The organism is Corynebacterium lipophilum (assembly GCF_024102595.1).
In the GTDB taxonomy this organism is placed as follows: domain Bacteria; phylum Actinomycetota; class Actinomycetes; order Mycobacteriales; family Mycobacteriaceae; genus Corynebacterium; species Corynebacterium pseudogenitalium.
The window spans coordinates 57672-105195 of record NZ_JAEUWV010000006.1 but is presented as its reverse complement, the minus strand read 5'-3'; the positions used below and the strand labels follow the sequence as shown (position 1 = coordinate 105195).

Annotated in this window: 45 protein-coding genes and 2 tRNA genes (1 of these 47 running past the window's edge); 13 read left to right on the top strand and 34 right to left on the bottom strand. The window is 63.1% G+C overall.

Annotated features, from left to right (window positions below; translation table 11 throughout):
- Nucleotides 1-259: 259 nt before the first annotated feature.
- Together JMN37_RS06210 and lepA are read right to left on the bottom strand one after the other, a co-directional pair.
- Complete coding sequence (locus tag JMN37_RS06210; RefSeq protein ID WP_252931361.1) at nucleotides 260-3235, bottom strand: Rib/alpha-like domain-containing protein; 2976 nt, start codon at nucleotides 3233-3235, stop codon at nucleotides 260-262.
- A 310-nt stretch (nucleotides 3236-3545) separates the two neighbouring features.
- Entirely contained in the window at nucleotides 3546-5402 is a 1857-nt protein-coding gene (gene lepA, locus JMN37_RS06205; RefSeq protein ID WP_070362058.1) for a translation elongation factor 4, read from the bottom strand.
- 81 nt (nucleotides 5403-5483) lie between these two features.
- Here lepA and JMN37_RS06200 point away from each other — a divergent pair, with 81 nt between their 5' ends.
- From JMN37_RS06200 to JMN37_RS06190, 3 genes are all read left to right on the top strand, one after another.
- Nucleotides 5484-5999, top strand: coding sequence for a type II toxin-antitoxin system PemK/MazF family toxin (locus tag JMN37_RS06200; protein ID WP_070362057.1), 516 nt, complete (start codon nucleotides 5484-5486; stop codon nucleotides 5997-5999).
- Nucleotides 6000-6189: 190 nt separating this feature from the next.
- A complete protein-coding gene (gene rpsT, locus JMN37_RS06195) occupies nucleotides 6190-6453 on the top strand; it encodes a 30S ribosomal protein S20 (RefSeq protein WP_070362056.1) in 264 nt (87 codons plus the stop codon).
- A 98-nt stretch (nucleotides 6454-6551) separates the two neighbouring features.
- A complete protein-coding gene (locus JMN37_RS06190) occupies nucleotides 6552-7568 on the top strand; it encodes a CE1 family esterase (RefSeq protein WP_143110601.1) in 1017 nt (338 codons plus the stop codon).
- Here the strand turns inward: JMN37_RS06190 and JMN37_RS06185 are convergent.
- From JMN37_RS06185 to ndk, 19 genes are all read right to left on the bottom strand, one after another.
- Nucleotides 7555-8199, bottom strand: a complete 645-nt coding sequence (locus JMN37_RS06185; protein WP_071573595.1) for a LysE family translocator — start codon at nucleotides 8197-8199, stop codon at nucleotides 7555-7557. The genes JMN37_RS06190 and JMN37_RS06185 overlap by 14 nt on opposite strands.
- Nucleotides 8199-8603, bottom strand: coding sequence for an ankyrin repeat domain-containing protein (locus JMN37_RS06180; RefSeq protein WP_071573544.1), 405 nt, complete (start codon nucleotides 8601-8603; stop codon nucleotides 8199-8201). Before JMN37_RS06180 ends, JMN37_RS06185 begins: the two co-directional genes overlap by 1 nt.
- 15 nt (nucleotides 8604-8618) lie before the next feature.
- Complete coding sequence (gene holA, locus JMN37_RS06175; RefSeq protein WP_070362053.1) at nucleotides 8619-9545, bottom strand: DNA polymerase III subunit delta; 927 nt, start codon at nucleotides 9543-9545, stop codon at nucleotides 8619-8621.
- 5 nt (nucleotides 9546-9550) lie between these two features.
- Nucleotides 9551-11185, bottom strand: coding sequence for a ComEC/Rec2 family competence protein (locus JMN37_RS06170; RefSeq protein WP_071573545.1), 1635 nt, complete (start codon nucleotides 11183-11185; stop codon nucleotides 9551-9553).
- Between the two features lie 3 nt (nucleotides 11186-11188).
- Nucleotides 11189-11848 (bottom strand): ComEA family DNA-binding protein, encoded by a 660-nt coding sequence (locus tag JMN37_RS06165; protein WP_071573546.1) that lies wholly within the window; start codon nucleotides 11846-11848, stop codon nucleotides 11189-11191.
- A 127-nt stretch (nucleotides 11849-11975) separates the two neighbouring features.
- Nucleotides 11976-12773, bottom strand: a complete 798-nt coding sequence (locus JMN37_RS06160; protein WP_071573547.1) for a DegV family protein — start codon at nucleotides 12771-12773, stop codon at nucleotides 11976-11978.
- Complete coding sequence (locus JMN37_RS06155; RefSeq protein WP_071573548.1) at nucleotides 12774-13412, bottom strand: histidine phosphatase family protein; 639 nt, start codon at nucleotides 13410-13412, stop codon at nucleotides 12774-12776.
- Between the two features lie 4 nt (nucleotides 13413-13416).
- Complete coding sequence (gene rsfS / locus JMN37_RS06150; RefSeq protein ID WP_071573549.1) at nucleotides 13417-13887, bottom strand: ribosome silencing factor; 471 nt, start codon at nucleotides 13885-13887, stop codon at nucleotides 13417-13419.
- A gap of 56 nt (nucleotides 13888-13943) precedes the next feature.
- Nucleotides 13944-14585 carry a nicotinate-nucleotide adenylyltransferase gene (gene nadD / locus JMN37_RS06145; protein ID WP_369822018.1) on the bottom strand — a complete coding sequence of 214 codons (642 nt, stop codon included), beginning with the start codon at nucleotides 14583-14585 and terminating at the stop codon, nucleotides 13944-13946.
- 4 nt (nucleotides 14586-14589) lie between these two features.
- Nucleotides 14590-15006 (bottom strand): hypothetical protein, encoded by a 417-nt coding sequence (locus JMN37_RS06140; protein ID WP_070975217.1) that lies wholly within the window; start codon nucleotides 15004-15006, stop codon nucleotides 14590-14592.
- Nucleotides 15007-15034: 28 nt separating this feature from the next.
- A complete protein-coding gene (locus JMN37_RS06135) occupies nucleotides 15035-15964 on the bottom strand; it encodes a cutinase family protein (RefSeq protein ID WP_070478481.1) in 930 nt (309 codons plus the stop codon).
- A gap of 98 nt (nucleotides 15965-16062) precedes the next feature.
- Nucleotides 16063-17328 carry a glutamate-5-semialdehyde dehydrogenase gene (locus JMN37_RS06130; RefSeq protein ID WP_071573550.1) on the bottom strand — a complete coding sequence of 422 codons (1266 nt, stop codon included), beginning with the start codon at nucleotides 17326-17328 and terminating at the stop codon, nucleotides 16063-16065.
- Complete coding sequence (locus JMN37_RS06125; protein ID WP_070478395.1) at nucleotides 17328-18236, bottom strand: D-isomer specific 2-hydroxyacid dehydrogenase family protein; 909 nt, start codon at nucleotides 18234-18236, stop codon at nucleotides 17328-17330. The genes JMN37_RS06130 and JMN37_RS06125 overlap by 1 nt, the downstream gene beginning before the upstream one ends.
- Before the next feature lie 21 nt (nucleotides 18237-18257).
- A complete protein-coding gene (gene proB, locus JMN37_RS06120; protein ID WP_071573551.1) occupies nucleotides 18258-19394 on the bottom strand; it encodes a glutamate 5-kinase in 1137 nt (378 codons plus the stop codon).
- A gap of 17 nt (nucleotides 19395-19411) precedes the next feature.
- Nucleotides 19412-20932 carry a GTPase ObgE gene (gene obgE / locus JMN37_RS06115; protein ID WP_070975222.1) on the bottom strand — a complete coding sequence of 507 codons (1521 nt, stop codon included), beginning with the start codon at nucleotides 20930-20932 and terminating at the stop codon, nucleotides 19412-19414.
- A 112-nt stretch (nucleotides 20933-21044) separates the two neighbouring features.
- Complete coding sequence (rpmA, locus tag JMN37_RS06110) at nucleotides 21045-21365, bottom strand: 50S ribosomal protein L27 (protein WP_070975223.1); 321 nt, start codon at nucleotides 21363-21365, stop codon at nucleotides 21045-21047.
- A gap of 25 nt (nucleotides 21366-21390) precedes the next feature.
- Nucleotides 21391-21696, bottom strand: a complete 306-nt coding sequence (rplU, locus tag JMN37_RS06105; protein WP_071573552.1) for a 50S ribosomal protein L21 — start codon at nucleotides 21694-21696, stop codon at nucleotides 21391-21393.
- 200 nt (nucleotides 21697-21896) lie between these two features.
- Nucleotides 21897-24560: a translation initiation factor IF-2 N-terminal domain-containing protein gene (locus tag JMN37_RS06100; protein WP_256472777.1), complete on the bottom strand. Its 2664-nt coding sequence runs from the start codon at nucleotides 24558-24560 to the stop codon at nucleotides 21897-21899.
- A 279-nt stretch (nucleotides 24561-24839) separates the two neighbouring features.
- Nucleotides 24840-25250 (bottom strand): nucleoside-diphosphate kinase, encoded by a 411-nt coding sequence (gene ndk, locus JMN37_RS06095; protein ID WP_070478404.1) that lies wholly within the window; start codon nucleotides 25248-25250, stop codon nucleotides 24840-24842.
- 72 nt (nucleotides 25251-25322) lie between these two features.
- Here ndk and JMN37_RS06090 point away from each other — a divergent pair, with 72 nt between their 5' ends.
- Nucleotides 25323-26789 (top strand): AMP-binding protein, encoded by a 1467-nt coding sequence (locus tag JMN37_RS06090; protein ID WP_071573554.1) that lies wholly within the window; start codon nucleotides 25323-25325, stop codon nucleotides 26787-26789.
- On the opposite strand, the gene JMN37_RS06085 is transcribed toward JMN37_RS06090, so the two are convergent.
- The 4 genes from JMN37_RS06085 to JMN37_RS06070 are packed head-to-tail and all read right to left on the bottom strand — an operon-like array spanning nucleotide 26786 to nucleotide 32451.
- Entirely contained in the window at nucleotides 26786-27220 is a 435-nt protein-coding gene (locus tag JMN37_RS06085) for a DUF4233 domain-containing protein (protein WP_070975226.1), read from the bottom strand. The genes JMN37_RS06090 and JMN37_RS06085 overlap by 4 nt on opposite strands.
- Nucleotides 27217-28713 carry a bifunctional tetrahydrofolate synthase/dihydrofolate synthase gene (gene folC / locus JMN37_RS06080; protein ID WP_071573555.1) on the bottom strand — a complete coding sequence of 499 codons (1497 nt, stop codon included), beginning with the start codon at nucleotides 28711-28713 and terminating at the stop codon, nucleotides 27217-27219. Before folC ends, JMN37_RS06085 begins: the two co-directional genes overlap by 4 nt.
- Entirely contained in the window at nucleotides 28714-31422 is a 2709-nt protein-coding gene (locus tag JMN37_RS06075) for a valine--tRNA ligase (protein WP_070975228.1), read from the bottom strand.
- A gap of 42 nt (nucleotides 31423-31464) precedes the next feature.
- Nucleotides 31465-32451, bottom strand: a complete 987-nt coding sequence (locus JMN37_RS06070) for a malate dehydrogenase (protein ID WP_070362033.1) — start codon at nucleotides 32449-32451, stop codon at nucleotides 31465-31467.
- Between the two features lie 193 nt (nucleotides 32452-32644).
- Between JMN37_RS06070 and JMN37_RS06065 the strand changes: the two genes are divergently transcribed.
- Nucleotides 32645-33442, top strand: coding sequence for a TetR/AcrR family transcriptional regulator (locus JMN37_RS06065; protein ID WP_252931360.1), 798 nt, complete (start codon nucleotides 32645-32647; stop codon nucleotides 33440-33442).
- Nucleotides 33443-33458: 16 nt separating this feature from the next.
- On the opposite strand, the gene clpX is transcribed toward JMN37_RS06065, so the two are convergent.
- Entirely contained in the window at nucleotides 33459-34736 is a 1278-nt protein-coding gene (gene clpX, locus JMN37_RS06060) for an ATP-dependent Clp protease ATP-binding subunit ClpX (protein WP_252931359.1), read from the bottom strand.
- 87 nt (nucleotides 34737-34823) lie between these two features.
- Between clpX and JMN37_RS06055 the strand changes: the two genes are divergently transcribed.
- Entirely contained in the window at nucleotides 34824-35633 is an 810-nt protein-coding gene (locus JMN37_RS06055; RefSeq protein ID WP_252931358.1) for an alpha/beta fold hydrolase, read from the top strand.
- Between the two features lie 49 nt (nucleotides 35634-35682).
- A complete protein-coding gene (locus tag JMN37_RS06050) occupies nucleotides 35683-36270 on the top strand; it encodes a hypothetical protein (protein ID WP_252931357.1) in 588 nt (195 codons plus the stop codon).
- On the opposite strand, the gene JMN37_RS06045 is transcribed toward JMN37_RS06050, so the two are convergent.
- The 6 genes from JMN37_RS06045 to JMN37_RS06020 form a co-directional block, all read right to left on the bottom strand.
- Nucleotides 36267-37595 (bottom strand): MFS transporter, encoded by a 1329-nt coding sequence (locus tag JMN37_RS06045; RefSeq protein ID WP_252931356.1) that lies wholly within the window; start codon nucleotides 37593-37595, stop codon nucleotides 36267-36269. The genes JMN37_RS06050 and JMN37_RS06045 overlap by 4 nt on opposite strands.
- 157 nt (nucleotides 37596-37752) lie before the next feature.
- Nucleotides 37753-38373 carry an ATP-dependent Clp protease proteolytic subunit gene (locus JMN37_RS06040; RefSeq protein ID WP_070362028.1) on the bottom strand — a complete coding sequence of 207 codons (621 nt, stop codon included), beginning with the start codon at nucleotides 38371-38373 and terminating at the stop codon, nucleotides 37753-37755.
- Between the two features lie 20 nt (nucleotides 38374-38393).
- On the bottom strand, nucleotides 38394-38975 hold the full coding sequence (locus JMN37_RS06035; RefSeq protein WP_070362027.1) for an ATP-dependent Clp protease proteolytic subunit: 582 nt from the start codon (nucleotides 38973-38975) through the stop codon (nucleotides 38394-38396).
- A 191-nt stretch (nucleotides 38976-39166) separates the two neighbouring features.
- A complete protein-coding gene (gene tig, locus JMN37_RS06030; RefSeq protein WP_071573559.1) occupies nucleotides 39167-40519 on the bottom strand; it encodes a trigger factor in 1353 nt (450 codons plus the stop codon).
- A gap of 77 nt (nucleotides 40520-40596) precedes the next feature.
- Nucleotides 40597-40670 (bottom strand) — tRNA-Pro (locus tag JMN37_RS06025).
- 149 nt (nucleotides 40671-40819) lie between these two features.
- Nucleotides 40820-40894, bottom strand: a tRNA-Gly gene (locus tag JMN37_RS06020).
- Nucleotides 40895-41046: 152 nt separating this feature from the next.
- Between JMN37_RS06020 and JMN37_RS06015 the strand changes: the two genes are divergently transcribed.
- The 5 genes from JMN37_RS06015 to JMN37_RS05995 are packed head-to-tail and all read left to right on the top strand — an operon-like array spanning nucleotide 41047 to nucleotide 45961.
- Nucleotides 41047-41856, top strand: coding sequence for a hypothetical protein (locus tag JMN37_RS06015; RefSeq protein WP_071573560.1), 810 nt, complete (start codon nucleotides 41047-41049; stop codon nucleotides 41854-41856).
- 59 nt (nucleotides 41857-41915) lie between these two features.
- Nucleotides 41916-42695, top strand: coding sequence for an electron transfer flavoprotein subunit beta/FixA family protein (locus tag JMN37_RS06010; protein ID WP_071573561.1), 780 nt, complete (start codon nucleotides 41916-41918; stop codon nucleotides 42693-42695).
- A gap of 23 nt (nucleotides 42696-42718) precedes the next feature.
- Nucleotides 42719-43699 (top strand): electron transfer flavoprotein subunit alpha/FixB family protein, encoded by a 981-nt coding sequence (locus JMN37_RS06005; protein ID WP_071573562.1) that lies wholly within the window; start codon nucleotides 42719-42721, stop codon nucleotides 43697-43699.
- Nucleotides 43699-45117, top strand: a complete 1419-nt coding sequence (locus tag JMN37_RS06000; protein ID WP_071573563.1) for a cytochrome b/b6 domain-containing protein — start codon at nucleotides 43699-43701, stop codon at nucleotides 45115-45117. The genes JMN37_RS06005 and JMN37_RS06000 overlap by 1 nt, the downstream gene beginning before the upstream one ends.
- A 10-nt stretch (nucleotides 45118-45127) precedes the next feature.
- Entirely contained in the window at nucleotides 45128-45961 is an 834-nt protein-coding gene (locus JMN37_RS05995; protein ID WP_070362022.1) for an aldo/keto reductase, read from the top strand.
- Here the strand turns inward: JMN37_RS05995 and JMN37_RS05990 are convergent.
- Together JMN37_RS05990 and JMN37_RS05985 are read right to left on the bottom strand one after the other, a co-directional pair.
- A complete protein-coding gene (locus tag JMN37_RS05990) occupies nucleotides 45958-46422 on the bottom strand; it encodes a ribose-5-phosphate isomerase (protein ID WP_071573564.1) in 465 nt (154 codons plus the stop codon). The genes JMN37_RS05995 and JMN37_RS05990 overlap by 4 nt on opposite strands.
- 21 nt (nucleotides 46423-46443) lie before the next feature.
- Entirely contained in the window at nucleotides 46444-47061 is a 618-nt protein-coding gene (locus JMN37_RS05985; protein WP_071573565.1) for a mycothiol-dependent nitroreductase Rv2466c family protein, read from the bottom strand.
- An 82-nt stretch (nucleotides 47062-47143) separates the two neighbouring features.
- Between JMN37_RS05985 and pepN the strand changes: the two genes are divergently transcribed.
- A protein-coding gene (gene pepN / locus JMN37_RS05980) for an aminopeptidase N (protein WP_071573596.1) crosses the window boundary here: on the top strand, nucleotides 47144-47524 show its start. The gene runs 2028 nt beyond the window's last position; 381 of the gene's 2409 nt are visible here — the first part of the coding sequence; its start codon is at nucleotides 47144-47146; its stop codon lies beyond the right edge, outside the window.

Here is a 47524-nt window from a genome sequence, read left to right as displayed (position 1 = left end):
ATACGTCGCAGATGACAGTTGCGCAGATGCGCGAGTATATTGAGTCCTACATTGACTTCTATATCCATACAAGGTTGAAGTCGACACTTGGTGATGGTTATACGACCATCGCTGAGCATAGACAGGCACTGAGTGCATAACTACGAGACAAAGTCCCTCGTGATGCACTCCAACAAAACATCCGCAGCCCCTGGGGAGCCGAAAAAGGGATTACTACCATCCTGTTACTACCTTTTAGGTTTTACGGCCGAGCCTCACCTCATCGATGCAGCACCCCGGGCAGCTTCAACATACCCGTGTGCAGCCCGAACGCGACAGCACCACCGATCAACACCGCCAAGATTCCGAGCACGATACCAACGATGTTGCCCGTCGAAGAGCCTGACATAGGTGCTGCCGTCGGTTTCGCTTGAACAGTCATTTTCGTTTCGTTGCCCGCAACATCACGAACCTTCACGACGTCCCCCGCACGCAACGGCCGCGACAACCGAAGACTCCACCTCTTTTTGTTGTTCGCTTGCACAGGCGACTCGCCCTGACCTGTTACCGACACTGTTAGCCTCTGCCCCGCATGGTCAGCGCCACCTCGGAGCTCTGTCAGCCCCTCAACGAGGGCGTCCAAAGTCGGTGCCTTCGTTGTCCGCGGGGCGGACTCCGGAGCCGACGTCGTAACCGATGGTTTCGTCGTTGCAGTTGTCCGCGGGGCGGATTGCTTCGTGGTCGCGGTTGTCCGCGGGGCGGACGGCTTGGTCGTTGCGGTTGTCCGCGGGGCGGACTCCGGAGCCGACGTCGTAGCCGATAGTTTCGTGGTCGTAGTTGTTCGCGGCGCGGACGGTTTCGTGGTCACAGTTGTCCGTGGGGCGGAACTTTCAGCACTCGACGGAGCCGGCCTCGTAGCCGACGGTTTCGTGGTCGTGGTCGTGGTCGTGGTTGTCCGCGGGGCGGACGGTTTCGTGGTCGTGGTTGTCCGCGGGGCAGACGGTTTGGTCGTTGCGGTTGTCCGAGGCGTGGACTTCGGAGCCGGCCTCGTAGCCGACGGTTTCGTGGTCGTGGATGTCCGCGGGGCAGACGGTTTCGTGGACGTAGTTGTCCGCGGCGCGGAACTTTCAGCACTCGGCCGAACAGACGTAGTTGTCCGCGGCGTGGACTCCGGTGCCGACGTCGTAGCCGATGGTTTCGTCGTTGCGGTTGTCGGCGGGGCGGACGGCTTGGTCGTCGTAGTTGTCCGCGAGGTGGACGGCTTGGTGGTCGTGGTTGTCCGCGGGGCGGAACTTTCAACGCTCGACGGAACAGGCCTAGTTGTCCGCGGCGTGGACTTCGGTGCCGACGTCGTAGCCGATGGTTTCGTCGTTGCGGTTGTCGGCGGGGCGGACGTCGTTGGCTTCGGAGGTACTACACTCGGCGCCACACTCGGCGCCGAACTCGACGGCGTGGCCTCAGCCTCAGCTGCGGACACTGTCACAGCGGCAGTAACCGTCTCGGTGGACTGGTCCGGGTAGGTAACCAAAACCCGGACGTCGTGGCGCCCGGCTTTTGTCCCGGCGGGCGGGGTTACGGTGAGGGATCCATCGGCGGACACGGTGACCCAATCTTGTGTGTGGGCGTCGCGGGCGAAGCTGACGTCGTCAGGCGCGGGACGACCTGTGGGAGCGAGTGTGGGTGCCGGCGCCGTGGTGCGCTTCCCTGCTTCGACGGTGATTGGCTGCCATTCCGGCTGGTAGTCCTCGGCGAGTGGTTTGGCGCTGACTGCGAATTGCGCGGAGTCCACAATTTGGGACTCGAGCATCAATCGACCCTGGAAGGTGGTGCCGTCGGGGGTGTCGTCGGGGACGGTGAAGGAGCAGCTGTTGAGGTTGTCGTCGTTGCAGGCACCGACGATTTCGCCTCGCGCGTTGGTCCACTCGATGTCGGCGGACTGGCCAAGTGCGGAAACCATTTCTACGAAGGGGTGCACGTCGGCTCCAGGCGCGGCGCGGTGCAGGCCGGTGGATGCGCTGAGGTGGAGGCGGGGGTCGGAGGCGTCGGGGACGAGGGCGAAGTGGACGCCGTCGGCGGCGAAGATGCCTTCCGCGCGGTACTGGGCTGCGGGGAGTACGGAGTGTTCGCCGGCGGGGCCAAACATCGGCACGGACCATCCCGAGTACGCCGGGAGCACCTGCTGCGTTGGCCCGGAGTGCTTCGAGCCTGCGACGACGAAGCCGTACAGCGAGTCTTCGGTTACGCGTCCGCTGAATCGCACGGTGTAGTGGCCGTGCTCGACCTTTGCCATCACGGTTTCAGCGATCGCTTCGGGGTATTCGCGCAGGTATGCGGCCTGTGCGCGGGAAAGCTCGGCAGGGTCTGCGATGTCGCCGGTGGCCTCCCTCAGCTTTTCGACGCCCTCTTCGCTCAACCGGCTCATCACCACGTAGTGGCCGTCGCCATCTTGGCCTTCAGTTTTGCGCGGGAATCCGTCTTCCTGGTTGATGCTGGACCAGTACACCACGCCGGAGACTGAGTACTGTGGCCGATCTCCGGCAGGGCCGTGCTCGTCGAGTTTCCACTCAGCGCGCGGGCGGGCGAACGCGAAGGGGGCGTCGGCGGTGGCGGGTTGTTCGGCGGCGTAGATGTGGGCGTGCGTCAGTGCGGAGCCTTCGATGACTTTGGCGCCGAGTAGTTCGTCGGTGTCGGGGCTCATGAATCCGACACCGGAGCCTGGTCCCTGACGCAGCGTGACTAGGGTGTTGCCGGCGGGCCCTTGTTGGTTGGGGCGCAGCCACAGCTTGTAGCGGGTACGTTTGCCTCCAGATTCCGGGGCGAAACGGTGCAGGGCGCCTTCGGAGTCAACCCAGTCGAGGTTGTCGAAGACGAAGTAGCCTTCTCCCGGAGGGGTGCCGTCGGCAAGTGTGTGGGTGCTCGCAGTGAACACTGGCGACGCCGGGGACGTGTTGTCCATCCACTGCAGGTAGACGGTGTAGCCGTTTCCGAGTCCCTGCTGTTGCGCATTCAGCGAGTAGGCGTCCGTGGCCAGCACTGCGCGGCCCTGCACGACTCCCTGCACCTGCTGCTGCTCGATCTGCTCCAGCGAGGTGACGCGGCCGGCGGCGATGGCGTCATTTTCAGTTTGTGCCTGCTCTACAGCGGGGTGCGGGTCCGCCGCGAGAGCGGGCGCGTCGTTAAGCGCGAGTGAGCAGATGATGGTTCCGGCGATCAGCGCACGTCGGCGGGCGGCGCGGGACGCTCCAAAGTTTCGCATGAGGGGTGTCCTTTCGGAGGCAATAAAATCGCCCTGATGCTACTTCAAAGTTTCTCGAAAACACGCATCCTAATTAGCCCGACAAAAACATATGAAACACGGTAGACAATTCTCCCGCCTGCACATTTACGAGCCGTCACGCCGTAGCCCATACAGTACATTTTCGACACCTGGCCACAAACAGGCGCCGCACACTAATGAAACTTCAAGGTCACAAAAACATCCACCGCACACTCGCGCGGTGGATGCATCACAAAGGATATAGACCGTAAAATGTGTGGTGATTTCCACCACACTCGGCGCTGAGGGGCTACGCCTCGTCGGTCGACAGCGCTGCCACGAATGCCTCCTGCGGCACGGTGACCGAGCCGATCGCCTTCATACGCTTCTTGCCGGCCTTCTGCTTCTCCAGCAGCTTGCGCTTACGCGAAATGTCGCCGCCGTAGCACTTGGACAACACGTCCTTACGCAGCGCACGGATGTTTTCGCGCGAGATGATCTTCGAGCCAATCGCCGCCTGCACGGGGACCTCGAACTGCTGGCGTGGGATGAGTTCCTTGAGCTTCTTGGTCATCTTGTTGCCGTACCACTGCGCGGAGTCCTTGTGCACGATCGCGGAGAACGCGTCCACGGGGTCGCCCTGCAGCAGGATGTCCACCTTGACCAGGTCCGCTTCCTGCTCGCCGGCGTCCTCGTAATTCAGGGAGGCGTAGCCCTTGGTGCGGGACTTGAGCATGTCGAAGAAGTCGAAGATGATCTCGCCGAGCGGCATGTAGTAGCGCAGCTCGACGCGGTCCTCCGAGAGGTACTCCATGTTCTTCATGGTGCCGCGCTTCGACTGGCACAGCTCCATCGTGGTGCCAACGAACTCCTGCGGGACGATGATCGTCATGTTGACGATCGGCTCATACACCGCCTGCAGCTTGCCACCTGGCCAGTCGGATGGGTTGTGCACCATCTGCTCTGAGCCGTCCTCGGCGATCACGCGGTAGGTGACCGACGGCGCGGTGGAAATCAGGTCCAGGTCGAATTCGCGCTCGAGGCGGTCGCGGGTGATCTCCATGTGGAGCAGTCCCAGGAAGCCGCAGCGGAAACCGAAGCCCAGCGCCACGGAGGTCTCTGGCTCCCAGGTCAGGGAGGCGTCGTTAAGCTGCAGCTTCTCCAGCGACTCGCGCAACGCCGGGAAGTCCTCCTGTGAGACCGGGAACAGGCCCGAGTACACCATCGGCTTGACCTCCTCGAAGCCGTCGAGTGGCTCCTCTGCCCCCTTGTTAGCCCAGGTCACGGTGTCGCCGACGCGGGTTTCGCGCACATCCTTCACGCCGGTAATCAGGTAGCCGACCTCGCCGGGGCCGAGCCCCTTTGTCTTCTTCATGGTTGGAGAGACCACGCCGATCTCGAGGATTTCGTGGCGCACGCCGGTATTCATCATCTGCACCTGCTGGTTCGGCAGCAGCTTGCCGTCCATCATGCGGATGTAGGTAACGACGCCGCGGTAGGTGTCGTAGACGGAGTCGAAGATCAAGGCGCGGGCCGGCGCATCGGCGTCAAACTCTGACGATGGTGCCGGGATTAGTTCGACGACCTTATCCAGAAGCTCCGGGACGCCTTCACCTGTCTTGCCGGACACGCGCAGCACGTCCTCCGGCTCGCAGCCGATAATGTTGGCGATCTCCAGCGCGTATTTCTCCGGGTCGGCTGCCGGCAGGTCGATCTTGTTGAGGACCGGGATGATTTCCAGGTCATTGTCCATGGCCATGTACAAATTCGCCAGGGTCTGGGCTTCGATGCCCTGGGCGGCGTCGACAAGCAAGATTGCGCCCTCACACGCCTCGAGAGCGCGCGAGACCTCGTAGGAGAAGTCGACGTGGCCCGGCGTGTCAATCATCTGCAGGACCATCTCCTGGCCCTCGTACTCGCCGGAGCGGGGCGTCCATGGCAGGCGCACGTTCTGGGCCTTAATAGTAATGCCGCGCTCGCGTTCAATATCCATATTGTCCAGGTACTGATCACGCATCTCACGGGCCTCGACGACATCAGACAGCTGCAAAATGCGGTCCGCGAGCGTGGATTTTCCGTGGTCAATGTGGGCAATAATGCAGAAGTTTCGGATCCGCTCCGGGTCCGTGAACGTGGTTTCCGCGAAATTTCGTTTTTGGGCAGCCATAATTGTGCCACTCTACCTCGCAGTGCCCCATTTCGAAACACAACCTTGCCCAGGCCAGGCAAAACACTTAAAGTTTGCACCATGGTTTTCTGGCGCAAGCTTCAACAGCAACGACGTGCCTCCCTCGAGGAGGGGCTCGCGCTGCTCAACGAGCGCCTCGGGCTCACCCCCGGCACCAAGACCCGCACCACCGCCACGCGTATCGACGTCCAACCTACGGAACAGCACGCCCGGAACCTGTATTACGGTCCGGACATGGACGGCAACGCCGAACCCGGCGAGGTCGTGTGGGCGCTCGTGCCGTCGACTCCCCCGGAGGAACGCGCGATGCTCGTCGTCGGACGCGACCACCACGATGTTCTTGCCCTGCTCATCCACTGCGGCGAGGAGCCGGTGTCGGACCCTGCGTCTGCCACTGAGGAGTGGCTCGGCATCGGCACCGGGGACTGGGACGCCTCCGGCCAACCCGGCTGGCTGCGCCTGGACCTGCTGCTTGTCGTGCCGGAGGCAAGTATCCACCGGCGAGGCGCCACCCTCCCCGCCCGGCGCTTCGATCGCGTGGCGAACCGGCTGCGCGACACGTACCACTGGACCTAGTAAGCCTGCCACTTGCCCCGTTTCTCGTGGTGGGGTATCTTAGTCGAGTTGTTTGTATCCGGTTTCGGGTGCGTGATCTACGCGGGCAGGACCTTGGGTTCGCGTCAAGTTCAAAGCATTACGCAGCAACAGCCCGTTGCCGAATCTTCGACATTGCAATCGATACCAACTTATTTAAGAGGTGCACATTATGGCTAACATCAAGCAGCAGAAGAAGCGCGTTCTCACCAACGAGAAGCGTCGCGTTCGCAACAAGTCCGTCCGTTCCGCTGTCCGCACGGAGATCCGTAAGTTCCGTGAGGCTGTTGAGTCCGGCGACAAGGCTGCCGCTGAGAAGCAGCTGCGTTTCGCTTCCCGCAAGCTGGACAAGGCTGTGTCCAAGGGCGTGTTCCACCGCAACAACGCGGCGAACAAGAAGTCGAACATGGCTCGCGCTCTGAACAAGATGGCCTAAGCTTTTCGCGCAGAGCAATCCTGTGCCCCGGCTCCGTCCGGTGCGCAGGATTTTTTGCATTCGTAACATTGCTGGATCTGCTCTACGATACTGAATTTGTGAAGAACTATCGTCGTGCGCTTTGCGCAGCAGTAACAGCTACAACTCTGACGTTGGGCGCCGTAGCGGTGGCCCCTGAGCAGTCCGCCGTCACCCCTACAGCGCAGGCACAGCAGATGCCTGACCTACGTCAGCTCCAGAAGATGTTGAACCCGCAAAACATTCGGTTGGACCGGCTGGCGCTGCTCGTCGGCCTTGTCGCGGCCATTGTGATTTTGGGCCCGGTCACCGGCACGATCGGCTCCTCGCACGAGCCGGGCCGCCGCGGTTCCCAGGAGCGCCGCACCGTCAACGCTGATGGCCTGTCGCGCTCCTACAATGTGGTGTTGCCTTCGGGCTATGAGGAAGGAAAGTCCTACCCCGTCATCATCGGCTACGGCGGGTGGCAGCACACCGCCGACCAGATGCAGGGCTACGCCCACCTCGAGTCCGCTGCTGCGGGCCGCGCCATCGTCGTCTACGCCGAGGGCGAGTCCCAGGCTTGGGCGGGTGCACCGTACGCACGTACGTCGACGCGCGAGGACATTGCATACACCCGCGCGATTATCGACGACCTCGTCGAGAACTTCGGCGCCGACCGCAACCGCGTGAGCGCCGTCGGACTTTCCAACGGCGGTGGCATGGTGGCCTCGCTTGCCTGCCACGCCCCTGAGCTTGTCAACGGTATCGCCTCTGTGGCGGGCGCCTATTACAACCCGACCGTCGAGGGCTGCAAGAGCGGTTCCGTGCCGACGCTCATCATGCACGGCACCAACGACAACGTCGTCGGCTACGACGGCGGCACCCGCCACGGCAAGCCGTTCCGTTCCGTCAACGACGTGTTCAACCTGTTCATGGACAAGAACGGCTGCATCGCGGGCTCCGCCACCGAGACCCGCCTGGGCAACGTCACCACGTTGAGCCCTGCCTGTGGCGCCCGAACTGAGCTGCAGCGCGTCGAAGGTGGCGGCCACACGTGGTTCACGGATCCATCTGCAAGTACCGCCACCGTGGACTTCCTGCTCAGCCTGCGCTAAGCAGACCACGCACCACGAGGAGCGCGCCAACAACGCAGAAGAAGCCGCCGGAGCCCATATCGATTGCGGGCCCGGCGGCTAGTAATTTGCGCCGCACCCGGTTCGTAGACACCACCTGCGTGAGCACGCCGAACAGGATGAACGAGCTGGCCCACAGCGACAGGATCACCACAATCTGCGTTGCCCACGACGGACTGGCTGGCAGCAGTGGCGCAATCATGGCGGACAACGCCAGCACGATTTTCGGGTTCGCCAGGTTCGTCGAAAGTCCCCGAACAAAGCTGGCTCGCAGGCTACCGAGCCTCTGCTCTGCTTCCTCGAGGGAAAGCGGTGGGTTGCGCCGGTCGCGCCAACCCTGGCGCACCGCGTTGATACCCATCCATACCAGATACGCTCCGCCGATCACCTGCACTACCTGCAGCGCGCGCGGCACGGCGGTCAGCAGCGCCGCCGCACCGAACACGGTCAGCGAGCACCACCACAGCACACCCAGCTGGATTCCGCACGTCGTTGCCCACGCGTGCGGCCGCGAGCGCGTCGCGGTACGGGTCACCAGGATGACGTCGGGCCCCGGGGCGGCCGCACCAACCAAGTTCAGACCGACAATGACCGCGAGATCTGCCGGCGCGATCAACGCTGCGTGCCCTTGAGCAGGTCGATGAGGTCCTCACGGCCGAACATGCTCGCCGTGTCGATGGCACTCGGAGTGCCGATGGTGGCGTCGGCACCCGCGTTGATAAGTGCACGGGCGATGTCGTCTTCCTTCTTGAAGATCGTCCCTGCCAGCGGGCTTTGCCCGCGCGCGTTCAGCGCGTTGACGTCTGCGCCGCGCGCGATGAGCCCTTCGGTCAGGGCGAGGTGCCCGGAGTAGCTGGCGAGCATCAACAACGAGTTTCCGTCCTGGTTCGCCAGATTGACGTCGACGCCCTGGTCAACGTAATCGAGCAGGGTTGCCTCGCCGTCACGCGCCATCTGGAAGAGGCGGGCGGCGAAGGCTTGGACGTCTTCGGGGATCTCGTTTGGTTGCTGCGTCATAGTTTTCTTACGCTATCACGCGAGTTGGGCAATCCTGCGGACTGCTTCTTCCACCGCGTACTCCGGCTCCCCGCCATTGCCCTTCACCGTAGACTCCAGCTCAGCGACGATGATGACGGCTTGCGACACCGCATCACCCGACCACTGGCGCGCAACGTTCATGGTCTTCTTCACCACAAAGGGGTGCATCCCGACCGTTCGCGCGAGCTGGTCCGGGTTACCCCGCACCCCGTACAGCTTGGCGATGTCCCCGACCTTGTGCGCGAGCGCCGCCGCGATCGCCACCGGACTCGTGCCGAGCTGCAGTGCCCGGCGTGTGGAGGCGAGCGCGCGGTCGGCGCGCCCGGCGATGGCCTGCTCCGCGATGTCGAAGCCCGCGACTTCCGCCACGCCCGTGTAGTAGTTGCGCACAGCGTTTACGTCGACTTCCCCGTCGGTGTCCGCCACGAGCTGGCTCACCGCACTGGCGAGTTCCCGCAGGTCAGAACCGACGGATTCGAGCAGCGCAGCGACAGTGTCCGGGGTTGGGCGCTGCCCGTAGCGCCTAAACTCCTGGGTGAGCCACGAGTGTCGGTCGCGGTCGCGCAGCGGGTTCGCGCGGTGGACCTCGGCGATCTTCTCGAACTTCTTCACATAGGCTTTTTGACGCCCACCTCCGGAGTGCTCGATGATCAGCGTCATACCGGGCGCCGGGTCCACGCAGGCGCGCAGCAGGATCTCGAGCGGTTCCTTGCCTGCCAGCTCGGTGTTCTTGATCAGCACGATGCGTTCCTCCGCGAACAGTGACGGGCTGGTCGCCATGGCCAGTTCGCCTTCGGTGACGTCGCCTGCGCGCAGGGTGGTGCGCTCCGCAGCTGGGCTGAGCTGGGCAATGATGGCTTTGGTGGCGCGTTCGGCGAGGAACTCGTCTTCCCCGAGGACCAGGTGCACTGGGTTGAGCATGCTTCTTAGCGTAGCTGTTGCCTCCCGTCTGCGTAGAGGACGGGCACCGCTCCCCGGTTGGGGAAGATGACGGGGATGCCGTCCGGGGTTGCTGCCGGGCGCTTGGGTGCGCTGCCTTCCTCGAGTACCACGACGAGCTCGGTGCCTGACGGGACGGGGAGGATGTCGTCTTTGGTGGCCACGACGTGGCTGCGGAGCGTCGCGGGATCCACAACGGTGCCTCGTGGCCACGCGAAACAAGCGCTTGCTACCACCGCGCAGGTCAGGCACAGCGCCAATGTCCGGCGGCGCCACGGCACAAGCAACAGCACGGCGACCACCCACCCATAGCCGATAAGCACCGTCACCGGATTCGCAGCGACGGTCGCGGCGGGCAGCGCCGCTCCACGTTCAGCCACAGTGTGGACCCACCAGGTCAGCGGGGAGATCAACCACAGCACGATCGCCTCAAGACCTCCCGGCAGCACCGCCAGCACCACCGCGCACAGCCCGAGCACCGTCACCAGGGGCGTGACGGGAGCCACCAGCACGTTCGCGCCAACAGAGACCAGCGAGACCTGGCCCGCCATCGCGGCCACGAGCGGCATCGTCGCAACGTCTGCGGCGATGGCGACCGCGACGGCGCGTACGAGGATGTCCGGCAACGCCGTCGGTGCGAGCGCCCTGTAGAACAGCGGGAAGAGCACCACGATGCCGACGGTCGCAGCCACCGACAGCGCGAACCCGTAGTGCATCGCCAGGTCGGTATCGAAGAAAATGAGCGCAATCACCGCCAGGCACAACGCGTGAATGACCTCCGTTTGACTCGACGCCACCACCGCAACGAGTCCCACCAGCCCCATCACCGATGCCCGCAGCACGCTCGGCTCCGGCCCAACGAGCAAGGCGAACACCGCCAACGCAGCACCCGCTGCAACGAGCCTGCCGTAGAGTCCGATGCGCAGCGCTGCAGCTACTACCACGGCGAACGTCGTCACGATGGCAACGTTCGAACCCGATACCGCCGAGAGGTGCGACAGCCCGGTAGCGATGTACGCCTGCTGCTCCGACGCCCCCTGCATCGAGGTATCGCCCAGCACCATGCCCGGGATGAGGCCCTGCGAGTGTTCCCCGACGTGCTCGCGCACCGCATCGGCGAACGTTGCCCGCACGTGCTGCGCCCACCCAGATGCCCCCGTCGGCCCGGTCAACGGCTCGACCGTGCCATTGACCGCCCACGGGTTCACGCCCGCCCGCGAGGACTCCGACACAGTGCCGTCCACCCGCACCGTCGCACCACTGACCACCCCATCGGGGACACCACCGCGGACAAACACCGGCAGCTCGGCGCCACCGCTCCCGGCGCGCACGCGTACCAGCATCCCGCCAGAGTCAAGCTCCTTTGGGGCAGCGGTCACGGTGGCCTCCACCGGCAGGCGCAGCGTTCCCGCCCGCGCCACCGTGATGCGGACCCAGGCCACCACGACGGTCGCCACACCACCGGAACCGACCAGCACCGCCTGGCCCACCGCACGCGCACACCCGCACAGCACTACCGCCGCGGCGACTACAGCGAACCCCGCCCACGGCGCGAGGGCAACAGTCACGATCGTCGCTATCCAGACGCACAGCGCCGTGGGCACCAGCCGAAGCTCCTGCACCGCTTACAGCCCCACCAGCGGCGCAATCGCCTCAAACTTCGCAGGGCCAATCCCCTTGACCTGCATCAGATCCTCGACCTTCTGGAACGGGCCGTTCGCCTCCCTGTGCGCGATAATCGCCGCCGCGGTCGCCTCCCCCACCCCGGGCAGCGTGACCAGCTCCGCGGCCGACGCCCTGTTGAGCGAAATCTGACCTGTCGCCTCCACAGCACCACCACCATCCCCACCCGGCACGGCAGGGCCTTCACCGATTGCGACGACGTGGAGCTGTTGGCCGTCGACAAGCACTTGAGCGAGATTCAACTGCAGCAAGTCCGCGTGGTCGAGCGGCTGCGCAATATCCAGCGCATCCGCCACACGGGAACCCTGGTTCAGCGTCACCAGCCCAGGATTTGCCACCTCCCCCACCACCGCAACCACCACGCGCTCCGGCACATCGGTCGCAGTAGCAACGTTCTCCCAAACAGGCGCGTCCTCCTCCGCAACGTCCGGTCCGCGGACCTGCACCACCGCCCACAGCACCAGTAGGCTCATCACAACCCCCATCACCGCAGCCGCCGGCTTCACCGGAACGTGCACGCGAGGAGTCGGGTACTTCACCTGCAGCAGCGCCTCCTCACCAGTCGGGCGCGTAAGCTCTTGAATCCGTTCACTGACCTGCATAACCACAGGCTAAAACCGGCGTCCTCGCCCCAACAGACCAAGCAAACCCGTTGTGGACAACCCCCAAACCGCACACCCCGTGCAGGCTACTTCTCCACAGCCGCAGCCAACCCCCTTGACAGCGCCGCTACGTGCGCGAACCAAACACGACCGACAGCCCGATCGCGCCGGGCCCGGTGTGCGCAGCAAGCACATCGACCATTGGCTCCACCAGCACCCGCGAGTGCCGCGGCAGCACCTCATCAAGCATGCCCGCCAGCTGCTGCGCGGACTCTTCCGCGTCCGCATGCTGCACCGCAGCAAACACCGGCTGGGAATCCGCACGCTCCAGAACAAGCTCCGTGAGCTTGGAAAACGCCTTCGTCTGGGTGCGAGTCTTGCCTGCTAACTCGAGCTTGCCGTTGTGCATCCGCAGAATCGGCTTCGTTGCCAGCAACGCCGCCGACAACACCGCAGTCCCCGTGGAAATCCTGCCAGACTTGCGCAACCAGTCCAGCTGGTGCAGGTAGCACCACGTCTCCGAGCGCTTCAGCGTGGAGGACGCCATCGCTTCTACCTCGTCGAGGCTCGCCCCCTCGCGCGCGACGGTCGCCGCCGCCATCGCTGCCGCCCCGACCGCCATGCCGACGGTACTAGTCTCGAGCACCCGCACGTTCCCCGGGAACACCCCCGAAGCAGAAACCGCCGCGGACCAGGTGGAAGAAAAGTGCTTCGACAGGTGTAGGGCTACCACGCCATCGTCCCCAGAGCGCTCGAGCTGACGCCCGTAAGCCGCTGCGAGTTCCAAGGCCGACAGCCCGCTCGTCGATACTTCATCGTCTTCGACATGCTCCATGACGTGCAGCGGGAGCACCGTAATGTCGAGCTCACTGGCAATATCAGCTGGCAAACCCGCCGAGGAATCAACAACAACCCGTACCGCCATTTAGACCGTCAACCCCTGGTTCCACGCCTCGAGGTACCACTGCACGCCAGTGTCCGGCTCGCCGTAGCGCGGCAACGCCTGCAGCTGCGCAAAGTTCGCGTTACGCAGGCTCTTCATCATCGGGTACTGCGAGATCTCCAGGTCTAGCAGGCTCGACGTCAGCGCCGCGATCGTACCTCCGTGGGCGACAAGCAGCACCGCCGCGTCATCCCACCCGTCGAAGTGCTCCATCAACTCGTCAACAACCGGGCGTGCCCGTTGCGCGACGTCAATCCGGCTCTCGCCTTCCGGCGGCGCCCACGTTGGGGTATTGCGCCAGTGGGCGCGAACGCTGCCGTCGGCGCCATCGACCTCGGCGTGTGTCTTGCCCTGCCACTGCCCGAGGTGCGTCTCGCGCAGGCGCGCATCATAGGTCACCGGCAGCTCGAGGTGCTCCGCGACGATCTGTGCCGTGACTGCAGCCCTGCTCAGGTCCGAAGCCACAATCTTGGCGACGCCCATTTCTGTCAACACCGGCGCAATGTTTCGCGCCTGCTGCCTCCCCTCTTCCGACAACTCCGTGTCGAGTTGCCCCTGCATCCTCGACGTGGCGTTATACGTGGTTTGGCCGTGTCGCAGCAAGATGAGTCGTCGCGCCATGGTGTTAGAACTCGTCCTCGTCCTCAGGGGCATCGCCTGCCAGCGGAAGGTCTTCAATCTGCTGCGCCGAACGCACACTCTCGCCGTCCGCGAACGCACCAGGGCGTTCGTAGGCTGGCAGGCCCTCCACGCTAATTGCCGGGCAGTCTGCGTACAGGCGGTCCAGGCCGTAGAAGTCGCGCTCCGGGCTGCGCTGCACGTGCACCACGATGTTGCCGTAGTCCAGCAGCACCCAGCGGTTTTCGCGAACGCCCTCGCGGCGCTTCGGCTCGAAGCCGGCGTCGGTCATGTCGTCCTCAATCTCCTGGACGATCGCGTTTACCTTGCGCTCGTTGTCCGCGGAGACCATCACAAAAATATCGGTAATGCCGATCACGTTCGACACATCGATGACGCCGATGTTCTCGCCGAGCTTCTCGTCGGCGGCCTTCGCGGCGATCGCGGCCTGATCAAGAGAGATCTGCAGAGCAGTCAAGTACTCAGTCCTTCGTCAGTAATGAAAAATAGCAGTAACGCGCCTATTGTCCCACGCTAAGGGCGCTGTTCGCCACTTGAACGATATAGGTCGTTTTTCGCAATGTACTGCACCACGCCATCTGGCACCAGGTACCACACCGGGCGGCCTTCTTTGGCGCGCTCGCGGCACCCCGTGGACGAGATCGCCATCGCAGGAATCTCAATCAAATGCACCTGCTCCTGCACGTCTTCGGGCAGGAAGGATTCGCTCAGCTCGTAGCCGGGGCGCGTCACGCCGACAAACTGCGCCAGGTCAAACATCAGGTCCCAGTCGCGCCACGACATTATCGACGCCAACGCATCCGCGCCCGTGATAAAGAACAGTTCCGCCTGCGGCAACAGGGCGCGCAAATCCCGCAGCGTGTCCAGGGTGTAGGTCGGCCCCTCTCTGTCAATGTCTACCCGAGAGACCGAGAACCTCGGATTCGAGGCAGTCGCGATGACCGTCATGAGGTAGCGATCTTCAGAGTCGGTGATCTGCCGATCCGCCTTCTGCCAGGGCTGACCCGTCGGCACAAACACGACCTCGTCGAGGTCAAAACGGTCGGCGACCTCGCTCGCGGCCACGAGGTGGCCGTTGTGGATCGGGTCGAAAGTACCGCCCATGACGCCCACTCGTCGGGCGTCGCGCAATGATGCTGCTACGGCCTCTGCCACGTGCTTACCCGATCCAGACGTTCGCCTGCTCGAAAGCGAGCCAGAACGCTGTAAGCCCCACGCCAACAATTGAGCCAAGCACAATGAGCAGGATGCCCCACCACGGCAACTTCTCCTTGCCTTCTGCGGATGAATCTGGGCGCTGCTTCATCGATGACATCGAGCTGGCGTTGAGGTCTTCACACACCGGCTTGCCATGCTCGTCAAGCACTGGGATGCGCTGCCCGTTGGCGTCGACAAGTACGTTGCCCTTGCCATCCGTCCGGAACTGGCACTTCTGCGACTGGATGTATACCCCGCGTGACGGCGTCGGCACCGCCACGCCTGCTTCAGTCTCCTGAGCCTGCGCAACCGACACCCCACTGGTCAACAGCGTCGCTGTTACAAGAGCGCTACACGCTGCCCGCTTCCACGAAACCATGACTGTGTCCTTGTCCTTCCTTCAACTCTTAGCGGTACCGAACCTGATCAACAAAGCGACCAAAAGAGTCTGCCACCTGGTCATCCCAACGGTTCCACCGCAGGAAGTACTGGCCGTGGGTACCGCCCGTCGGGGCAGCGGCCCGCAGGACCTGGACGGAAAGATCGCACACTGCATCCAGCGGCAAGCAGTAGTTGACCTTGTTGCGGGTCGCACCCGCGGTGCGGGTGTTAAACGGCAGGAAGCCGAGCATGCCGCCTGCACCGCCGTTTGCCACGCCCACCGTGCCAGCATCACGCGCGGCAGTCATCGGGTTGCCAAAGTAGACAACGCCCGCCAGCTTGCCGCGGCGTGCCAGCTCACGCTCGTGCTCCAGCAGGATCATCGCGCCCTGTGAGTAGCCGGACAGCACGTACTTCGGATGGCACCCGCTCGCGCGTTCGTAGTCGTTCACCAGCGCCATCACGCCAGTGCGCCCAATGTTGACGGAGTCCATAAAGTCCGTGCCAGCCTGTCGCGCCATCGTAAACAACGGCACCGCGTACTGGATAGCCAAACCCAGCGCCTGCAGCAGCGTCGCGGGTGCTGCGACGGAAGGGACATCATAATCCGGGTAAATCGCTGGGTAGTAGCGCGGCTCCATACCGAGGACTTCCACGTCCTTCATCAGGGAGTTCCCGCCGTGAGTGGCACGGTAGCGCGACTCCGAATAGCGAAGGAAAGCGCGAATGGTCTCCCCCTCCCAACCATTCGAGGTCCACGGGGCTTCCCCGGCATAGCGTGTTCGGTAAATCTGGTTATTCTGACCGGAGCCGCGTGCAGCGATTACCGCGACCGAAGGGCACCGCTGCTGGGCGGTCGCTTCTTCCGTCGGCAGCACGGGGGTAACCACTGCAGCTGCTGCTGCGGCGAACGCAACTGCAGTCACGGGTAGCCGACGACGGAAAAACGTACGCATTTTGCGGAACACTATGCACCTTCTCTATGGATGAGTCACACCTTGGACTCCGGGTGTGAAGAAACTGCGCATTAGTGTAGCCCGCCCACACCATTTTCCTAACTTCGAGTCTGCCCGCTGCCCTCCAGGATCCACTTCGTGCTTGTCAGTTCAGGCAGCGCCATCGGTCCACGTGCGTGCAGTTTCTGGGTAGAGATCCCGATCTCTGCACCCATGCCGTATTGCTCGCCATCCGTAAACGCGGTCGAGGCATTGAGCATGATGGCTGCCGAATCCACGTGGTCCGCGAAGTACTGCAGCACGCGCGCATCAGTGGCGACCACGGCTTCCGTGTGCCCCGAGGAGTAGCGTGCGATGTGCTTCGCGGCCTCCTCAACGCCGTCGACGACACCGACGGCAACGTCCATCGAAAGGTACTCCTCCGCCCAATCGTGCTCGTCGGCCTCGACTACGTCGCAAGCCCCGAACGCACCAAGTGCTGCCGGGTCCCCGTGGACGGTCACGTCGGCGTCCTGCAGTGCCTTTACGACGGCCAGCTTGTCCGCATCCGGCAACGCCGCGTCAAGCAGCACCGTTTCGGTCGCGTTGCACACCGACACCCGGCGCGTCTTGCCATTGACGACAATGTCGGTCGCCTGCTGAATGTCCGCTGAAGCATCCACGTATACGTGGCAGTTGCCAGTGCCGGTCTCGATGGTTGGCACGGTTGCTTGGGTAACGACGGCGTCGATAAGCCGGGCGCTGCCGCGCGGAATGACCACATCGACGAGGCCGCGTGCCGTGATGAGCGCGGTGACGGAGTCGTGCGAGTCGCTCGGCAGCAGCTGGACCGCCTCGGTTGGCAGCCCCTCCTTCGCCAGCACGTCCTGCAGCACCGCGACCAGCGCCGCGTTCGAATGCGCCGCCGACTTCGAACCACGCAGCAGTGCCACGTTGCCTGACTTCAGCGCCAGGCCAAACGCATCGACCGTGACGTTCGGGCGGGCCTCGTAGACCATGCCCATCACGCCGAGCGGCACGCGAACCTGGCGCATCCGGATCCCGTTGTACATCGTGCCGCCGCGCACCACATCCCCAACTGGGTCGTGGAGGCTCGCGACCTGACGCAGTCCGTCCGCGATGCCCGCGATGCGTTGCTCATCCAGCGCGAGCCTGTCTACCAACGCTTCGTCCATGCCAGCCGCGCGGCCTTCCTCGATGTCGCGGGCGTTGGCCTGCAGAATCTCCGCAGTACGTGCTTCCAGCGCCTGCGCCGCGTGCTGCAGCACAGCGTTTTTGCGGACGGTCGGTAGCGTCGCGATCACCGGCGCCACCTGCTTCGCAGCCTTCGCCAACTGCAGTACCTGAGCTTCGATAGTCGTCATTAGTATCCTTCCTCCACATCAATCTGCGTCGGCAACGGGCGGCCCTCTTGCAGTGCCTCCCAGTTTCGGCGTGTCAGTTCACCCACGCGCGCTTGCATGTAGCGCGGGATGTTCGCGGTGTGCGGGGTAATCAGGCAGCGGTCCATCTGCCACAGCGGGTGATCCTCCGGCAGCGGCTCAGGGTCCGTCACGTCCAGGCCAGCGCCAGCAATCGTGCCATCCTGCAGGGCCTTGGTCAGCGCCTCCGTATCAATCAGTGGGCCACGGCCAACGTTGACCACCACCGCGTTCGGCTTCATCGCGCGCAGCACCTCCGCGTTGACGAGGTGGTGCGTCTGCTTCGTCAGTGGCGCGATGAGCACGAAGTAGTCCGCCTCCGACCACACATCCTGCGCCTCGGACATCGCCACGGTGCGTTTGGCCCCCGGCACCGGGTTGCCGGAGCGGTTCACTGCGATAATCTCCGGCCCGAACGGCTCGAGGAAGCGGATCAGCATCTTACCGATGCCACCCGCCCCAATCACCGCGACCTTCTTGTTGTCGAACAGGTAGTCCGTCTCCTCGTTGAGCTGCCTGTCGTTCCACTGCGGCGTCACCGCCTTGTGCCGGTGCAGCACCCCCAACAGCAGCGCCAGTGCCGCCTCGGCCACAGTGTCGTCGTATATCCCGGCGGCATTAGCCACCGGCACATCGACATCGAGCACCCCTGCCTCTACCAGCTTTTCGACGCCCGCATACGCCACCTGCACAAGCTTCACGCTCGGCGGTAATTCCTCTGGGAAATCTTCCGGATTCCCGCGAAACACCAACACGTCTGGAGACTCGTCGAGGTCCACAAACGTGTGGCCGTGATCTGTCAGGTCATCGACGACTGCGTCCCAAGGTTTCGGTAAGAATGCAAATTTCATGCACCCCAACCTAGCGTGTATTTACAGACGGGTGGCGAAATTTGATAAATAGTCGGCGTGCACGACGGGTTTGCGCTGCCCTTCCGGCAGCTCATCCGTGTGCTTGCCCAGCATGCCGGCAAGCTCCGCGGCATCATACGCAACCTCGCCGCGCCCGACGGCTTCCGAGTCGGGCCCCAGGATCTCCACGATGTCACCGGCGTGGAAGTCCCCCTCGATGTCGGTGATACCCACCGCGAGTAAGCTCGTGCCCCCACTGGTGACGGCCTGCACGGCGCCTTTATCCAGGCGCAGCACGCCTTCAGCGTCCGCGGCGTAGAGCGCCCAGAATTTCCATGCCCTAAGCGTTGACTGCTCACGGGTGTGGAATACGGTTCCGCAGCTTGCGTCCTGCAGCGCCTGCGAGATTTTGGTCGCGCTGGTCAGCAGCACTGGCACTCCGCCGCGGGCTGCGAGCCGCGCCGCCGACACCTTCGCCGCCATCCCCCCGGTCCCGAGCGCACCACCGTCACCGGCCACGACGCCCTCGAGGTCAGCGCCGGTGCGGACCTCAGAGACAAAGCGCGCGCTCGGGTCGGCCGGGTTGCGGTCGTAGAGGCCGTCGACGTCTGAAAGCAACACGAGCGCATCGGCTCCGATGAGCGTCGCCACAATCGCCGAGAGCCTGTCGTTATCGCCGAAGCGCATCTCGGAGGTCGCCACCGTGTCGTTCTCGTTCACGATCGGCACAGTGCCCAGCTGCCGCAGCCTGTCGATCGTGCGCTGGGCGTTCCGCGCGCGCTCCCGCACGCCGGCATCAGCTTGCGTGAGCAGCACCTGCCCCACTGTGCGACCATGCCTGGCGAAGGAGGCGCCCCATTCCTGCGCGAGGTGCACCTGCCCCACCGCTGCAGCGGCCTGCTTCGTGGCAAGATCCCGCGGGCGAGTCCGCAGCCCCAACGGGCTCATTCCCGCCGCGATCGCGCCGGAGGACACCACCACGACGTCGGTGCCCGCATCCATGCGGTCCACCAGCGCATCAACGAGGCGGTCAATCTTGACCCTGCTCACCGAGGAATCCTCATTGACCAGTGAGGAGGTACCAAGCTTGACGACGACCCGCTTCGCACCAGCAATGTGCTCGCGAAGCTGCGCCTCCGTAGTTGTTGCTGCGTTCATAGCAGCTCAGTGTAGCGCTAACCCTGCCAACGTTCCCGGTCGGCTGTCTCCCCGTCGCCGAAATCGAACTCGTCGATAAGGCCGCGGCGCGCCTGGGACGCGCGCTTGCGCTCCGATGCGGACGCGCGCGTGGTGTCGTAGAGTCGGGCGTCCTGGCCACGTCCCGCCATGGTTGGGTCGCCCGCTCGCGATGGCTCCCAATCAAACGAGATCTCGCCGATGGTGACGGTGTCTCCCTCCTTCGCGCCGATCTTACGCAGTTGGTCTTCCACGCCGGCCTTGTTCAGGCGGTCCGAGAGGTAGCCGACCGCCTCGTCGTTTTCGAAGTCGGTCTGGCGAATCCAGCGCTCTGCTTTCTCGCCAGTGACCAGCCAGCCGCCCGGCCACATCGGGTCAGGAACAACTTCGATGCCGCCCTCCTGCGCGTGCCCACGGCGCCGTGGCGCAACCGCCTTCGGTCGCAGCACCTCCGTAGGAGTTGCCTTCTCGGCTTTCACGCGTCGCTTCCTGGCACGCTCCACGATCTTCCACAGCGCCCACTTCAGCGGGTCAAGGCCCTCGCGGGTCGCGGTGGAGATCATGTATACATCCCAGCCGAACTTTTCCTTGATGTCGTCTTCCAAGAACTCGGCGAGCTCCCGGGCCTCCGGCACGTCCATCTTGTTCAGCACGACGATGCGAGGGCGCTCACGCAGGTCACCGAGGCCAGAGTCCAGGTCAAGCTGGTCGGCGTAGGAGTCAAGCTCGTGCTCGAGCGCTTCAATGTCAGAGATCGGATCGCGCCCCGGCTCCATCGTGGCTACGTCCACAATGTGCGCGAGCACCGCGGTGCGCTCGATGTGGCGCAGGAAGTCCAGACCCAGGCCCTTACCCTGGCTCGCGCCAGGGATCAGGCCGGGCACGTCCGCGATAGTGTACGTATCATCGCCGACGTTGACCACGCCAAGGTTCGGAGCGAGCGTCGTAAAGGGGTAATCCGCGATCTTCGGCTTCGCGGCCGAGAGCACCGAAATCAGCGAGGACTTCCCCGCCGACGGGAACCCCACCAGCCCCACATCCGCCATGGACTTCAGCTCGAGGATCAAATCGTGCGCTTCGCCAGGCTCACCCTTGAGTGCGAAGCCCGGGGCCTTTCGCTTCGCAGTGGCAAGAGCCGCGTTGCCCAACCCACCGAAGCCGCCTTCAGCCGCAAGGAAACGGGTGCCCGGCACCGTCAAGTCGGCGAGGATTTCGCCATCCTCACTACGCACAACGGTTCCGACTGGGACCTCCAAGATAAGGTCCTCTCCGCGGGCGCCGTTTCGGTGATCGCCCTCCCCATTGCCGCCGCGCTTCGCCTTGACGTGCGGGCGGTACTGGAAGTCCAACAGCGTGTGCACCTGGTTGGACACCTCCAGCACAATGTCACCACCGTGGCCGCCGTTGCCGCCATCCGGGCCACCGAGGGGTTTGAATTTTTCGCGGTGGACAGAGACACAGCCATGTCCGCCGTCACCGGCCTGGAGGTGCAGCACCGCGCGGTCAACAAATTGGGCCATTAGTTCCGCCTTCCTTGCAAAAGAGTTCTAGTAGTGGAGGGTACCGGGTTGTGGGAAAGAAAAACACCGCGCACCCGGTCGGGGTGTGCGGTGTTTCAAGTATTGCTACGGGCTACGCAGTTTCCTGTGCGACGCCAGCTGCCTCTGCAGCCTCGAGCACCTCTGCCGAAACGCCCTCGCCGTCCGCTGGGACGATGTTGACGATGCGACGGTTGCGCTTAATGCCGAACTGGACTGCGCCCGCTGCAAGTGCGAACAGCGTGTCGTCGCCACCGCGGCCGACGTTGTCGCCTGGGTGGAACTTGGTGCCGCGCTGACGAACGATGATCTCGCCAGCCTTTACCTGCTGACCACCGAAACGCTTCACACCGAGGCGCTTCGACTCTGAGTCACGACCGTTCGTGGAGCTGGATGCACCCTTCTTGTGTGCCATGTCTGAATCTCCTTAGATGGAAGTCTTACTTGATACCAGTGATCCTGATGGTTGTCTGTGGCTGGCGGTGGCCCTGGCGGACCTTGTAGCCAGTCTTGTTCTTGTACTTCAGAATGTCGACCTTCTTGCCTTTGCCGTGCTCGACAATCTCAGCCTCAACAGAAACCTTGGACAAAGCATCAGGGCCTGCGGTGACATCCGCGCCATCGACGAGCAGAACCGGGGTGAGGGCAACCTTGTCGCCCGCTTCACCCTCGATCTTCTCGACCTTGACGAGGTCGCCTTCGGCAACCTTGTACTGCTTGCCGCCAGTCTTGACGATCGCGTACATAGAGGGTTACCCCTTATCTAAACTCGTTGTGTCTCCCCGCATGCTCAGAAGACAGTTGGTACAGTTCTCTAGCGCTTTGTGGCCTTTCGCGTTCCACCGTGCCTGCATGCATAAACGGCGCGGCTTCACAGCCCAAAACAGCGACTGTCAAATACTACACAGAAGCGGGTGCGATTATCAAACCGCACCCCTCTGTCCCTCTATTTGGAAGAGGTTCGGCGTGTCGCGCGTCGCCGCCTGCGCCGCGCACTCGCCTTCGACTCCTGTTTCTTCGTCGCAGGCTTGGTTGCCTTCTGCTTCGTTTCCTTCGCCTTCGGTTGCTCCTGCTGCTGCGGCTGGGACGTCTTGCGCACTGCGCGCCGACGCCCGCGCCGGCGAGGAGACTCCGTCACCTTCACCTTCGGCTGCTCTTGCGCTTCCTCGCGTGGAGCTTCCTTCGCAGGTTCCTTAACGTGCTCCTGGCGTTCAAAGTCTTCACGCTTTGGCTTGTGGTCCGAACGGGAGTTACCGCGGGTCGCTCGCTTCCGGCGCGGGGAGCGCTCGAAGGCGTCGACGGCATCCTCGTACGTCTGCTCAGGCTTGCCCTTCTCCTGAGCCTGCTCCTGCGGCTTGTCCTGTGGCTTGTCCTGTTCCTGCGCGCGCCCGCGCCCGCGACCCGTGCCTCGACGCCCACGGCGGCGCGAACCAGACTCGCGCTTGGAGGATTCACCTACTGTAGGCGGCTTCGGCTCGTCGTTGTCTTCGTGTGCTTCATTATCTTCGGAAACAACCGAGCCGACCAGCTCGTCGATAGCCTTTTCGTCCAGCTTGCTGCGGCGCTTCTCCTCCGCCTTCTTGTTGGAACGCTCGCCATTCGACTTCCCACGACGCTTGCCGCGGCCACCGCGGTGCTGCAGGTCGTCCTCCTCCGGGTTGTACGTCGCGTGCTCAACAGGCTCCTCGGTAATGATCACACCGCGGCCACCACAGCACTCGCACGGCTTGGAGTAGGTCTCAAGCAGGCCGTCGCCGAGCTTCTTGCGAGTCAGCTGCACCAGGCCGAGCGAGGTGACCTCGGAGACCTGGTGGCGGGAGCGGTCGCGGCCCAGCGTTTCCTTCAGGCGACGCAGCACCAGCTCCTTGTTTTCATCCAGGATCATGTCAATGAAGTCGATGACCACCATGCCGCCGATGTCGCGCAGGCGCAGCTGGCGGACGACTTCCTCCGCGGCCTCCAAATTGTTCGCGGTGACCGTCTCCTCGAGGTTGCCGCCGGAGCCAGTGAATTTGCCGGTGTTGACGTCAATCACCGTCATGGCCTCGGTGCGCTCAATAACGAGCGTGCCGCCCGACGGCAGCCACACCACGCGGGCAAGCGCCTTCTGCACCTGCTCGTCGATGCGGTGCTCCGCAAAGGCGTCGGCACCGTCGTGTTCGGAGCGGTCAAACTTGGTTACGCGGTCCAACAGGTCAGGCGCGACGGACTGCAGGTAAGCGTGCGCAATGTTGTAGGACTTCTTACCGTCAATGATCAGCTCAGAGAAGTCCTCGTTGAAGACGTCGCGGACGACGCGGACGATCAGGCGCGGCTCTTCGTAGAGCAGCACCGGGCGCGAGCCCTTCCCGTTCTTCGCGGCTTCTGCCTTTTCCTGCACCATTTCCCACTGTTTGTGCAGGCGCTGGACGTCCTCAGCAATCGCTTCCTTCGACATGCCCTCGGCAGCCGTACGAATAATCGCCCCACCCTTGCCAGGCACAACCTCGTTGAGGATGCCCTTGAGGCGCTTGCGTTCGGTGACGGGCAGCTTGCGGGAGATTCCGGCGTTACGGCCACCCGGCACGTACACGAGGAAACGTCCGGCCAGCGAAATATGCGTTGTCAGGCGAGCACCCTTGTGCCCGTTAATATCCTTCGAGACCTGCACCATCACCTGGTCGCCGGACTTCAGCGCGTGCTCAATCCTGCGCTTCTTCCCGCCAAGCTTCGCAGCCTTCCAGTCAACCTCGCTGGCGTAAAGCACCGCGTTGCGCCCGGTTCCGATGTCGATGAACGCCGCCTCCATGCCCGGCAGCACGTTCTGGACACGGCCCATGTAAATGTTGCCGATGATCGACGCATTATCGTCCGTGGACACAAAGTGCTCCGCGAGCAGCCCGTCTTCCAGGACCGCTACCTGCGTGATGCGGCCTGGGCCGTCGTTGCGGTCGCGCTCGCGCACCACCATCGTGCGGTGCACCGACTCGCGCCGCGCGAGGAATTCCGCCTCAGAAACAATGCGGGAGCGCTGGCGCTCCGCTTCTCGACGCTCACTCCGCCGACGACGCTGCGCCTCCAGACGGGCGGAACCGCTGATCCCCTTCGGCTCGTCAATAACCTCGACCTTAGGCTCTTCCTCCTTGGGCTCCTCAGCCTCACTCTTCGGTGCGGCATCCTCATCCGCTTCCTTCGGTTCGGAGGTGCGCACTGCTCGGCGGCGCTTTGGACGCGTCGGCGCCTTGAAGATCGGCGCGTATTCGACCGTTGCTTCCTCTTCAGGTTCGGGCTCCGGCTCTTGTGCAGACTCCGGTTCAGGCTCTGGTGTTGGTTCAGGCTCCGACTCCGGCTCGTCGGCGACTTCGAATGTGGCGTCGACTTTCTCCTCGATCTGGTGGATCTCGTTTTCTACGTCCTTGCGCACCCGCTCGCGGATCTTTTCGTCGCTACTGTCTTTCGACTTCTTCGCCTCAGCTTCATCCGCGGGCTGCTGCAGCGCATCGATGACCTTCTCGGCTTCCTCCCGAGTAACCGAGGACTGCGCAACCTTTGTAATTCCCAACTCAGTCAGCGCGACGACAACGTCCTTCGACGCCACCCCCAACGCCTTCGCGAGCTGGAACACCCGCATTTTGTCTTTCAGGGTTGATCGATCAAAGTCCTGAATTTCGGTATGAGATTTTTTCGCCACGTACGTGCTCCTATATTTTTGCATCTGCAAGCTGCGTCAACCGGGCGCGAAGCCGTTGCCGCTGCCACACGGCTGACACACGTTCCTACAGAAAGTTGTAAAAAGCTTGCCCCCATTGTGGCACACGACGCCGACTGCGCCTATTTCAGCGTCGCCGCCAACACAACAAAAGCGCCCACCCTGCCATGTACAGCAGGATGGGCGGTTGAAGCGTGGTTCTTACTTATTCGGGAACCAGATTGCGATCTCGCGCTCGGCGGACTCTGGGGAGTCGGAACCGTGGACGACGTTCTCGCCAACGGTCAGGGCGAAGTCGCCGCGGATGGTACCAGGGGTTGCCTTGGCAACCGGGTCGGTGCCGCCGGCGAGCTGACGCCAAGCCTCGATAGCGCGCTCGCCCTCGACGATACCTGCTACCAGCGGAGCAGAGGTGATGAAGTCAACGAGTTCACCGAAGAACGGCTTGTCCTTGTGCTCTGCGTAGTGCTTCTCTGCGGTCTCACGGTCTGCGGTGCGCAGGTCCATCTCGACCAGCTTGAGGCCCTTACGCTCAATGCGGGAGATGATCTCTCCGACGTGGCCGTTTGCAACGCCGTCTGGCTTAATCAAAATCAGTGTACGTTCAGTCATGTCTCCCTACCCTACTAAACAACAACCACCGGGTGCGAACATCTTGATGTGGGGGTGATTAAAGTTTGCTCCATGACATATGAGAGTCCCCTGCCGCCAATTCCGGACGTCGGCACGCGAGCGCGCTCCATCACCGATCTGCTCTTCGGCAACCTCGGCGAGCATGCGTCGGCGCCGGCGCTCACGGAAGTCGAGACGGGGCGCAGCGTGACCTATGCGCAGCTTCACCAGGAGGTGCTGGCGCTCGCCGCCACGTTGCGCCACCGCGGCATCGGTCCCGGGGATTGCGTCGCGGTGCAGCTGCCCAACGGCATCGATTTCGCAGTCACTTTCCTCGCGTTGGTGCAGGTGGGGGCGTCGGCAAGCTTGTTGGGGACGAGTCTCACTGCTGCCGAACGTGACCACCTCTGCGCGCTCGCCGAGGCCAAAGTTCTTCTCGACGCCCCCATCGCCCCCACCGAACCTGCCGAGCACAGGGCCTCCCCAGCCGGGCCGGAAGATATCGCCGCGGTTGCCTTTTCCTCCGGTACCACCGGTTTGCCGAAGGCCGTCGAGCTGACGCACCGCAACCTGTGCGCGAACATGCTGCAGTTTTCGGCCGCGCTGCGCGCAAGCGGCATCGGCGCGGGCACCTCGACACTGGCGCCGCTGCCGTTCGCCCACATCTACGGGCTGAACACGCTGCTGCTGTCGTCGCTCTACGCGCGCCACCATATTCACACGATGGCAGGCTTCGACCTGGGAGCGTTTATTGAGGCGCAGCGAAGCCACCATATTGAGCTGGGCTTTATTGCCCCGCCGATCGCGCTCGCACTCTCACGACACTCTGAGGCGACCGCGGAGGCGTTCGCGGACTCCCGGTTCATGGTGTGCGGCGCCGCCCCGCTGGACGATGCGTTGGCGGACAGCGTTGAGCAGCGGCTCGGCACGGTGATCCTGCAGGGCTACGGCACCACGGAGACGTCCCCGGTGACCCACGTAGGCATTGCCGGGAGGTCGAAGCCGGGCTCGATTGGGTTCGCGGTGCCGAATACGCAGTTCCGCATCGTCGACCTTCGCGACGGCCACGACGTCGCCCCCGGCGAGCCCGGTGAGATGCTCATCCGGGGCCCGCAAGTGATGCGGGGCTATCGCAACGACCCGGAGGCAACTCGGGCGACGATCAGTGGTGGGTGGCTGCACACGGGGGATATCGTCACGCTGGCTGAGGACGGCACCGTCTACATCGTCGACCGGGCGAAAGAAGTAATTAAGTACAAGGGCTTCCACGTCGCCCCCGCCGAGCTTGAGGCACTGCTACGCACCCACCCCGCGGTTGCCGACGCCGCCGTCGTCCGCCATATCGTGCGCACTCACGGGGTCGACTGCGAAGTCCCGCGCGCCTGCATCGTCGTCGCCGACGGCACTACGCTGAGCCGCGAGGAAATCATGGAGTGGGTCGCCGAGCGGGTGGCCGGATACAAAAAGATCCGTGAAGTCACCTTCACGGATCACATCCCCCGCAACGCGGCGGGGAAGATTCTGCGGCGCGAACTCTAGTCGGCGTCCAGGTGCTGCGTGGTCAGGTAGCCGCCACGCATGCGCTGCACAATGTCGGAGCGCAGCTTCACGATGAAGAACCACACCAGGCCGAACATCAGGCCAACCACCGTGACCGACCAGTGCACGAAGAACCCAAAGATGAGCGGCACCTGCAGGGCCAAGTTAATCCACATCGCGCCCGGCACCTTCTGCGCGAACGCCATCACCGCGTGGGCGACGCCGATGACCACGATGTACACCCAGTTGAACGTGGTCCAGTAGGCGCCACCGTCGACTTTAAGAATCACGAGCAGGATGAGCAGCACGGTGATCGATTCCATGATCAGCGTGCCGGAGAGCACCCCGCGCAGTCCTGCGATTGGGTCCTTGACCGGCTCGTGCCCGAGCCCGAGCGGGCTGATCGGCGGTTGGCGTTTTTCTCTGCTCACTCTGGGTCCTTTCCAAACATGGTGCGGGCCTCCCCCGCGGTCACGACGGAGCCGGTGATGATCACACCGGAGCCGGACTGCACGCCGACTTCTGCAAGGGCGTCCTCGGCAAGCTCAACGGCCAGCTCGTAGGCGGACGGCAGGTGCGGCTGCACGTGCACGCGCTCATCGCCGAAGATGGAGCGGGCGATCTCGGCAAGGTCTTCGGCCTCCATCGCGCGTGGCGAGGAGTTCTGCGTAATCACGACTTCCGTGAGCGCCGGTTCTAGCGCCTGGAAAATGCCAGCGGCGTCCTTGTCACCGAGGATGCCCAGCACGCCGATGAGTCGGGTGAAGTCGAAGTCGTGCTGCAGTGCCTCCGCGAGGGCGGTTGCGCCGTGTGGGTTGTGGGTGGCGTCGATAAACGTGGTGGGTGTGGCGCGCACTCGCTCGAGCCTGCCCGGAGAGCGGACCGCCGTAAAGCCTTCCCGCACCGCCTCAATGTTGAGCGGGTGCTCGGCGTGTGCACCGTGGAATGCCTCGACCGCCGCGAGCGCGACGGCCGCGTTGCGGGCCTGGTGTGGGCCGGACAGCGGCAGGAAGATGTCGTCGTAGCTGCCGGCGAGCCCGCGCAGCCGTAGCTGCTGGCCTCCGACGGCCACCCCGGCTTCCTCAACGCCGAACTCGGAGCCGAGGCGCGCGACGGCGCTACCGACCTGGACGGTCTGCTCCAGCACCACACGCATGGCCTCCGGCTGCTGGTCGGCGATGACCGTGACGGAGTCCGGATTTGTGATGATGCCGGCCTTCTCTCCCGCGATCTGCTCGATCGTATCGCCGAGGTACTGCGTGTGGTCGATGCCGATCGGCATGATCACGTTGACGTCCGCGTCGATCACGTTGGTTGCGTCCCAGCGGCCACCCATGCCGACTTCCACCACGGCGATGTCCACCGGGGCGTCGGCAAACGCGGCGTAGGCGATGCACACCATGGCTTCAAAGAAGCTCAGCGGCTGGCCGAAGTGGTCGTCAGCCATCGCGAGGTACGGCTTGATCTCCTCGTAGATGCGCACAAAGTCCGCGGGGTGGATTGGTTGGCCGTCGATCCCGATGCGCTCGGTGATCAACTGCAGATGCGGGCTCGTCGTGCGCCCCACCCGGTGCCCGAGGCTGCGCAGCAGCGACTCGATCATTCGGGTTGTCGACGTCTTCCCGTTCGTCCCCGCGACGTGAATCGCTTTGAATGAACGCTGCGGGGAGCCCAGCAGATCCATGACGTACTCGACGCGCTCCAGCGTCGGGTCAATTTGCGTTTCGCCCCAGCGTTCCTCGAGCTGCTGCTGGACCTCACGCAATGCCGCGAGGTCCTCAGGCGTGACCTCGCGCGCGACGACGTCTTCCGTCTCCTCCGCCTGCGGCGCGCCCAGGTTCAGGCGCAGCCCGGACTCCTCGACAGAGATATCGAACTGCTCGGGTAGCTCCGGAAGCTCCGGCAGGTCAGCATTGTCGGCCATCTACGCCTCCGGCAGCTGCGCCAGGCGCGCCGTCACACGTGCGAACTCTTCCTTCGCAACCTGCTGGCGCACCTTGATCTTCTCAACGACCTGCTCCGGCGCGTTCGCCAGGAACTGCTCGTTGCCGAGCTGACGGCCAGTGGTATCGAGCTCCTTCTCCGCCGCCGCGAGTTCCTTCTCCAGGCGCTTGCGCTCGGCCGCAACGTCGACGGTGCCGGAGGTGTCCAGCGCCACGTCGAGCGTCGCCTGGCTCAGGCGCATCTCAATGCTTGCCGACGCCGCAAAGCCCTCAGCAGGCGTCTCCACCCGCGCGATATCGCGGATAACGTTTTCCAGCCCAGCCAGGTCCGCCTTGGCAAAGTCAAGCTTCGCCGGCACCTTCTGGTTCGGCTTCACACCCTGGTCAGCGCGGAAACGACGCAGCTCGGTAATCAGCTTGATCGCATCCTGGATCCTGCGGCGCGCCACATCATCCGTTTCGACGCCACCATTGGTGTCCTCCGCAGTCGGCCAAGGCGCCTGCGTCACCGAAGGCTGCTGCGTCAACGCGGTCCACAGGACCTCGGTGATGAACGGCATCGTCGGGTGCAGCAGGCGCAGCACCACGTCGAGCACGCGGCCGAGCACGATCTGCGTGTTACGGCCCTGCGCAGTCTCGCCCTCGCGCGGGATCTGGGTCTTTGCGATCTCCAGGTACCAGTCACACAGCTCATCCCACGCGAAGTGGTAGAGATCCTCGTTCGCCTTCGCGAACTGGTAGTCGTCCAAGTAGGCGTCGACCTTCGCGCGGACTTCTTCCGCGCGGTCCAGGATCCAGCGGTCGGCGTCCGTCAGCTCCTCGCGGGCCGGCAGCGGACCAACCGCTGCGCCGTTCATCAGAGCGAAGCGGGTCGCGTTGTACAGCTTGGTGGCGAAGTTACGCGCGGACGTGGCGTTGTCCTCACCGATCGGCAAGTCCACGCCCGGGTTCGCGCCGCGCGCAAGGGCGAAGCGCAGCGCGTCAGCGCCGTAGCGCTCGACCCAATCCATCGGGTCGATGCCGTTGCCCAGGGACTTCGACATCTTGCGCCCCTTCTCGTCGCGCACCAGGCCGTGCAGGTACAGGTCCGTGAACGGGATGATCGGGCGGCCGTCAACCCCCTCGCCGAGGATCTCAGGGGTGTTCTTTCCAGCAAAGGTGCCGAACATCATCATGCGGGCAACCCAGAAGAACAAAATGTCATACGCGGTGACCAACACGGACGTCGGGTAGAACTTCTCCAGATCCGGCGTCTTCTCAGGCCAGCCGAGCGTCGAGAACGGCCACAGCGCAGAGGAGAACCAGGTATCCAACACGTCCGGGTCCTGGGTGTAGCCAGCCGGCGGCTCCTCGTCAGGGCCGACGCAGACCACTTCGTCATTCGGTCCGTACCAGATCGGGATGCGGTGGCCCCACCACAGCTGGCGCGAAATCGTCCAGTCATGCATGTTGTCCACCCAGTCGAAGTAGCGCTTCTCCATCGATGCCGGGTGAATCTTCGTATCGCCGTTGCGGATCGCATCGCCGGACATCTTCGCCAGCTCTTCAACCTTGACGAACCACTGCAGGCTCAGGCGTGGCTCAATCGGTTCACCGGAGCGCTCCGAGTGGCCCACCGAGTGCACGTACGGGCGCACCTCCTTGACGATGCGCCCTTGCTCCGCCAGCGCCTCACGCACCGCGACGCGAGCCTCTTCGCGGCTCATGCCGTCGAACTTGGTGCCGGTGTCGGCGATGTGGCCGGTCTCGTCCATGATGATCGGCATGTCCAGGTTGTGGCGCAGGCCCATCTCGTAGTCGTTCGGGTCGTGTGCAGGCGTGATCTTCACCGCGCCGGTGCCCAGTTCCATATCGACGTAATCGTCGGCGATCACCTGAATCTTCAGGTCATCGCGGAACGGGTGGTCGAACTCCTGGCCAACCAGGTCCGTGTAGCGCTCGTCGTCTGGGTGGACGGCAATGGCGACGTCGCCCAGCATGGTCTCAACACGGGTCGTGGCAACGACCAGGTGTGGCTCGTCGTCGTTGAGCGAGCCGTAACGGATGGAGACGAACTCGCCCTCAACGTCCTTATAAACGACCTCAATGTCGGACACCGCGGTCTCCAGCACCGGCGACCAGTTCACCAGTCGGTAGTCGCGGTAGATCATTCCGGCGTCGTACAGCTGCTTAAAGATCGTCTGCACTGCGCGCGAGAGGCCGTCGTCAAGCGTGAAGCGCTCGCGCGACCAATCCACGGAGTCACCGATAGCCCGCATCTGCGTGGTGATGGTGCCGCCGTACTGGTGCTTCCACTCCCATACCTTGTCCACGAACTCTTCGCGGCCATAGTCGTAGCGGTCCTTGCCCTCCTCGGCCTTCAGCTTCGCCTCGACCTTCGTCTGCGTAGCGATGCCCGCGTGGTCCATGCCCGGCAACCACAACACCTCGTAGCCCTGCATGCGTTTGCGGCGCACCATAACATCAATGAGCGTGTGGTCCAGGGCGTGGCCCATGTGCAGCTGGCCCGTCACATTCGGCGGGGGCAGCACCACAGAATAAGCAGGCTTGTCCGAGGAAGCGTCGGCGGTGAAGTATCCCTTCTCCACCCAGCCCTCGTACAAAGCCTGCTCGTGTTCGCCGGGCTCCCAAGACTTCGGGAGCGCATCGGCTCGGTTCTTGCCTACCAAATGTTCAGTCGCGTCAGTCACGGTTGACTATCTTAGCCATCAACCTCCGGTAGGCGCGACCGGTTAGAAAAGCTTGGACGCAATCTCCCACTCGCCGCGCATCGCTTCGACGTTCTTGTCGATGCGCTCGCGCTGGAAGTCGCTGATCTCCAGCCCCTCGACGACCTCCCACTTGCCATCGCGGCCAATCACCGGGAAGCCGAAAAGCAACCCCTCCTCGACACCGTACTGGCCGGTGGAAGGCAGCGCTGCCGTCGTCCACTTGCCGTCGGTGCCGTTGACCCAGTCACGCATGTGGTCAACTGCCGCCGAAGCAGCCGAGGCCGCCGAGGACTTACCGCGAACCTCGATGATTTCGCCACCGCGCTTGGCAACGCGCGGGATGAACTCGTCGACGTACCAATCGCGGTCCAGCTTGTCGGCAATCTTCTCGCCGCCGACCTCAGCGAAGGTCACATCCGGGAACTGAGTATCCGAGTGGTTGCCCCACACCACCATCTTTTCAATTGTCGACGACGGCACCTCCAGCTTCTGGCCCAGCATGGACAGTGCGCGATTCTGGTCCAGTCGCATCAAGGCATTGAAGCGCTCGGCAGGGACATCCGCCGCGGCCTTCGCAGCGATGCGCGCGTTGGTGTTCGCCGGGTTGCCCACGACAAGCACCCGGATATCGTCCGCAGCGCCAGCGTTGATGGCCTTACCCTGCTCGACGAAGATCTTGCCGTTCGCGGTAAGCATGTCCGCGCGGGACTCACCCTTACCGCGTGGCTTCGCGCCAACCAGGAACGCGGCGTTCGCACCCTCGAAGGCCTTGAACTGGTCATCGGATACGTTGATGCCAGTCACGAGCGGGAAGGCAGAGTCGTGCAGCTCCATCGCGGTACCTTCCGCCGCGCGGACCGCTGCTGGGATCTCAAGCAGCGTCAGCTCAACTGGCTGATCCGCACCGAAGACGTCGCCGGAGGCAATACGCCACAGCAGGGAGTACGCAATGTTGCCTGCTGCGCCGGTGACAACGACTTTAACGGGAGTGGAAGAATGGTGTGACATAGAAAAACCTCGGGTCAATAGAGTGCGGTACCTGACATTCAAAGTATAGGTAGTACAACCGACACACTACCCCCGAAATCGTGCATACCCTCCCCCCTTTAGGCCTAAAAGGCATAGTAAGGCAAACAAATTCCCGTTTTACACGGTGCAAATTCTCAAATGGGGGCATCATAGAGAAAAGTAGATGTCACCAATGAGCCAACATTCACGCATGCGTAGTAATTCAGGAGCGGATACAACGATGGATTTCCCCACCGACCCCACCTCGGCGAGTATCAAAGCACCTGAACCAGATATCAACGCAGAAATCGACAGTGTTGTTGACATCGCCCTCGACATGTTCGCCCGCGGTGGCTTCTCCCAAACAAAGCTGGGTGCCATCGCGAAGGAAACCGGCATGTCGAAGAGGATGATCCATTACCACTTCAGCGACAAAAAGGGCCTCTACGCAAAAACGATCAGGCGCGCGCTCGACCGCCTGGCTCCACCCGAAGAGATCCTGCAGCGCTCCTACGCAGTCCCAGTTGACGGCATGCGCCGCTTCGTAGACAGCATGTTCCACTCCTTCCAGGACAACCCTGAGGCAGTTCAGCTGCTCATTCGTGAGCGGCTCGAGCCGGTCCTCGAGGACGCCTCGGCGGACATTGTGCACGGCCGCAGCGAGATCACGCTGCACGTCGAGCGCCTCCTGCTCGTGGGCCAGGACGCCGGCGCCTTCCGGCCGGGGATCTCCGCCGATGACGTACTCGCGCTGCTCACGGCGCTGAGCACGCTGCGGGTATCGGGCAACGCGGCGTCGATAATTACGAGCCACCTCGACCTCGACGAGCCGCGAAACGTCGAAGGGATGCGTCGCATGGTTATTGATACCGTGCTGGCGTTTTTGACATCCAACATCGCGCCCTCGGGCTACGAAAGCTACCTCGAGGCCACTCCCCTGCCGGACAGCGAAGGCACCGGCGCCAGCGACGACCTCTACGACATCTACTAGCTGCGACTCGGCAGCCTTACGCCGAGCGCTGCCCTTCCGCTTCCACGAACCGCGGCTCTGCAGCGCCCCGCACCACGTCGCCGTTGATGACAACTTCGCTGACGTTCTCGCGGTCGGGCAGGTCGTACATGATGGGCACGAGCACTTCCTCCATGATGGCGCGCAGGCCACGGGCGCCGGTGTTGCGCTCGGCAGCGCGGTCCGCGATCTCCTCGAGGGCATCATCGGTGAGCGTGAGCTGGGCGCCGTCCATCGAAAAGAGACGGCTGTACTGCTTCACCAGTGAGTTCTTCGGCTCGGTGAGTACGCGTACCATGGCGTCGCGGTCGAGGTTCTCCACGTTCGCGATGATCGGCAGGCGCCCAATGAACTCAGGGATGAGGCCGAACTTCACCAGGTCACCCGGCTGCACCTGCGCCAGCATGTTGGCTTCGTCGCGCTCCTGCTTCGAGTCGATCTCCGCCCCGAAGCCGATGCCCTTCTTGCCCACGCGCTCCGCAATCACCTTGTCCAAGCCCGCGAACGCACCGGCGACGATGAACAGGATGTTCGTCGTATCAATCTGGATGAACTCCTGGTTCGGGTGTTTGCGCCCGCCCTGCGGCGGCACGGACGCGACGGTGCCCTCCAGGATTTTCAGCAGTGCCTGCTGCACGCCTTCGCCGGACACGTCGCGGGTAATCGAGGGGTTCTCGGACTTGCGGGAGATCTTGTCTACCTCGTCGACGTAGATGATGCCGTGCTGCGCCCGGTTAACGTCGAAGTCCGCGGCCTGCAGCAACTTCAGCAAGATGTTTTCGACGTCCTCTCCGACGTACCCCGCCTCGGTGAGACTGGTGGCGTCGGCAATTGCGAATGGCACGTTGAGCATCCTGGCAAGCGACTGCGCGAGGTACGTCTTGCCGGAGCCCGTCGGCCCCAGCAGCAAAATATTCGACTTCGCGATTTCCACTTCCTCATCACGCTTGCGGTTCGTTACATTCTCCGACTCCGCTCGGATGCGTTTGTAGTGGTTGTACACCGCCACCGCGAGCGTGCGCTTCGCCGAGTCCTGCCCGATGACGTACTGGTCCAAAAACTTGGTGATCTCACTTGGCTTCGGCAGCCGATCCGCAGCCTCATCCTGCTCAGCCTGCGCCCCGCCGAGTTCTTCCTCGATGATTTCGTTGCACAGTTCGATGCACTCATCACAGATGTAGACTCCGCCACCGGCAATAAGCTTGCGAACCTGCTTCTGCGTCTTGCCGCAAAAGGAGCACTTCAACAGGTTTGAGGTGTTTTGGGATGTTGCCATAGATGCGTTGGACTCCAGCTTCTTCGTCTCGCCTAAGGGTTGACCTTAGAGCTTAGCGGGTACGTCAAACTCACACACTCTCGCACGTTGTCGCGCATCGTGGCGATCAAGGGCACAATGGAGCGCATGACGCATATACATACTGTGGAATACGGCAATAAAGACAACACCAGCACCGTGGTGCTCCTCTCCTCCATCGCGACGACGCACGAATCCTGGTCGAAGCAGATTCCTGAACTGGCGAAGCACCACCGTGTCATCGCGGTCGATCATCGCGGGCACGGCGGCTCCGACGTCGCCCAGGTGGCTCCCGGCTCCGCAACCGTGAAGCTGCTTGCGCAGGATATCTTGAGCGCGCTCAACCGTGAGGGGGTCGACCGCTTCAGCGTTGTCGGCCTCTCCCTCGGCGGCGCCATTGCGCAGTATCTTGCGGCGTACAGCGGGCGCGTGGAGAAGGCTGTCTTCGCTTGCACCGCGACTTACCTCGGTGGCAATGAGCAGTGGGACGAGCGCACGCGCATCGCACGGGAGGAAGGCATGGGCCCCATCGCCGACATGCTCATTCCTAACTGGTTCACCCCAGCATTTATCGACGCCCACCCAGGGGAAGTCGAGCGCATCCACGACATGGTCAGCGCCATCGACCCCGAGGGTTACGCCCAAAACGGCGATGCCTTGGCAAAGTGGGACTTCGCTTCCCACCTGGATCAGATCACCTGCCCAGTGCTGACCATCGCGGCCACCGGCGACGCCGGTACCGGCCCGGACAAACTGGCCGAAATCGCCGACGGCGTCGCAGGCCCCGTGGAGTCTGTGGTCATTGAGCCGGGCTCGCACCAGGTGCCCATCGAGAACCCTGCTCCGTTCAATGAAGCGCTGCTGAAGTTTTTGGGCTAAGATTTGTCGGCTACGCTAGACGCAGAAGTCTGTCAGAAAGGATCCCCTAGTGATGAACACCCGGCCCAAACTTGTGCTTGCCGCACTCTTGACGTGCACGACGCTGTTGGCCGGGTGTAACTCGTCGCCGGAGGATCGTTTGGCGGAGCCTGAGATCTCGTTCCCGGCGAAGGAGACGTCGACAAGCCCGGCGCCCGACGATGATGACGAGGACGCGACCGAGACCGAGACGTCCACCTCGACAAAGACATCCACGAGTACCTCGAAGAAGAGCTCAAGCTCTTCTAGCTCCTCGAGTTCTTCGAAAAAGTCGAGCGCTTCTGCCTCCTCTAGCGATGATGGCAGCGACGAGCCCGCGCCAGTACAGCCTGCCGAGCCCGCCCCACAGAACGGCGCGACGTGCGCGTGGCCGAAGCAGGGCCAGCAGTCAGCGAGCGACGAATACAGCACCTTCTGCGACGGCGACTGGGCCCGCACCGTGATGCCGAACGGCCAGGAGTACTTCTGGGCTTCCAACGGCAACTCTTGGGCATCCGTTGACCCCGTCGGCGAGCACGAAGGCAACGCCTGCTGGGACCGTAAGGACTTCGCCTCCGCGCCGGCCGCGGTGCGCGACGCGGTCCCGTACTGCCCTTAAGCCTGCAGCACCTCCGCTGGCGTCTTGACGACGACCGGCTTCGCGGACGGCGCACGCAGTCCTACCAGGGCGACCGCGCTCAACACGAACACGCCTGCTGCAACGATGTAGAGCCCACGTGGCCCCAGCCCGGCCTCGGCGAGGTAGCCGATGAGCAGTGGTCCGCAGACCGAACCAACTCGCCCTACAGCCAACGCCACTCCAACGCCGGTCGCCCGCAAGTGCGTCGGGTAGGACGCCGGAGTCACGGTGTACATGCCAGTAACGCACGCGTTCAGCAACATACCAACCAGTACGCCCAGTGGGAACGCCACGAACGACGCGCCCGCGGAGAAGATGAAGGCCACCAACGCGCCCGCGCCACCGATGGCGAAGGCGATGAGCAGCACGCGGGCGTCAACACGCGTGGTAATCACTCCGAAGATCAGCGAGCCGATCGTGCCGCCGAACGCGATCATGATGCCGCCGAAAATACCCTGCTGCGCGGACAGTCCCAGTTCGTTGAGCAACTTGGGCGTCCAGGAATTAGCAAAGGCAAAACCAAAGCTGATCAGCGAGAATGCAATCCAGATCCGTACAGTCGTCGACAGCCATACTGGGGAGACGATTGCGCGCAGGGCGCCCGAGGCGGAAGCCGGGGCGCTCGTCTGGGCCGGAACCACTGCTCCCCCGTGTCCAATACGGCGTGCGATACGCTCAACGCGCGCAGCGTCACCACGGCTTGCGAGCACGTCCACCGACTCCGGCAGCAACGCCGTTGCAAGCACCAGCGCCACGGCAGACAGAGCCGCGCCCACGAAGAAGATCCAGTGCCAGCCGTGGCTCTCCACAACCTTGGACGCCAGCACGCCGCACAGCGTCGCTCCAACGCCGTACCCCGACGCGTAGACCGCCATCGCCAGCCCACGGAACCGGTCGTTAGAATACTCACTGACCAGCACCGTCACGCACGCGAGCACGCCGCCCACGCCCACACCAGTGACGAAGCGCCACGCGATAAACGCCGCGGTACTCCCCGCGAAGCCCGACAGGAGCAAGCCCACGGTGTCAATCAGCAGCGCCACAAGAATCACGTTTCGACGCCCCCATCGATCCCCCGCAGGCCCAAAGACCGCCGCGCCGACACCAACGCCGAGCAGCGCCGCCGACAGCACCCAACCCAGCAGAGACGAGCCGATCGCGAACTCCTCCGCCAGGTGCGGCGCCGCAAATGCGGTTGCGACGAGGTCATAGCCGTCAAGGGCGTTCAAATAGGTAATGACGGCAATGATCAGCCACTGGTACGGGCTCATCGGCCGAGTGTTAATGGAGGTTCTAATATCCACCGCGGTCTTTCCTTTATCTTCACGTGTCGTGTTTTCGCAGATGTGTGAAGAATGTACCGCACGGTCTGTCTATTCGCGCCCTTTTATTCACGCTTTGTCAAGCACACAAAAAGACGCCACCCGGTTACCCGTGGTGGCGTCGAAAAGCGATCAGAAGTTAGCCGTTCAGCTTGCGGTAATCAAAGACCTGGTCGATGATGCCGTACTCGACAGCTTCCTGCGCGGTAAGGATCTTGTCGCGATCCGTATCAATGCGGACCTGCTCCGCAGTGCGACCGGTGTGGTGCGCGAGTGTGTCCTCCATCAGGCGACGCATGCGCTCGATCTCATTGGCCTGGATCTCGAGGTCAGAAACCTGGCCCTGGGTACCCTGCGTCGCGGGCTGGTGGATCAGCACCCGCGAGTTCGGCAGCGCAGCGCGCTTCCCCGGCGCACCTGCGGCAAGGATGACCGCCGCAGCGGACGCAGCCTGGCCGAGGCACACCGTTTGCACGTCCGGGCGGACGTACTGCATCGTGTCGTAAATCGCCATCAGCGCGGTAAACGAGCCACCCGGCGAGTTAATGTACATCGTGATGTCGCGGTCCGGGTCCTGAGACTCCAGCACCAGCAGCTGCGCCATGATGTCATTCGCGGAAGTGTCATCGACCTGGGTGCCCAGAAAGACGATGCGCTCCTCGAAAAGCTTGCCGTATGGGTCGATCTGCTTCGTGCCGAAGGAGGTCTCCTCCAAGAACTGTGGCAGCACGTAGCGGGAGGAAGGCATTTGGAAAGACATACGTAAATTCTCCTGTCTACTTAGTTGCTGATCGAGCCCTGAGCGCTCTCGATAACGTGGTCCACGATGCCGTACTCCATCGCCTCTTGGGCCGTGAACCAACGGTCACGGTCGGAATCCTTCGTAATCTGCTCGAAAGTCTGGCCGGTATGCTCAGCGATGAGCTGGGCCATCTCGCGCTTCGTCGCTGCGAACTGCTCAGCCTGAATAGCAATGTCGGCAGCAGTACCGCCAACGCCTGCGGACGGCTGGTGCATCATAATCCGAGCGTGCGGAAGCGCGTAACGCTTGCCCTTCGTGCCGCCGGAGAGCAGGAACTGCCCCATCGACGCCGCCAAGCCCATGCCGTACGTAGCAATGTCGCACGGCGAGTACTTCATCGTGTCATAAATCGCCATGCCGGCAGTCACGGAACCACCCGGGGAGTTAATGTACAGCGAAATGTCGCGAGTTGGATCCTCCGCGGACAGCAGCAAGATCTGCGCGCACAGCTTGTTCGCAATTTCGTCGTCAACCTGCTGGCCCAAGAAAATAATGCGCTCGCGCAGCAGGCGCTCATAGACAGAATCACCCAAGTTCATGCCCTGCGATGGGGATGTCATAAAAATGGCTCCTTCGTGGTTCAAACTCTTTTATGTAGCGTCAACAATGCCACCACCCTACTCCGATAGTCCACTTTGCACGGGGTTGTTCGCTGATGGCGTACACGTACGTTGTGAACCCGTAGTGAATGGCGAAACGCCCCGGCGTAGGCGCAACGCGTGCGCATCGCCGGGGCGTTTCAACTCACGATTTAGTCTTCGGAAGCCTCTGCTTCTTCCTCTTCAACCTCACCGAAGTATTCGTTCGGGTCGACGGTCTCGCCCTTGTCGTCCTTCACGGACACGCGGCAGATCGCGGTAGCGAGTGCCTTGCCGCGGCGGACGTCTGCGAAGAGGTTACCGATCTGGCCTGCCTGCTGCAGCTGCGCCACGAACTGGTTCGGGTCCATGCCGTAGGACTGCGCGGTGAACAGGATGTGGTCGGTCATCTCCTGCTGGGAAACCTCAGGCTCCTCCTGGTCAGCAACAGCGTCCAGGAACAGCTGGGTACGGACAGCGGACTCAGCCTGCTCGTGGTTCTTCTTGTCGAACTCCTCGCGGGTCATGCCCTGTGCCTCGAGGAACTGTGCGACAGCAGCCTCGTCGTGTGCCAGCTGGCCGAGCATCTGGTGGAGCATGTTGTGCTCCTGCTCCTCCACGATGGACTTCGGAAGCTCGAACTTCGTCTCCTCGAGCGCTGCCTTCAGTACCTCGTCGCGGATGTCAGCTGCCTGCTGGGTCTTCTTGTCCTCAGCGAGCTGCTCCTTGGTGGATTCACGCAGCTCCTCAGCGGTGTCGAACTCGGAGGCCATCTGAGCGAACTCGTCGTCAAAGTCAGGAAGCTTGCGCTCCTTCGACTGCTGGACGTGTACCTTGATGGTGGCTTCCTTGCCCTTGTGCTCGCCGAACTCGATCGTCGCTGTGAACTCGTTGTCCTCGCCGGTCTTCATGCCGCGCAGCGCGGTGTCGAGGCCCTTGATCAGGTCGTCCGAGCCGATCTGGTAGGTCAGGCCCTCAGTGGAAGCCTCCTCAACCTTCTCGCCGTCAACCTCAGCGTGCAGGTCGATGACTGCGAAGTCGTCGGTCTTCATCTTGCGCTTGGTGTCCTTGAGCTCGCCGAAGCGCTCGCGGAGCTGGTCGATCTCCTTGTCGACGTCCTCGTCGCTGACCTCGAGGGCCGGAACAGTGACGTCAATCTTGGAGAAGTCAGGGACAGTAATCTCTGGGCGAACGTCGACCTCAGCGGTGAACTCGACGACGTCGTTGTCCTCGATCTTGGTGATGTTGATCTCTGGCTGACCGATCGGGTTCAGGCCATTTTCCAGGACAGCCTTCTCGTAGCGGGTTGGCAGCATGTCGTTGACAACCTGCTCCAGGATCGGGCCACGGCCGAAGCGGGCGTCGATCAGCTGGCGAGGAGCCTTACCGCGACGGAAGCCAGGAATGTTGACCTGCTGCGCAATTGACTTGTACGCCTGGTCGATTTCCTTGCCGAGCTCATCGAAAGGAACGCTGACGTCCAACTTGACACGAGTCTCACTGAGCTTGTCGACGGAAGTCTTCACGGATTACTCCTGTAATTAATCGGGTAAATTGTACGGATATGTAAACAAGCCCGCTATTTCTAGCGGGCTTGTTGATGTCGGGGCGACAGGATTTGAACCTGCGACCCCCTGCTCCCAAAGCAGGTGCGCTACCAAACTGCGCCACGCCCCGCGAATGATTGCTCATTGCGACGTTGGCAACTATAACCATGCCCCAGAGCAATACGCAAATCCACAGGACAACACTACTTTTGGGCTATATTCACAGAAACAAAAACGCGGCTACACATCTCGTGCAACCGCGTCTTCCGCTTAAACATTTGGAGGGAATGACGGGAATCGAACCCGCGTCTTCAGCTTGGAAGGCTGAGGTATTAGCCACTATACGACATTCCCACTTCACCAAAAGGTGATGGGCGCAAGTGTAACCCACCGCCCACTTTGAGACAAAACCACCCGCTTAGCGTGGAACTTTCTCCCAACCACGTGCGTTGCACGTTGTAAGTACTGATAATTTGTGGCCGATCCCGAAGGAGCTTTGCCTCACTATGAACCTCATTTTGATCCTCGCTATCGTTGGCGCCGCGGTGTACCTGATAAAGAGCCGCCAGAATGGCGCGACCAACCAGCGCGAACAGCTCCAGTTCGAGGACGCGATTGCGGACGCACGCCGCTGGACAGAGCGACTTGGCTCCCAAGTCCTTACTATTTCCGGCACCGACGCCGCTTCGACCCAGGCGATGGCCGACGCCTCTGAACGCTACAACGCAGCAAGTGGCGCGCTGGGCCAGGCGACCACACCGAAGCAGGCCATGCTCGCTCGCGAATCTGCCCTGGAGGGGCTGCACTATGTCAACGCAGCGCGCGAAATCATGGGCATGCCCGCGGGCCCAGAGCTTCCGGAACTGGAAGGCCAGCGTCGCGCGGGCCGGGTGACCGAGGAGCGAACGATCCGCCAGGAAGACGGCACCACCGTCACCGCATCCCCGTACGCTTCTGAGCGCACCCCAAACTACTACCCTGGCGGCGTTGTCGCCGGCCGTCCAGTACCGGCCGGCTGGTACTCCACCGCCTGGTGGGCTCCAGCGATGATGACTGGCATGTGGGCTGCGAGCTCGATGATGTTCTACTCCGCGATGTTCGCAGGCATGGCCGGCACGCCATCGCCTGAGGCCTTCGCAGCGGGTGACTTCGGGGACGCCGGCGCAGGCGACTTCGGCGATATGGGAGATGCTGGAGACATCGGCGATGCCGGGGAGATGGGCGATATGGGCGACGTCGGCGGCGAGGGCCTGTTCGGTGACGGCGGCCTCTTTGGGGATGGCGGTGGCTTCGACTTCGGGGGATTTGACTTTTAGTCCAGGCCAGTGCGCTAGAATGCCTACCGTTTAGCACCCCACCGTATAAGGAGCGTTTCGTGAACATTGCAGTGTTGCTCAAGGAAGTCCCGGATACGTACGGCGACCGCGACCTGAATCTGGAAACCGGCCTGACCGATCGCTCTGGTGATGTCGTCGCTGACGAGGTCTGCGAACGCGCCGTCGAAGCCGCGATGCGACTCAAGGAGGCCCGCGGCGACGAGGAAACCATCGTCGACCTCATTACGGTAGGGCCAGAAACAGCGCATGCCAGCGTGCGCAAGGGCATTGCGATGGGCGCGGATGATGCCTACATCATTGCCGACGACGCGCTCCTCGGCGCGGACGTGACGCTGACGGCAGAAGTGCTCGCGGCGGCACTGCGCAACAAGGACTACGACCTGGTTGTGCTCGGTACCGCGTCCTCTGACGGCGGTGGCGGCGTCATGGGTGGGCTGCTCGCAGAGATGCTCGGCTGGCCCGCCATCGCCAACGCGACCGAGGTCACGCTCAGCAACGACACGTTGACCGCGACGCAGGTCAGCGATCACGCCACGCTCACCCTGGAGGCGCAGCTCCCGGCGCTGGTCGCGGTCTCGGACGAGTACCCTGATGCCCGCTTCCCAAACTTCAAGGGTCTGATGGCGGCAAAGAAGAAGGAACTGCACACGCTGACGCTGGCGGAGCTCGGTGTCGACGCGGAGGATTTCGCACGGCCGCGGGCGATCATGGTGGACGTCGAAAAGCGTCCTGCGCGTGAGCGCGGCGAGATCATTGACTACGGCCCGAACGCTGTGGGCCAGCTGGTCGACTTCCTTGCAGAGAAGCACTACATCTAACCCGCCGAACGAAGGATACTGACATGGCAACCTCCCCCCGCACAGTTTTGGTCGTGCTCGATGCGACGCACGACGACCAGCTCGACTCCACCGCCGTCGAACTCATCGGCGCAGCCGCGCCTCTGGGTACCCCGGTGGTGCTGACCACCAACCCTGCACACACCGAAGCGCTCGGCGAGCTCGGCGCAGCCGTGGTGCTGACCACTAACGTTGACGCGCAGCAGCAGGCAGTCCCACTTGTCGACGCCGCCGAGGCCGCGTTCAACGCCATCGACCCGGCAGCCGTGATCCTCGCCCACTCCGTCCGCGGCCGCGACGTCGCGTCGCGCCTGGCCGTGCGCAAGGGCAAGGCCCTGCTCACCGACGCGATTGATGTCCGCCGAGACGACCAGGGCATTGTGACGGACCACGAGAACTACGGCGGCGCCTACACCGCAACCGCTGCAGCGACCCACTCGGCGCCAATTATTACGGTGCGCATCGGCGCGATCGATCGCCGTGCGGACGCCACCGCGCCCGAGGTTCACGAGTTGGACGTCACTGCCTCCGGGACGCGCGCCGCGACGGTGACTTCGGTGACACCGGTGGTGCGCACCTCGACGCGCCCGGAGCTGCTCACCGCAGATCGCGTGGTTGCAGGAGGCGTTGCTTTGGGTGACGCGGACATGTTCGAGCAGCTCGTGGGCGGGCTTGCCGACGAGCTCGGCGCCGCAGTCGGCGCGACCCGCTCCGCTGCGGACGAGGACCAAATCAGCCACGACGCCCAGATTGGGCAGACCGGCATCGTGGTCAGCCCGAAGCTCTACATCGGCATCGGCATTTCCGGCGCTGTGCAGCACCTCGTGGGCATGCAGACAGCCGACACCATCATCGCGATCAACAACGATGAGGACGCTCCGCTGTTCGATATCGCGGACTTCGGCATCATTGGCGATCTCTTCGACGTGGTGCCGGAACTCATCGAGCAGATCGCAGCTCGCCGCGGCACGGAGGCGTCCGAGTAATGCAGGTGCACCTTCGTCGTGGCCTGCCCCGCGTAGCGAGCGGCCAGCCGTGGCCACCAGTTGATGAGGTCGCGCTCGAACCCGACCCGGCCGTAACCGGTGATCTGGTCGGCGCTCAAGCGGCTCCGGCCCCAGCACAACCCGAAGGCCTATCGACGCCCCTCCGTCGCGGCCTGCCTCGTATCCCGAGCGGCCAGCCATGGCCTCCTACCGACTCGGTCGCAGTCGCTGCGGACCCTGCCGTGCAGCAGGTGTTCCCAGCGGCTGCAGAGCAACCAGCTGGCCCGCTCACCACGGTCGCCGTGCGCCAGGGCCTTCCACGTACTGCCGGGGCTGGCCCGTTCCCGCCTGTCGCCAGTGTCGACGTCCCAGAGGACCCCGCTGTGGCGGTTCCTCCGCTCTACGGCGCAGCGGCGCAGACTGCAGAACAGGCACCGGAACAGGTAGCGGCAGTCGAGTCCTCGCCGCAGCTAGCACAGCCCGAGCGGCCGAAGTTGGCGGCACAGCCCGTGCCTGCGCCGACTCAAACTCCATCGCGTCGCTGGTGGGCGTACGGTGGCGTCGCGCTGCTCGCTGCGTTCGTAGTCGCGGTCTTGGTGGCGCGCTGGTTCGTCAGCACCCCGACGGGCAGCAGCTTCATCGAGCGCTACACCGGCCAGCAGCCCCTGCCGGAAGGCGCACCTGTTGGGCTGCCCGCATGGTTGGGGTGGTCGCACTTCTTCAACATGCTGTTCATGGCGCTCATCATCAAGACTGGTATGACCGTGCGCCACGAGCGCAAACCCGAAGCGTATTGGGCGCCGCGCACAAACCCCAAGAAGAAGATTTCTCTTACCCTGTGGCTGCACCTCACTATTGACGTGCTGTGGGTGGCGCTCGGCGTGGCGTTCTACATCGTCCTGTTCGCCACTGGCCAGTGGATGCGAATCGTGCCCACGAGCTGGGAGGTCATCCCGCAAGCGGTCTCCGCGGGGATCCAGTACCTCAGCCTGGACTGGCCGACGGAGAACCCGTGGGTGCACTACAACGCGCTGCAGGAGCTGTCGTACTTTGCGGTGGTGTTCATCGCTGCCCCGCTGGCGATCCTCTCCGGCGCTCGCATGAGCGAGTGGTGGCCGAAGTCCTGGTCCTTCTTCTCGCTGAAGGCTGCACGCGCTATTCACTTCCCCACCATGCTGTTCTTCGTCCTGTTCACCGTGGTACACGTCTTCCTGGTGCTCACCACGGGTCTGCGCAGGAACATGAACGCGATGTTCGCTGCCTCCGGCGACGTCGACCCAGACGTGTACGGTACGAGCTGGACTGGCGTCATCGTGTTCCTCGTTGCGGCAGCCGTGATCGCGGTGGTGTGCAGGCTGGCTCGCCCCGCACTGGTAGCCCCGGTGGCGCAAGCGACTGGCAAGGTGACAAGCCGCTAAAGTAAAGCGCATGGTACCCATGTTTGCGCTTCACGACGGCACATCAATCCCCCAGCTCGGCTACGGCCTCCACCGCGTAGATCCGCAGGAGGCCGAGCGGTTGGTCAGCGAAGCGCTGGAGGCAGGTTACAGGCACTTCGACACCGCCCACATTTATGGGAACGAAGAGGGCGTCGGCAAGGCAATCGCGAAGTCAGGGATCCCGCGCGAGGAGCTGTACATCACCACGAAGCTGTGGAACAACCGCCACCACGATGCCCCGGCGGCGCTCGAGGAGTCGCTAGAGAAACTCGGTCTTGACCACGTGGATCTTTACCTCATTCACTGGCCTCTGCCCGGACAGGGCGCATACGTGGATGCGTGGAAATCCCTCATTGGACTCCGCGAGGCTAAACTCACGACCTCCATCGGCGTCTCAAACTTCCTGCCAGAGCACATTGAGCAGATTGAGATGCACACCGACGTCACCCCCGTGGTTAACCAGGTTGAGCTGCACCCGCTGTTCCAGAACTGGAAAGAGCTCGACGCGATGCGTGTGCACAATATCGCAATCGAGGGCTGGGCTCCGCTCGGTGGCGGCGCCTACGACCTCACGGACTTCCCCGAAATTACTGACGCCGCCGAGGCACACGGCAAAACGCCAGCGCAGGTGGTGCTGCGCTGGCATCTACAAAACGACGTGATCGTGTTCCCCAAGACCACGTCCGCGGAGCGGATGCGTGAAAACATGGACATTTTCGACTTCACGCTCAGCCCCGAAGAAATGTCCGCCATCGTCGCGCTCGACGAGGAGGAGTTTGGGCGCCACGGCCCGCACCCCGCGGACTACGAAGAACTGGGCTAGATAGCCGGGGCTTCGCCCGTCTCCTCGTACTTGGACAGGATGTCGATGCGGCGCTGGTGGCGCTCCTCGTTGCTCCACTCCTGACCAATGAACGCGTCGACGATCTTCAGCGCTTCTTCCTCGGTGTGCATGCGCCCACCGATACCGATGAGCTGCGCGTTGTTGTGCTCGCGTGCCAGGCGCGCGGTCTCCTCAGACCACGCCAAGGCGCAGCGAGCGCCCTTCACCTTGTTCGCGGCGATCTGCTCACCATTGCCAGAGCCGCCCAGCACGATGCCGAGGGAGCCTTCGTCCGCTACCGTCCGCTCAGCTGCGGCGATGCAATACGCCGGGTAGTCGTCGAGGGCGTCATACTCGTGCGCACCACAGTCGATGACTTCGTGGCCCTGCTTTTCCAGGTGGGCCTTAATCTGATTCTTTCGTTCGAAACCGGCATGATCTGCCCCAAGGTAAATTCGCATGCGCTCTACCCTACCTTCCTGCTAGCTCACCTGCGGCGGTTCCGTGCGGGAACGCTTCAGTTCGAAGAAGTAGGGGTATTCGCTCAGTGCCAGGGAGGCGTCGAAAAGCTTGCCTGCCTCCTCACCCGTTGGGACGCGGGTGATGACCGGCCCAAAGAATGCGGTGTCTCCTAGCTTGACCACCGGGGTGCCTACCTCGTCACCGACGGCGTCCATCGCGCCCTGGTGGTAGGTGCCCAGCAACTCGTCCATCTCATTGGTGTTGGCAAGGTCAGCGTAGCTGGCGTCGAGCCCTACCTCTTTGAGCGCTGCCGCGATGATCTCATCGTAGGCACCGTAGCCCTTCTTGCCGCCCTGCTCCCCGGCGTGAATGGCGGTGCCCATCGCGGTGTAGAGAGCGTCGATCTTCTCTGGGTGGTCGCGCTTCACCGCTGCGAACACGCGCGCGGGACCCCAGTTAGCCTCCATCATCTTGGCGTAGTCGGCGGGGATGTCGCGGCCGTCGTTAAGAATGGACAGTGACATCGGCACCCACTCGACCGTGATGTCGCGGACCTTTTCTACTTCCTTCATCCAGCGCGAAGTGAGCCAGCAAAATGGGCAGCTTACGTCGAACCAAAAGGTAACTGGTGCAGTCACAGAATCATTCCTCCATTCGTTCCGGAAATTATGCAGCCACCATAGCGAAAAACACACAGGTACGGCGAGTATGTTGGAGGACATGAAGACAAACCTCAAGCGCAGCGACGCACAATTTCGCGCACAACTTATCTCAGATGTCCATTACGATATTGCGCTCGATGTCAACGGAGCAGAGCAGTTCACGTCGACCACCACGGTCACGTTCCGCTCGGGCGCAGGCGAGACGTTCTTCGACCTGGTCGCCGACGAGTTCTCCGCAACGCTCGACGGCACCCCCGTCGACGGCCGCACCCTCACGCTCACCGAGGGCGAGCACACCTTAGTTGTCGACGCCACCATTACCTACAACCACACTGGTGAAGGCCTGCACAAGTTCGTCGACCCGGTGGACAACAAGGATTACCTCTACACCCAGTTCGAACCCGCGATGGCGATGAAGGTGTTTGCCTGCTTCGACCAG

What these genes read in the sequence shown, in the direction of transcription:
- JMN37_RS06210 (WP_252931361.1), bottom strand. Translation starts at nt 3,235, where the DNA reads ATGCGAAACTTTGGAGCGTCCCGCGCCGCCCGCCGACGTGCGCTGATC.
- lepA (WP_070362058.1), bottom strand. Translation starts at nt 5,402, where the DNA reads ATGGCTGCCCAAAAACGAAATTTCGCGGAAACCACGTTCACGGACCCG.
- JMN37_RS06200 (WP_070362057.1), top strand. Translation starts at nt 5,484, where the DNA reads ATGGTTTTCTGGCGCAAGCTTCAACAGCAACGACGTGCCTCCCTCGAG.
- rpsT (WP_070362056.1), top strand. Translation starts at nt 6,190, where the DNA reads ATGGCTAACATCAAGCAGCAGAAGAAGCGCGTTCTCACCAACGAGAAG.
- JMN37_RS06180 (WP_071573544.1), bottom strand. Translation starts at nt 8,603, where the DNA reads ATGACGCAGCAACCAAACGAGATCCCCGAAGACGTCCAAGCCTTCGCC.
- holA (WP_070362053.1), bottom strand. Translation starts at nt 9,545, where the DNA reads ATGCTCAACCCAGTGCACCTGGTCCTCGGGGAAGACGAGTTCCTCGCC.
- JMN37_RS06165 (WP_071573546.1), bottom strand. Translation starts at nt 11,848, where the DNA reads ATGCAGGTCAGTGAACGGATTCAAGAGCTTACGCGCCCGACTGGTGAG.
- JMN37_RS06160 (WP_071573547.1), bottom strand. Translation starts at nt 12,773, where the DNA reads ATGGCGGTACGGGTTGTTGTTGATTCCTCGGCGGGTTTGCCAGCTGAT.
- JMN37_RS06155 (WP_071573548.1), bottom strand. Translation starts at nt 13,412, where the DNA reads ATGGCGCGACGACTCATCTTGCTGCGACACGGCCAAACCACGTATAAC.
- JMN37_RS06140 (WP_070975217.1), bottom strand. Translation starts at nt 15,006, where the DNA reads ATGGTTTCGTGGAAGCGGGCAGCGTGTAGCGCTCTTGTAACAGCGACG.
- JMN37_RS06135 (WP_070478481.1), bottom strand. Translation starts at nt 15,964, where the DNA reads ATGCGTACGTTTTTCCGTCGTCGGCTACCCGTGACTGCAGTTGCGTTC.
- JMN37_RS06130 (WP_071573550.1), bottom strand. Translation starts at nt 17,328, where the DNA reads ATGACGACTATCGAAGCTCAGGTACTGCAGTTGGCGAAGGCTGCGAAG.
- JMN37_RS06125 (WP_070478395.1), bottom strand. Translation starts at nt 18,236, where the DNA reads ATGAAATTTGCATTCTTACCGAAACCTTGGGACGCAGTCGTCGATGAC.
- proB (WP_071573551.1), bottom strand. Translation starts at nt 19,394, where the DNA reads ATGAACGCAGCAACAACTACGGAGGCGCAGCTTCGCGAGCACATTGCT.
- obgE (WP_070975222.1), bottom strand. Translation starts at nt 20,932, where the DNA reads ATGGCCCAATTTGTTGACCGCGCGGTGCTGCACCTCCAGGCCGGTGAC.
- rpmA (WP_070975223.1), bottom strand. Translation starts at nt 21,365, where the DNA reads ATGGCACACAAGAAGGGTGCATCCAGCTCCACGAACGGTCGTGACTCA.
- rplU (WP_071573552.1), bottom strand. Translation starts at nt 21,696, where the DNA reads ATGTACGCGATCGTCAAGACTGGCGGCAAGCAGTACAAGGTTGCCGAA.
- JMN37_RS06100 (WP_256472777.1), bottom strand. Translation starts at nt 24,560, where the DNA reads ATGCGGGTGTTCCAGCTCGCGAAGGCGTTGGGGGTGGCGTCGAAGGAC.
- ndk (WP_070478404.1), bottom strand. Translation starts at nt 25,250, where the DNA reads ATGACTGAACGTACACTGATTTTGATTAAGCCAGACGGCGTTGCAAAC.
- JMN37_RS06090 (WP_071573554.1), top strand. Translation starts at nt 25,323, where the DNA reads ATGACATATGAGAGTCCCCTGCCGCCAATTCCGGACGTCGGCACGCGA.
- folC (WP_071573555.1), bottom strand. Translation starts at nt 28,713, where the DNA reads ATGGCCGACAATGCTGACCTGCCGGAGCTTCCGGAGCTACCCGAGCAG.
- JMN37_RS06070 (WP_070362033.1), bottom strand. Translation starts at nt 32,451, where the DNA reads ATGTCACACCATTCTTCCACTCCCGTTAAAGTCGTTGTCACCGGCGCA.
- JMN37_RS06065 (WP_252931360.1), top strand. Translation starts at nt 32,645, where the DNA reads ATGAGCCAACATTCACGCATGCGTAGTAATTCAGGAGCGGATACAACG.
- clpX (WP_252931359.1), bottom strand. Translation starts at nt 34,736, where the DNA reads ATGGCAACATCCCAAAACACCTCAAACCTGTTGAAGTGCTCCTTTTGC.
- JMN37_RS06040 (WP_070362028.1), bottom strand. Translation starts at nt 38,373, where the DNA reads ATGTCTTTCCAAATGCCTTCCTCCCGCTACGTGCTGCCACAGTTCTTG.
- JMN37_RS06035 (WP_070362027.1), bottom strand. Translation starts at nt 38,975, where the DNA reads ATGACATCCCCATCGCAGGGCATGAACTTGGGTGATTCTGTCTATGAG.
- JMN37_RS06015 (WP_071573560.1), top strand. Translation starts at nt 41,047, where the DNA reads ATGAACCTCATTTTGATCCTCGCTATCGTTGGCGCCGCGGTGTACCTG.
- JMN37_RS06005 (WP_071573562.1), top strand. Translation starts at nt 42,719, where the DNA reads ATGGCAACCTCCCCCCGCACAGTTTTGGTCGTGCTCGATGCGACGCAC.
- JMN37_RS06000 (WP_071573563.1), top strand. Translation starts at nt 43,699, where the DNA reads ATGCAGGTGCACCTTCGTCGTGGCCTGCCCCGCGTAGCGAGCGGCCAG.
- JMN37_RS05995 (WP_070362022.1), top strand. Translation starts at nt 45,128, where the DNA reads ATGGTACCCATGTTTGCGCTTCACGACGGCACATCAATCCCCCAGCTC.
- JMN37_RS05990 (WP_071573564.1), bottom strand. Translation starts at nt 46,422, where the DNA reads ATGCGAATTTACCTTGGGGCAGATCATGCCGGTTTCGAACGAAAGAAT.